This is a genomic window from Mycobacterium szulgai (assembly GCF_002116635.1).
Lineage (GTDB): Bacteria > Actinomycetota > Actinomycetes > Mycobacteriales > Mycobacteriaceae > Mycobacterium > Mycobacterium szulgai.
Genome location: NZ_LQPW01000049.1, coordinates 1 through 57,671 on the forward strand (window position 1 = coordinate 1; position 57,671 = coordinate 57,671).

At 66.7% G+C, this 57,671-nt stretch carries 48 protein-coding genes and 6 pseudogenes (1 of these 54 running past the window's edge); 12 read left to right on the forward strand and 42 right to left on the reverse strand.

Annotated features, from left to right (window positions below; all coding sequences use genetic code 11):
- Both AWC27_RS10335 and AWC27_RS31940 read right to left on the reverse strand, forming a co-directional pair.
- A pseudogene (locus AWC27_RS10335) lies at nucleotides 1-610 on the reverse strand (DUF222 domain-containing protein); the annotation flags it as partial.
- A 248-nt stretch (nucleotides 611-858) separates the two neighbouring features.
- Nucleotides 859-1,218, reverse strand: a pseudogene (locus AWC27_RS31940) (proton-conducting transporter transmembrane domain-containing protein); the annotation flags it as partial.
- Between AWC27_RS31940 and AWC27_RS31945 the strand changes: the two are divergent.
- Nucleotides 1,193-1,345, forward strand: coding sequence for a hypothetical protein (locus AWC27_RS31945; RefSeq protein WP_245846987.1), 153 nt, complete (start codon nucleotides 1,193-1,195; stop codon nucleotides 1,343-1,345). The pseudogene AWC27_RS31940 and the gene AWC27_RS31945 overlap by 26 nt on opposite strands.
- Before the next feature lie 123 nt (nucleotides 1,346-1,468).
- On the opposite strand, the gene AWC27_RS10340 is transcribed toward AWC27_RS31945, so the two are convergent.
- The 6 genes from AWC27_RS10340 to rpsB form a co-directional block, all read right to left on the reverse strand.
- Nucleotides 1,469-1,702 carry an NADH-ubiquinone oxidoreductase chain 4L gene (locus tag AWC27_RS10340; RefSeq protein ID WP_211281602.1) on the reverse strand — a complete coding sequence of 78 codons (234 nt, stop codon included), beginning with the start codon at nucleotides 1,700-1,702 and terminating at the stop codon, nucleotides 1,469-1,471.
- Nucleotides 1,699-1,872 (reverse strand): hypothetical protein, encoded by a 174-nt coding sequence (locus AWC27_RS30940; RefSeq protein WP_169726751.1) that lies wholly within the window; start codon nucleotides 1,870-1,872, stop codon nucleotides 1,699-1,701. The genes AWC27_RS10340 and AWC27_RS30940 overlap by 4 nt, the downstream gene beginning before the upstream one ends.
- Nucleotides 1,873-1,905: 33 nt before the next feature.
- The gene (locus tag AWC27_RS10345; RefSeq protein WP_085670406.1) at nucleotides 1,906-2,079 is read right to left on the reverse strand and encodes an MnhB domain-containing protein; all 174 of its coding nucleotides are present in this window, start codon (nucleotides 2,077-2,079) and stop codon (nucleotides 1,906-1,908) included.
- Nucleotides 2,080-2,160: 81 nt separating this feature from the next.
- On the reverse strand, nucleotides 2,161-3,564 hold the full coding sequence (locus AWC27_RS10350) for an amidase (RefSeq protein ID WP_085670407.1): 1,404 nt from the start codon (nucleotides 3,562-3,564) through the stop codon (nucleotides 2,161-2,163).
- A 20-nt stretch (nucleotides 3,565-3,584) separates the two neighbouring features.
- A complete protein-coding gene (tsf, locus tag AWC27_RS10355; protein WP_085670408.1) occupies nucleotides 3,585-4,400 on the reverse strand; it encodes a translation elongation factor Ts in 816 nt (271 codons plus the stop codon).
- A gap of 12 nt (nucleotides 4,401-4,412) precedes the next feature.
- Nucleotides 4,413-5,252 carry a 30S ribosomal protein S2 gene (gene rpsB / locus AWC27_RS10360; protein WP_085670456.1) on the reverse strand — a complete coding sequence of 280 codons (840 nt, stop codon included), beginning with the start codon at nucleotides 5,250-5,252 and terminating at the stop codon, nucleotides 4,413-4,415.
- A 236-nt stretch (nucleotides 5,253-5,488) separates the two neighbouring features.
- On the opposite strand from rpsB, the pseudogene AWC27_RS10365 reads away from it, so the two are divergent.
- A pseudogene (locus AWC27_RS10365) lies at nucleotides 5,489-5,989 on the forward strand (M23 family metallopeptidase); the annotation flags it as partial.
- A 137-nt stretch (nucleotides 5,990-6,126) separates the two neighbouring features.
- Here AWC27_RS10365 and AWC27_RS10370 read toward each other — a convergent pair.
- The 9 genes from AWC27_RS10370 to AWC27_RS10410 all read right to left on the reverse strand — a co-directional run bounded on the left by AWC27_RS10370 (nucleotide 6,127) and on the right by AWC27_RS10410 (nucleotide 16,554).
- Nucleotides 6,127-7,035, reverse strand: coding sequence for a tyrosine recombinase XerC (locus tag AWC27_RS10370; protein WP_085670409.1), 909 nt, complete (start codon nucleotides 7,033-7,035; stop codon nucleotides 6,127-6,129).
- Between the two features lie 33 nt (nucleotides 7,036-7,068).
- The gene (locus AWC27_RS10375; protein WP_085670410.1) at nucleotides 7,069-8,229 is read right to left on the reverse strand and encodes a lactate 2-monooxygenase; all 1,161 of its coding nucleotides are present in this window, start codon (nucleotides 8,227-8,229) and stop codon (nucleotides 7,069-7,071) included.
- A 34-nt stretch (nucleotides 8,230-8,263) separates the two neighbouring features.
- On the reverse strand, nucleotides 8,264-9,115 hold the full coding sequence (locus tag AWC27_RS10380; RefSeq protein ID WP_085670411.1) for a siderophore-interacting protein: 852 nt from the start codon (nucleotides 9,113-9,115) through the stop codon (nucleotides 8,264-8,266).
- A gap of 34 nt (nucleotides 9,116-9,149) precedes the next feature.
- Complete coding sequence (dprA, locus tag AWC27_RS10385) at nucleotides 9,150-10,319, reverse strand: DNA-processing protein DprA (RefSeq protein WP_085670412.1); 1,170 nt, start codon at nucleotides 10,317-10,319, stop codon at nucleotides 9,150-9,152.
- Entirely contained in the window at nucleotides 10,316-11,827 is a 1,512-nt protein-coding gene (locus AWC27_RS10390) for a YifB family Mg chelatase-like AAA ATPase (RefSeq protein ID WP_085670413.1), read from the reverse strand. Before AWC27_RS10390 ends, dprA begins: the two co-directional genes overlap by 4 nt.
- Nucleotides 11,827-12,204 (reverse strand): YraN family protein, encoded by a 378-nt coding sequence (locus AWC27_RS10395; RefSeq protein ID WP_085670414.1) that lies wholly within the window; start codon nucleotides 12,202-12,204, stop codon nucleotides 11,827-11,829. The genes AWC27_RS10390 and AWC27_RS10395 overlap by 1 nt, the downstream gene beginning before the upstream one ends.
- Nucleotides 12,205-12,396: 192 nt before the next feature.
- On the reverse strand, nucleotides 12,397-13,218 hold the full coding sequence (gene fdhD, locus AWC27_RS10400; protein WP_085670415.1) for a formate dehydrogenase accessory sulfurtransferase FdhD: 822 nt from the start codon (nucleotides 13,216-13,218) through the stop codon (nucleotides 12,397-12,399).
- Nucleotides 13,218-15,584, reverse strand: coding sequence for an FdhF/YdeP family oxidoreductase (locus AWC27_RS10405; RefSeq protein WP_211281603.1), 2,367 nt, complete (start codon nucleotides 15,582-15,584; stop codon nucleotides 13,218-13,220). The genes fdhD and AWC27_RS10405 overlap by 1 nt, the downstream gene beginning before the upstream one ends.
- A complete protein-coding gene (locus AWC27_RS10410; protein ID WP_085670417.1) occupies nucleotides 15,574-16,554 on the reverse strand; it encodes an NAD-dependent epimerase/dehydratase family protein in 981 nt (326 codons plus the stop codon). Before AWC27_RS10410 ends, AWC27_RS10405 begins: the two co-directional genes overlap by 11 nt.
- Before the next feature lie 120 nt (nucleotides 16,555-16,674).
- Between AWC27_RS10410 and AWC27_RS10415 the strand changes: the two genes are divergently transcribed.
- Complete coding sequence (locus AWC27_RS10415; RefSeq protein WP_085670418.1) at nucleotides 16,675-18,048, forward strand: WS/DGAT/MGAT family O-acyltransferase; 1,374 nt, start codon at nucleotides 16,675-16,677, stop codon at nucleotides 18,046-18,048.
- An 81-nt stretch (nucleotides 18,049-18,129) separates the two neighbouring features.
- On the forward strand, nucleotides 18,130-18,867 hold the full coding sequence (locus AWC27_RS10420) for a GAF and ANTAR domain-containing protein (RefSeq protein ID WP_085670458.1): 738 nt from the start codon (nucleotides 18,130-18,132) through the stop codon (nucleotides 18,865-18,867).
- Nucleotide 18,868: 1 nt separating this feature from the next.
- Here AWC27_RS10420 and AWC27_RS10425 read toward each other — a convergent pair whose 3' ends face one another.
- The 4 genes and pseudogenes from AWC27_RS10425 to rplS all read right to left on the reverse strand — a co-directional run bounded on the left by AWC27_RS10425 (nucleotide 18,869) and on the right by rplS (nucleotide 21,219).
- A complete protein-coding gene (locus AWC27_RS10425) occupies nucleotides 18,869-19,174 on the reverse strand; it encodes a DUF2469 domain-containing protein (RefSeq protein ID WP_012393608.1) in 306 nt (101 codons plus the stop codon).
- Between the two features lie 33 nt (nucleotides 19,175-19,207).
- Nucleotides 19,208-19,949, reverse strand: a pseudogene (locus AWC27_RS10430) (ribonuclease HII).
- Between the two features lie 13 nt (nucleotides 19,950-19,962).
- The gene (gene lepB / locus AWC27_RS10435; protein ID WP_085670420.1) at nucleotides 19,963-20,823 is read right to left on the reverse strand and encodes a signal peptidase I; all 861 of its coding nucleotides are present in this window, start codon (nucleotides 20,821-20,823) and stop codon (nucleotides 19,963-19,965) included.
- A 54-nt stretch (nucleotides 20,824-20,877) separates the two neighbouring features.
- Nucleotides 20,878-21,219 (reverse strand): 50S ribosomal protein L19, encoded by a 342-nt coding sequence (gene rplS, locus AWC27_RS10440; RefSeq protein ID WP_012393605.1) that lies wholly within the window; start codon nucleotides 21,217-21,219, stop codon nucleotides 20,878-20,880.
- Nucleotides 21,220-21,594: 375 nt separating this feature from the next.
- On the opposite strand from rplS, the gene AWC27_RS10445 reads away from it, so the two are divergent.
- Nucleotides 21,595-22,551: a serine hydrolase gene (locus AWC27_RS10445; RefSeq protein WP_085670421.1), complete on the forward strand. Its 957-nt coding sequence runs from the start codon at nucleotides 21,595-21,597 to the stop codon at nucleotides 22,549-22,551.
- Between the two features lie 3 nt (nucleotides 22,552-22,554).
- Here AWC27_RS10445 and trmD read toward each other — a convergent pair whose 3' ends face one another.
- The 5 genes from trmD to AWC27_RS10470 all read right to left on the reverse strand — a co-directional run bounded on the left by trmD (nucleotide 22,555) and on the right by AWC27_RS10470 (nucleotide 25,106).
- Entirely contained in the window at nucleotides 22,555-23,241 is a 687-nt protein-coding gene (gene trmD / locus AWC27_RS10450; RefSeq protein ID WP_085670422.1) for a tRNA (guanosine(37)-N1)-methyltransferase TrmD, read from the reverse strand.
- Between the two features lie 3 nt (nucleotides 23,242-23,244).
- A complete protein-coding gene (gene rimM / locus AWC27_RS10455) occupies nucleotides 23,245-23,766 on the reverse strand; it encodes a ribosome maturation factor RimM (protein ID WP_085670423.1) in 522 nt (173 codons plus the stop codon).
- 8 nt (nucleotides 23,767-23,774) lie between these two features.
- Nucleotides 23,775-24,017 (reverse strand): RNA-binding protein, encoded by a 243-nt coding sequence (locus AWC27_RS10460; protein ID WP_003878715.1) that lies wholly within the window; start codon nucleotides 24,015-24,017, stop codon nucleotides 23,775-23,777.
- Between the two features lie 8 nt (nucleotides 24,018-24,025).
- Nucleotides 24,026-24,532: a 30S ribosomal protein S16 gene (gene rpsP / locus AWC27_RS10465; RefSeq protein ID WP_085670424.1), complete on the reverse strand. Its 507-nt coding sequence runs from the start codon at nucleotides 24,530-24,532 to the stop codon at nucleotides 24,026-24,028.
- A gap of 154 nt (nucleotides 24,533-24,686) precedes the next feature.
- A complete protein-coding gene (locus tag AWC27_RS10470) occupies nucleotides 24,687-25,106 on the reverse strand; it encodes a nuclear transport factor 2 family protein (RefSeq protein ID WP_085670425.1) in 420 nt (139 codons plus the stop codon).
- 127 nt (nucleotides 25,107-25,233) lie between these two features.
- On the opposite strand from AWC27_RS10470, the gene AWC27_RS10475 reads away from it, so the two are divergent.
- Entirely contained in the window at nucleotides 25,234-26,106 is an 873-nt protein-coding gene (locus AWC27_RS10475; protein ID WP_085670426.1) for a D-alanyl-D-alanine carboxypeptidase family protein, read from the forward strand.
- Here the strand turns inward: AWC27_RS10475 and AWC27_RS10480 are convergent, their stop codons facing one another.
- From AWC27_RS10480 to ffh, 5 genes are all read right to left on the reverse strand, one after another.
- Nucleotides 26,107-26,709, reverse strand: coding sequence for a TetR/AcrR family transcriptional regulator (locus tag AWC27_RS10480; protein WP_085670427.1), 603 nt, complete (start codon nucleotides 26,707-26,709; stop codon nucleotides 26,107-26,109).
- 1 nt (nucleotide 26,710) lies between these two features.
- Complete coding sequence (locus AWC27_RS10485) at nucleotides 26,711-28,528, reverse strand: N-acyl-D-amino-acid deacylase family protein (RefSeq protein WP_245846990.1); 1,818 nt, start codon at nucleotides 28,526-28,528, stop codon at nucleotides 26,711-26,713.
- A gap of 45 nt (nucleotides 28,529-28,573) precedes the next feature.
- Nucleotides 28,574-30,313 (reverse strand): serine/threonine-protein kinase, encoded by a 1,740-nt coding sequence (locus tag AWC27_RS10490; protein ID WP_085670428.1) that lies wholly within the window; start codon nucleotides 30,311-30,313, stop codon nucleotides 28,574-28,576.
- Nucleotides 30,314-30,382: 69 nt separating this feature from the next.
- On the reverse strand, nucleotides 30,383-31,462 hold the full coding sequence (locus tag AWC27_RS10495; protein ID WP_085670429.1) for a metal-dependent hydrolase family protein: 1,080 nt from the start codon (nucleotides 31,460-31,462) through the stop codon (nucleotides 30,383-30,385).
- 7 nt (nucleotides 31,463-31,469) lie between these two features.
- Nucleotides 31,470-33,044 carry a signal recognition particle protein gene (ffh, locus tag AWC27_RS10500; RefSeq protein WP_085670430.1) on the reverse strand — a complete coding sequence of 525 codons (1,575 nt, stop codon included), beginning with the start codon at nucleotides 33,042-33,044 and terminating at the stop codon, nucleotides 31,470-31,472.
- Between the two features lie 218 nt (nucleotides 33,045-33,262).
- On the opposite strand from ffh, the gene AWC27_RS10505 reads away from it, so the two are divergent.
- Nucleotides 33,263-34,939: a DEAD/DEAH box helicase gene (locus AWC27_RS10505; protein ID WP_139836893.1), complete on the forward strand. Its 1,677-nt coding sequence runs from the start codon at nucleotides 33,263-33,265 to the stop codon at nucleotides 34,937-34,939.
- On the opposite strand, the gene AWC27_RS10510 is transcribed toward AWC27_RS10505, so the two are convergent.
- The 11 genes from AWC27_RS10510 to sepIVA all read right to left on the reverse strand — a co-directional run bounded on the left by AWC27_RS10510 (nucleotide 34,936) and on the right by sepIVA (nucleotide 48,201).
- Complete coding sequence (locus AWC27_RS10510; protein ID WP_085670431.1) at nucleotides 34,936-37,356, reverse strand: [protein-PII] uridylyltransferase; 2,421 nt, start codon at nucleotides 37,354-37,356, stop codon at nucleotides 34,936-34,938. The two genes, AWC27_RS10505 and AWC27_RS10510, sit on opposite strands and share 4 nt — an antisense overlap.
- Before the next feature lie 36 nt (nucleotides 37,357-37,392).
- Nucleotides 37,393-37,731, reverse strand: coding sequence for a nitrogen regulatory protein P-II (glnB, locus tag AWC27_RS10515; RefSeq protein WP_055577570.1), 339 nt, complete (start codon nucleotides 37,729-37,731; stop codon nucleotides 37,393-37,395).
- Between the two features lie 2 nt (nucleotides 37,732-37,733).
- Nucleotides 37,734-39,158, reverse strand: coding sequence for an ammonium transporter (locus tag AWC27_RS10520; protein ID WP_139836892.1), 1,425 nt, complete (start codon nucleotides 39,156-39,158; stop codon nucleotides 37,734-37,736).
- A gap of 177 nt (nucleotides 39,159-39,335) precedes the next feature.
- Nucleotides 39,336-40,655 carry a signal recognition particle-docking protein FtsY gene (ftsY, locus tag AWC27_RS10525; RefSeq protein WP_085670433.1) on the reverse strand — a complete coding sequence of 440 codons (1,320 nt, stop codon included), beginning with the start codon at nucleotides 40,653-40,655 and terminating at the stop codon, nucleotides 39,336-39,338.
- 15 nt (nucleotides 40,656-40,670) lie between these two features.
- Complete coding sequence (smc, locus tag AWC27_RS10530) at nucleotides 40,671-44,270, reverse strand: chromosome segregation protein SMC (RefSeq protein ID WP_085670434.1); 3,600 nt, start codon at nucleotides 44,268-44,270, stop codon at nucleotides 40,671-40,673.
- A gap of 67 nt (nucleotides 44,271-44,337) precedes the next feature.
- Nucleotides 44,338-44,613, reverse strand: a complete 276-nt coding sequence (locus tag AWC27_RS10535) for an acylphosphatase (RefSeq protein ID WP_085670435.1) — start codon at nucleotides 44,611-44,613, stop codon at nucleotides 44,338-44,340.
- The gene (locus AWC27_RS10540; protein ID WP_085670436.1) at nucleotides 44,606-45,013 is read right to left on the reverse strand and encodes an OsmC family protein; all 408 of its coding nucleotides are present in this window, start codon (nucleotides 45,011-45,013) and stop codon (nucleotides 44,606-44,608) included. Before AWC27_RS10540 ends, AWC27_RS10535 begins: the two co-directional genes overlap by 8 nt.
- A gap of 92 nt (nucleotides 45,014-45,105) precedes the next feature.
- Nucleotides 45,106-45,966, reverse strand: a complete 861-nt coding sequence (gene mutM / locus AWC27_RS10545; RefSeq protein ID WP_085670437.1) for a DNA-formamidopyrimidine glycosylase — start codon at nucleotides 45,964-45,966, stop codon at nucleotides 45,106-45,108.
- Between the two features lie 116 nt (nucleotides 45,967-46,082).
- A complete protein-coding gene (rnc, locus tag AWC27_RS10550; RefSeq protein ID WP_085670438.1) occupies nucleotides 46,083-46,796 on the reverse strand; it encodes a ribonuclease III in 714 nt (237 codons plus the stop codon).
- A complete protein-coding gene (locus tag AWC27_RS10555) occupies nucleotides 46,793-47,383 on the reverse strand; it encodes a YceD family protein (protein WP_085670439.1) in 591 nt (196 codons plus the stop codon). Before AWC27_RS10555 ends, rnc begins: the two co-directional genes overlap by 4 nt.
- A gap of 80 nt (nucleotides 47,384-47,463) precedes the next feature.
- Nucleotides 47,464-48,201 (reverse strand): cell division protein SepIVA, encoded by a 738-nt coding sequence (sepIVA, locus tag AWC27_RS10560; RefSeq protein ID WP_085670461.1) that lies wholly within the window; start codon nucleotides 48,199-48,201, stop codon nucleotides 47,464-47,466.
- 220 nt (nucleotides 48,202-48,421) lie between these two features.
- On the opposite strand from sepIVA, the gene AWC27_RS10565 reads away from it, so the two are divergent.
- The 5 genes and pseudogenes from AWC27_RS10565 to AWC27_RS10580 all read left to right on the forward strand — a co-directional run.
- Nucleotides 48,422-49,135 carry a thioesterase II family protein gene (locus tag AWC27_RS10565; RefSeq protein ID WP_085670440.1) on the forward strand — a complete coding sequence of 238 codons (714 nt, stop codon included), beginning with the start codon at nucleotides 48,422-48,424 and terminating at the stop codon, nucleotides 49,133-49,135.
- A gap of 681 nt (nucleotides 49,136-49,816) precedes the next feature.
- Complete coding sequence (gene fadD26, locus AWC27_RS10570) at nucleotides 49,817-51,568, forward strand: long-chain-fatty-acid--AMP ligase FAAL26/FadD26 (protein WP_085670441.1); 1,752 nt, start codon at nucleotides 49,817-49,819, stop codon at nucleotides 51,566-51,568.
- A pseudogene (locus AWC27_RS33140) lies at nucleotides 51,565-54,652 on the forward strand (type I polyketide synthase); the annotation flags it as partial. The gene fadD26 and the pseudogene AWC27_RS33140, both read left to right, overlap by 4 nt.
- Before the next feature lie 653 nt (nucleotides 54,653-55,305).
- A pseudogene (locus tag AWC27_RS33145) lies at nucleotides 55,306-56,364 on the forward strand (beta-ketoacyl reductase); the annotation flags it as partial.
- Nucleotides 56,364-57,671, forward strand: the 5' portion of a protein-coding gene (locus AWC27_RS10580; protein WP_085670443.1) for a type I polyketide synthase. 3,210 nt of this gene lie beyond the right edge of the window; only the first 1,308 of its 4,518 coding nucleotides appear in the window; it begins with the start codon at nucleotides 56,364-56,366; its stop codon lies off the right edge, out of view. The pseudogene AWC27_RS33145 and the gene AWC27_RS10580, both read left to right, overlap by 1 nt.

The window sequence follows — 57,671 nt, forward strand, 5'->3', positions numbered from 1 at the left end:
CAACTGTGAAGTGAGCCCGGGCGCGCTAGCGAGCCCGGGCTCACTTCACAGTTGGCATCACAGGTCAAATACCGGCGGTCCTCGGCCGACAGCAGCGGACCCAGATGCAGCGCGGCGATGTGTTCCTTGACATCGAGATGGACCACCACGGTGGTGTGCTGGCCGTGGGGCCGGCCAGTGGCCTCAACATCCCATCCCGCCTCGACCAGCCGCAGGAAGGCATCCACGGTGCTGGGCAGCGGAGGCCGCTGATGGGACCCGCCCTGGCGATTGCCGTGATCGCGCTTCCACTGCGCGAACAGCGCATCCAGATGAGATTGCAGGGCGGCGTCGAACTTGGCCGCCTCGACATGGGGAAGTTTGATCCGCCAGCAGGTGAACTCCTCATCGCTGCTCTTGGTGATCGAGGGCTGCGGCGCGGGCGCGGGAGCCGGGTCGGGTCGTGGCTCCAGGCTGACCGCGGTGCGCAACTGGCTGACCGTGGCACTGCGCGCCAACTGCGCGTAATGCTCATCAGACCCCGCGCCAGCGCGCGCCGCAACGACCCGACCTGATCCAGCGACAGCCGACCCTCCCGCATACCTTCAGCGCAGCGCGGAAACTCGTCCAGCCCGACAAGTCCGGGCCAGCCAGCTTCCAGTTCTCCAACGTGGGCGGTGTCCTGCTCAGTCTGGTGTCTGGTTCCTCCTCCCCTCTGCTGGGTTCTTCGCCGCCGTGCTGGCCGCTTGATACTTCTGCGTCACGGCCCCATCCGGTGAAACACCGCACACCGGCACGCGGCACCGCACCGGCGGTCGCCGCCGCAACGCACACGAACAACGCCGAACCCCAACCCGAGCCGAGCACTTCCTCGCTCATCGACTTGCCCAGCGCAGTGCCGAACGGCGGCAGTCCGGCCAGGGCAGCCGCTGCCACCAGATACAGCCCGCCGAGCACCCACTGGCCGCGCCCGCGCCCGGACAACTCCGGCTCATCGACCGTCTGGTAGCGATCCAGCAGGACGCCCACCAGTAAGAACAGTGCCGACTTGGCGCCGGCATGGGCTATCACGTAGATGACGGTGCCGCCGATCGCGTCGGGGCGCAGGGAGGCCGCGGCGACCAGGAGCAGTCCAAGGTGGCCGATCTTCGAGGAAGCCAGCAGCCGCTTGAGGTGCCGCTGCAACAGGCACATCACCGCTCCGATGACCGCCGTGACCACCCCGACCACCCCGACCACCAAGAACGCCCACGATACCGCGGCACGTGGCGAGCCAGCTGGTGCCGCGCGCGACACCCGGTGGCTGCCGGCCAGCAGCACGCAGACCGTTACCAGGGGAACCGCGACCAGCAGCGGCAGGATCTGAGCAGCCGGGTCGCCGCGCGGTGCGGACAGCTCATCGGGGTCCAGCCTTGCGTGGCGTTTGTGGATCTGAATCGCCGGCCGCCACCAGCAATGCCGTCACAGTCAGCCTGAATCACGATGTCGGTCACGTCATCGCTTGTACCACCGGGTCAACCACGAGGTTTGGATGCGGCACGTTCGGCCCACTGAATCTCGGCGGCACGGAATCGCGCCGGAACCCCACGGCCAGCAGCACATAGGTGCCGAACTGGACCACCGACAGGCACACCACTGCGTGAATCAGATTGCGGCTGCGGACAATTCCGAACGCTCTGATCAACACCAGCCAAGCCGCCACGCAGTAGGGATGGACACTCACCGGCTGGCATCCTCCTTGACGCTGGTTATCTCCTGGGCGAGAAATTGCGTCAGCAACACCGTCATCCGGCAGGCCACCTCCACACCCACTGCGATGTTGGGCAGGGCCACCGATCCACCCGAAAACAGGTTGCCCAGCGTGCCGGTCGGCAATAGATGCTGTAGAAACACCCCCGCCGGCCACCACCCCGGCCAGCCCGATCATCACGAGCGCCGCCGCCCCAGCGCGTCCCCGATATCGAAGACGTTGACCGGCCGCAGCCGGTCCAAGGCTCTGAAACTTCCTGTGACATAGAGCGAATGCAAACCTGCGGCCGACACCACGCCGCCCTGGAACCCGCCGCCGGGCGTCAGACCTCCTCTGCTCGTGACCCGCAAGCAGTGAAATTGCCCGCGATGAGGCGGGTAGAACCGAGGCGCGAAAAGCCGTGGGTCCGAGGGCTCAGCAGGACAGGTGGTTCAGGAGGTGTGAATCCGGACCCAGGGCCGGGCCTCTTCGAGCTCATAGGCCAGCTCCAGCAGCCGGGCCTCATGACCGATATCGGCTGAGAGCATCATGCCGACCGGGAGGCCATCCGCGGATTGGGCCAGCGGAAGCGAAATCGCAGGATCCCCGGTCACGTTCTGCAGCGGCGTGAACGCGACCCAGTTGGACAGCCGATCGAGCACCTGCTGGTAGTCGTTGGGCGCCAGGTAACCGACCTGCGGGGTCACCTCGGCGAGTGTCGGCGTGAGCAGGGCGTCGTAACCGGCGAAGAACTGCGCGCTGCGCCGGTGCAGCCAGCGCAGCCGCGTGATCGCCAGCGGCAGCCGGTGGAGGTTGCGCTTGGTGTGCCGGGCCAGCCCCAGCGTCAGCGTGTCCAGCCGGGTGCGGTCAAAGGTGTTGCCGAATGTGCGGCGCCCGGTGGCGATCTGGCCCAGCGCCAGCAGACCCCAATACAGCACGAAATCGTCGACGAAGCTGGCCGGCACCCAGGTGTTGTCGATGTATTCGACGCGATGGCCAAGTTCCTCCAACAGCGCGGCGGCCTTCAAGGTCAATTCCCGTACTTCCGGACTCGCGTCGCGCTGGACCGAATTGGTAACCACCGCGATCTTGAGCCGTTGCTTGCCCGGCCGGGTCACGTCGCCGATCGGCGGCAGTTTGGGGTTGCTCCAAATGCGCTCGGCCTCCCGGTAGCAGGCCGCCGTATCACGGACGGAACGGGTTACCACGCCGTTGGCCACGATGCTCACCGGCAGCCGCTGATACTCCGGGTCCAGCGGCATCCGTCCGCGCGATGGCTTGAGGCCCACCAGTCCATTGCAGGCGGCCGGGATGCGAATGGAACCGCCGCCGTCGTTGGCGTGTGCGATCGGCACCACGCCGGCAGCGACGAACGCCCCCGATCCCGACGACGAGGCGCCCGCGGTGTGGTCGGGGTTCCACGGATTACGCACCGGTCCCAGCCGGGGATGTTCGGCGGCGGCGCTGAAACCGAACTCCGACATCTGCGTTTTGCCCAGCGCCACCAGACCACTGCCCAGCAACACACGGGTTATCTCGCTGTCGGCGGCCGCCGGGTAGGGCTGCCACGCGTCGGTGCCGTGCATCGACGGCAGTCCGGCGACCTTGACGTTGTCCTTGATGAACGTCGGCACCCCGCTGAAGAACCCCTCCACGTCGCGCGACGCAGCGGCACGCGCTTGATCGAAAGCCGCGTACGCCAAGCCGTTGAGCGTGGGATCGACCGCTTCGGCGCGCGCGATGGCGGCGTCGACGAGTTCGGCCCGGCTGACTCGACCCGAGCGGATCTCCTCGGCTAGAGCGACCGCGTCGAGGTCACCTAGGGCATCGTCTCCGAAAGCGTGTATGCGGGGCATATATGTGACGCTAGCGCCGCCTAGGCCTGACCGACCTCAAACCGCACAAACCGCGTCACTGTCACCCCCGCCTCGTCGAGCAGGGCCTTGACCGTCTTCTTGTTGTCGGACACCGACGGCTGTTCGAGCAACACGGTGTCCTTGAAGAAGCCGGTCACGCGGCCTTCGACGATCTTGGGCAGCGCCTGCTCCGGCTTGCCTTCAGCCTTGGCGGTCTCCTCGGCGATGCGCCGCTCGGTGGCCACGACGTCCTCGGGCACCTCATCGCGGGTGAGGTAGCGGGCCTTGAGCGCGGCGATCTGCAGGGCGACCGCGTGCGCGGCCTCTGCATTGTCGCCGCTGTACTCGACCAGCACCCCCACCGCCGGCGGCAGGTCGGCAGAGCGCCGGTGCAGGTAGGTCTCCACGGTCCCGTCGAAGATCGCCACCCGGCGCAGTTCCAGCTTTTCGCCGATCTTCGCCGACAACGCAGCGACGGCCTCTTCAACCGTCTCGTCGCCGGTCTTGGCGGCCTTGAGCGCGTCGACATCCGTGGCCTTCGAGGACACGGCGGCTTCCACGACCTTATTGGCCAGCTGCTGGAACTCGGCGTTCTTGGCGACGAAGTCCGTCTCGCAGTTCAACTCGATCAGCGCGCCGCCCTTGGCCGCGACCAGCCCCTCGGCCGTTGCCCGCTCAGCACGCTTGCCGACATCCTTGGCACCCTTGATCCGCAGGGCCTCGACGGCCTTGTCGAAGTCGCCATCGGTTTCGACCAGGGCGTTCTTGCAGTCGAGCATGCCGGCGCCGGTCAGCTCCCGAAGTCGCTTGACGTCGGCAGCGGTGTAGTTCGCCAATGGTCAGCCTTCCTATGAGGGGTCGGTCGTGGGTTCGGTGTCGCCTGCGGCCGGGTCGGCTGTCGCTGCGGCGGTTGCCGTTGCGGACGCCAGCAGCTCCTGCTCCCATTCGGCCAACGGCTCGGCCGCATCGGCCTCCGGCTTGCCGTCGCCGCGGCCCAGCCCGGCACGGGCCTGCAAGCCCTCGGCGACCGCGGAGGCGATCACCTTGGTCAGCAGGGCCGCCGAACGAATCGCGTCGTCGTTGCCCGGGATCGGGTAGTCGACCTCGTCGGGGTCGCAGTTGGTGTCCAGGATCGCGATGACCGGGATGCCCAGTTTGCGGGCCTCGCCGACGGCGATGTGCTCCTTGTTGGTGTCGACGACCCAGATCGCCGATGGCACCTTGGCCATGTCGCGGATACCGCCGAGGGACCGCTCCAGCTTGTTCTTCTCCCGGGTCAGGCCCAGGATCTCCTTCTTGGTGCGGCCCTCGAAGCCGCCGGTCTGCTCCATGGCCTCAAGTTCCTTGAGCCGCTGCAGCCGCTTGTGCACGGTGGAGAAGTTGGTGAGCATGCCGCCCAGCCAGCGCTGGTTCACATACGGCATGCCGACGCGGGTCGCTTCGGCGGCGACGGACTCCTGCGCCTGCTTCTTGGTGCCGACGAACAGCACCGATCCACCGTGGGCGACGGTCTCTTTGACGAACTCGTACGCCTTGTCGATGAAGGTCAGCGTCTGCTGCAGATCGATGATGTAGATGCCGTTGCGGTCGGTGAAGATGAACCGCTTCATCTTGGGATTCCAGCGACGGGTCTGATGCCCGAAGTGGGTGCCGCTGTCAAGCAGCTGCTTCATGGTTACAACAGCCATTGTCGGCCATTCCTTTTCTCGGTTGTCGCCCGGCATCGGGTGAGGCCGGGCCCTGGTGTCTGCGGCGATGCCGGACCCTGTTAAGGGACCGCCCGGCATGCGATGCGAACTCCTAGTGCAACGGGAGTCGCGGTGCAGACACGCGAAGTCAGCCCACTGATGCGAGCTGCGTGCAGAAGTTTACACCGCACCAACTGGTGGTTTGTCCACAGCGGTGAGTGGCCTCGCCGCGGTGGATGCACTGGACTGACCGGGTGCGACGGATGGTGCTGCTTTTGTGCTGGGCGCTGATCTGCGCGCCGCCCGCTAGAGGCGACGATGTGCGGCTGGACTGGCCACTGCGGCCGCCGCCGGACGTCGTCGGTGCCTTCGACGCGCCGTTTCCAGATTGGCATCCCGGACATCGCGGTGTGGACTTGACCGGAGTCGCAGGTCAGCCGGTGTATGCGGCCGGTGAAGCGACGGTGGTGTTCGCCGGAATGCTGGCCGGGCGCCCGGTCGTTTCGCTGGCGCACCCCGGTGGCCTGCACACCAGCTACGAGCCGGTGCGCGCGAGGGTACGGGCCGGTCAGCAGGTGACGGCGCAGACTGCGATCGGGGAGCTGGTGGCCGGGCATCCGGGCTGCCCGGCTCAGGCATGTCTGCATTGGGGCGCCATGTGGGGCCCGGCTTCGCGCGCTGACTATGTCGATCCGCTGGGCCTGCTGGCGACCACGCCGATACGGCTCAAACCGCTCGACGGCCTCGAGCACGCATCGGGTGCGCATTTACGGCCTTGAAAGTGCGTTTATGGCGGCCGACAGGCCAGAATCCCACCCTCAGTACACACTCGAAGCCGCCTGCGCACACTCGACGGTTAGGCCCGTTGGGCGCACTACGCGCGCGGATGTGCCTGATCGTGCACCGCCCGCAACCGGTTCACCGCGACATGGGTGTAGAGCTGCGTGGTGGCCAGACTGGAATGGCCGAGCAATTCTTGAACGACCCGCAGGTCAGCGCCGCCTTCGAGGAGATGAGTGGCCGCGCTGTGCCGCAATCCGTGCGGCCCCATGTCGGGCGCGCCATCCACTGCGCCAACCGTCTGGTGCACGACCGTGCGCGCCTGCCGCACGTCGAGGCGCCGGCCCCGCGCGCCCAGCAGCAACGCCGGCCCGGACTCCGCGGTTACCAGCGCCGGACGGCCGTCGGCCAGCCAGGCGCGCAACGCTTCGGCGGCCGGCTGCCCGAATGGCACCGTGCGCTGTTTGTTGCCCTTACCGAGTACTCGCAGCACCCGATGCCCGGTGTCGATGTCGTCGACATCTAAGCCGCACAGTTCGCTCACCCGGATCCCGGTGGCATACAAGAATTCGACGATCAGCCGGTCTCGCAACGCCAGCGGATCGCCTTGCTGAGCACCGGATTTCGCGGCGGTCATGGCCGCCAGCGCCTGATCCTGCCGCAGCACCGCCGGCAGGGTTCGATGCGCCTTGGGCACTTGGAGTCGAGCGGCGGGATCGCTGGCCAACAGGTTGCGGCGCGCGGCCCACGCGGTGAAGGCCTTGACCGCCGAGGTGCGCCGAGCCAGCGTCGTCCGCGCGGCCCCGGCGCCGGCGGCAGCTGCCAGCCACGCGCGCAGGTCCGGCAGGCTCAGTCCGTCCAGTGCAGCGCCACGATCGGCGAGGAATGCCAGCAGCGAGCGCAGGTCGCCCAGATACGCGCGCCGGGTGTGTGCCGAGCGGCCGCACTGGAGTTCCAGGTATTCGTCGAACTCCTCGAGGATCGCCTCGCTGTTATCGGGCACTTGTTCACAGTCGCAGGCAGCACGGCCCCGGGCTCAGCCGACGCGCCGCAATGTGTCCGGGGTGAGATCTTTGCGCTTGGGGTATCCGTCGACGGCCATGATCAGGTCGGTTTCGGCGAGCAGCATGCGCAGCACATGCACGATGCCGTCGACGCCGCCCAGGGCCAGGCCGTAAGCGTACGGCCGCCCGACGCCGACGGCGGTTGCGCCCAGCGCGAGCGCCTTGATGACATCGGCGCCGCTGCGGATGCCCGAGTCGAACAGCACCGGCAACCCGTCGGCCGCCTCGACCACGCCGGGCAGGCAGTCCACCGCGGGCAAGCCGCCGTTGGCCTGCCGGCCGCCGTGGGTGGAGCAGTAGATGCCGTCGACGCCGCCGTCCTTGGCGCGCCGGGCGTCGTCGGGATGGCAGATGCCCTTGAGAATCAGCGGCAGGTCGGTCAGCGAACGCAACCAGCCCAGGTCGTCCCAGGTCAACGGCGCTCCGAAGATTTGCGCCCAGCGCAGCGTGGCGCCCTGCGGGTCTTCCTCGGGCGGGCGCTGCAGGCTGGCCCGGAAGACGGGGTCGCTGAAATAGTTGGCCAGGCAATGGCCGCGCAGCTGGGGGAAGTTAGCGGTGCTCAAATCGCGGGGCCGCCAGCCGGTGACCCAGGTGTCGAGTGTGACGACGATGCCTTTATAGCCGGCGGCTTCGGCACGCTGGACCAGGCTGGCCGCCACCTCGCGGTCGGTGGGGGTATACAGCTGGAAAAACCCTGGGGTGTCGCCGAATTCGGCGGCGACGTCTTCCATGGGGTCCACAGTCAGCGTCGAGGCCACCATCGGGACGCCGGTGTGGGCGGCCGCGCGTGCGGTGGCCAGGTCGCCGTGGCCGTCCTGGGCGCACAGCCCGATCACTCCGATCGGCGCCATGAACAGCGCAGAGGGCAGTGTCAAGCCGAACATCTCGACGGTGAGGTCACGATCGGTAGCCCCGACGAGCATGCGCGGCATCAGGCCCCACCGATCGAAGGCATCCCGATTGACGCGCTGGGTGCGCTCGTCGCCGGCTCCGCCGGCGACGTACGACCACACCGACGGCGGCAATGCCATCTCGGCCTTGGCCTCCAATTCCGCGAACGCCATCGGCAGCTGCGGCACTATCCCGGCCAGGCCCTGGAAGTAGATCTCGATCTGGTAGTCCCCGAACGCCATGCGTCGAGAATGCCAGCCGTTACGCGCTATGACGCTACTGAGCCCCGGCCTCCGCTTCAGCCAGTTCCTTCTTCCACTGCCTGAACGTCTCTTCGGTGCGCCCGCGCCGCCAGTAGCCGGAGATCGACGAGGCCCACTTCGCTTCTACGCCCCGCGTTTTGCGAATGTAAGGACGCAGGTTGTGCATGACGGCCTGCGCCTCACCGTGAATGAAGACCTGGACCTTTCCCGGCAGCCACTGTGCGGTGGTCACCGCCTCGACCAGCGGCGCGTGATCACCGGCGCGGTCCTCGGGTACCAGATCGGCGCGGCCGCCGCGGTATACCCAGTTCACTTCGACGGATTCGGGCGCGGTCAGGGCAATCTCGTCATCGGGGCCGGCGACTTCGATGAATGCCTTGCCGATTGCATTGGCCGGCAACGCTTCCAGCGCGGTGGCGATGGCGGGCAGGGCGGATTCATCGCCGGCCAACAGATGCCAGTCGGCGGCCGGATCGGGTGCGTAGGCGCCGCTAGGTCCCATCAGGTAGATCGGCTGGCCGGGTTGTGCTGCGGCCGCCCATTGGCCGGCGACGCCGTGATCGCCGTGCGTCACAATGTCCAGGGCGATCTGCCGGGCGGCCGGGTCGACGCGGCGAACGGTGATGGTGCGCACCGACGGCCGCTTCTGCGGGGGTAGGTCGGCAAAGCTGTCGATCGTCAACGGCTGAGGTAGCGCGGCGACCTCGACATCGTCGGCGACGAACACCAACTTGACGTAGGAATCGGTGAAGTCACTGGGAGTGAAGCCATCGAAGCCCTTGCCGCCAATCAGCACCCGCACCATGTGCGGCGCCAGTTGTTGGGTACCGACGACTTCAAAGCCCTGCACGGGTCGACCCGCCACTTGTCCTCCTGTCTAGTACCCAACCCGCAGTCGACTATACGAGTCGGGTTGCTGGACTCCTGGCCGAAGCCGTGCCGCGACCGGCACGCACGATTCGCCAGCGACCGTCGCGGCACTCTGCCAGGCCGCCCACTTCGAGGATCGCCAGCGGCCCCAGCACCTGGGCTGGCGGCAAGCCCGCGGCGACGGCGATCTCATCGACGGTAACCGCGCCGCGGCCCGGCAACGACTCGTACACCTGCCGTTCGGGCTCACCGAGCCCGTCCAGGGGTGTGGCAGGTCGCGGCTCGTCGGCCGCCAGCTCACCGATGCGACCGACCAGCTCCACGATGTCGGCGGCGCGGGTGACCAGCTCCGCGCCGTTTCGCAGCAACGCATGACACCCGGCCGACGCCGACGACGTCACCGGCCCGGGGACCGCGGCCACCACCCGGCCCAATGCCCGCGCCCAGGCGGCCGTGTTCGCCGCGCCGCTGCGCAGCCCCGCTTCCACCACCACGGCTGCTCCCGCGACCGCGGCCACCAGACGATTGCGGGTGAGGAACCGGTACCGGGCCGGGCGCACACCGGGCGGGTATTCAGTGAACACCAGCCCGTGCTGGGCAATGCGATGCAGCAGCGCCGAGTGCCCGGACGGGTAGAAGAGGTCGAGCCCGCCGGCCAGGACCGCCGCGGTGACACCGTCGGAAGCGAGCGCCGCCCGGTGCGCTGCGCCGTCGATGCCGTAGGCGCCGCCGGAGACGATCGCGATGTCGCGCTCGACCAATCCAGCTGCCAGCTCGGCCGTCATGTGTTCGCCGTAGGCTGTCGCGGCCCGGGTGCCGACCATGGCGACGGCGCGGTCGGCAACCTCATCCAGCCGTGCCGGGCCGAGCGCCCACAACACCATCGGCGGCCCGCCGCGTGGCCTGTCCCGCGCCGCACAACCCGAGAATGCGGTGAAGGCCAAACCCGGCCACTCATCATCGTCGGGTGTGATCAATCGTCCGCCGCGGCGGGCGACCAGCTCGAGATCTGCTGCGGAGTGGTCGATTTCGCGTTTGGCCTCGGTGTGCTGGGCCACCGCTTGATCGACCAGTCCGCGCCGGACCCGGTCGGCCGCCTCTTCCGGGCCTATGCGTCGCACCAGGGCGGCCAGTGGCGCACAGGGCGGTTCGGCCACACGGGACAGATAGGCCCAAGCGCGCGCTGCGGGATCGGTCATCGCTGTGCTCCTCCTTGCCGAAAACTCAACGCTGTGGCGACTTCCTCGATGCCGGGCGAAGTTCGGCCGGCCAAATCGGCCAGACTCCACGCGACGCGCAGCGTGCGGTCCACGCCGCGGATGCTCAGCAAACCGCTGTCCAACGCCTTACCCAACGGGTCCATCGCAACCTTGCCGAGACGGAACTTGCGGCGCAGCAATGACCCGCTGACTTCGGCGTTGGTGGAGAACCCATGCGCTCGCCACCGCTGGGCAGCTGAGTCGCGCGCCATGGCAACCCGTTGGCGCACCTGCATCGTCGACTCCCCGTCGGCGGGCGAAAACGCACCCGCCCGCACCGGATGCATCTGCACCCGCAAATCCACCCGGTCCAGCAGCGGACCGGACAACTTGCCGAGGTAGCGCCGTTTCGCGGCGGCCGCACAGATGCAGTCCTGCGGAACGGTCGGTGCGCACGGACACGGGTTGGCCGCCATGATCAGCTGGAAGCGCGCCGGATAGCGGGCCACGCCGTCGCGGCGGGCCAGGCGAATTTCACCGTCCTCCAACGGTGTCCGCAGCGCTTCCAGCGCGCTCAGACTGATCTCGGCGCACTCGTCCAAGAACAACACTCCGCGATGCGCGCGGCTGACCGCACCCGGGCGCGCCATTCCCGAGCCGCCACCGACCAGCGCGGCAACGGTAGAACTGTGGTGCGGCGCGACGAACGGCGGCCGGGTGATCAACGGCGTTTGTCCGGATAGCAGGCCGGCCACCGAATGGATCGCGGTGACCTCTAGCGACTCGCTCTCGGTCAGCGGCGGCAACAATCCCGGAAGGCGTTGCGCCAGCATGGTTTTACCGACGCCGGGCGGACCGGTCATCATGAGGTGATGCGCCCCGGCCGCGGCCACCTCGACGGCGAACCGGGCTTGCGATTGCCCGACCACGTCAGCCAGATCCACCGTGGCCTCGTCGGCCGGAGTTGTCGCTGCGATCCGGTCGTTAAGGCCGGCCGACCCGCTGAGCCAGCTCTGTAGTTGCTTCAGGGTACGAACCCCCCACACCTCAATGCCGTCGACCAGGCTGGCCTCGGCCAGGTTGTCAGCCGGAACAACGACGGCCGGCCAGCCGTCGCGTTTGGCGGCCAGCACGGCGGGCAGCACCCCGCGCACCGGCCGGACCCGTCCGTCCAGCGACAACTCCCCCAGCAGCACGGTCTTTTCCAGCCGGTGCCACGGCTTCTTCCGCTGCGCCGAGAGCACCGCCGCGGCCAGCGCTATGTCGTAGACCGATCCCATTTTCGGCAGCGTCGCCGGCGACAGTGCGAGGGTGAGCCGCGCCATCGGCCAGGGGTTACCGCAATTGGTTACCGCCGCCCGGACCCGGTCACGGGACTCCTGCAACGCGGCATCGGGTAGTCCGACCAGATGAACGCCCGGCAGCCCGGAGGTGATGTCGGCCTCGATTTCGACTGTCTCGCCGTCCAATCCACGCACCGCGACCGAGAACGCACGTCCCAGCGCCATCAGCCGACGCCCTGCAGATGCATGATCTCCGGTGTCCGGCGCCGGCCGATTCGCACTCCGATCACGTCGATGCGGACCGTCGCCCAGTGCTCGTCCTGCCCTGCCAACCACAACCCGGCCAGCCGGCGCAGCCGTCGCACCTTTCGGTCGGTCACTGCGTGCGGCAGCCCGCCGTAGCCGTCACCGGTTCGCGTCTTGACCTCCACGAACACCACGGTGGCGGTGGCCGGGTTGCAAGCGATCACATCCAGTTCGCCATAGCGGCAGCGCCAGTTGCGGTGCAAGATCCGCAACCCCATCCCGGTCAGATGGTCCACCGCGAGCGCCTCGCCCAGAGCTCCCAGCTCGATCCGGGTCATTGTCTTCAAGGTCGTCATGCGGCCAGGTTGCACGCCCGACCCGACAACACCGGCCCGTCCGGATCCAAAGCGGGCCGTTGCGGCGACGTTTGTCCACACTCGCGGGTCTATCCACAAGCCCGGTTCAAATGTGCACCAACAGCTTTGAGAGTGCGCTCAGGGCGTCACCGCCGCGATTCCGCCGCCGTGGATACACACTCGAAGACGACGCTAAGTAATCCGGTCGGCCCCGGTGTAGACGTTCATCGAGTCCTCACGCAGGAAAGCCACCAGCGTCATCCCGGACTCTTCGGCCAGCGACACGGCCAGCGACGACGGCGCCGACACCGCGGCCAGCACCGGAATACCGGCCAGCAGTGCCTTCTGGGTCAACTCGAACGACGCGCGGCCGCTGACCAGAAGCACCGCGGCCCCCAGGGGTATCCGGTCCTGCTCCAGCGCCCAGCCGATCACCTTGTCCACGGCGTTATGCCGGCCGATGTCCTCGCGCACGGCCTGCATCGCGCCGTCCACCCCGAACAGCGCCGCGGCGTGCAACCCTCCGGTACTGGCGAAAACCTTTTGCGCACTGCGCAATTGGTCCGGCATAGCCTTCAAAGTGGCGGCGCTTACGGTAGCGGGATCCTCGGCGGGTGAGAACCGGCTGATCAGGCGCACCGCTTCCAGCGATGCCTTGCCGCAGACCCCACACGATGAGGTGGTGTAGAAGTTGCGGGTCACATCGAGGTCTGGCAGGTCGACCCCGTCCGCCAGTGTTACGTCGAGAACGTTGTAAGTGTTGGCGCCGTCCTCGCCGCGCCCGTCGCAGTAGCGCGCGGTCAGCACGTCTTCGCGGCGTGTGATAACGCCTTCAGTCAGCAGAAAGCCTTGTGCCAGTTCGATATCGGAGCCCGGAGTGCGCATCGTCACGGTGACCGGCATCCCGTTGAGGCGGATCTCCAGCGGCTCCTCAACGGCTAGAGTCTCCGCCCGGGTGACCGCTTGACCGGCGCTGAGATGCTTTACGCGGCGGCGCGCCGTTACGTGTCCCACTAAGACGCCGGTTCCAATCGAACGATGACAGCCTTGGAGACCGGGGTGTTTGATTTGTCCGCGGTGTGATCAAGCGGCACCAGCGGATTGGTCTCCGGGTAGTAGGCGGCGGCATTGCCGGCTGGAGTCGAATACTCCACTACCAGAAAGTCTTTGGCGCGACGCTCCTGCAACCGCGAGTCAGCGTCGGTCCACTCCGACACCAAATCGACGCGGTCGCCTGCGCGCAAGCCCAGCGACGCGATGTCGGCAGGGTTGACGAATACCACCCGGCGCCCGCCCTTCACCCCGCGATAGCGGTCGTCGAGCCCATAGATCGTGGTGTTGTACTGGTCGTGACTGCGCAGGGTCTGCAAAACCAGCCGGCCTGGCGGCACCGGCACCCACTGCAGCGGGTTGACCGCGAAGTTGGCTTTGCCCGTGCTGGTGTGGAATTCGCGTGCATCCCGCGGTGGATGCGGCAACTGGAAGCCGTCGGGCTGGCGCACTTTGCGGTTGTAGTCGTCGCAGCCAGGCACCACCGCGGCGATCGCGTCACGGATGCTGTCGTAGTCGGCGGCAAACCGCTCCCACGGTACCGGATGCTGGGGCCCCAGCAGCGTGCGGGCCAGCCGGCAGATGATTTCGACCTCGCTGCGCACCTGGTCGCTGGGCGGCTGCAGACTGCCCCGCGACAGATGCACCATGGACATCGAATCCTCAACTGACACAAGCTGTTTACGTCCGCCACGGATATCCCGGTCGGTGCGCCCCAGCGTCGGCAGGATCAGCGCAGTATGGCCGTGCACGAGATGGCTGCGGTTGAGTTTGGTCGAAACCTGAACGGTGAGAGCGCAATTGCGCAAGGCCGCCTCGGTAACGCCGGTATCCGGGGTGGCCGACGCGAAGTTGCCGCCCATCCCCATGAAGAACTTGGCCTGCCCGTCGCGCATGGCGCGGATCGCGGCAACGGTGTCGTAGCCGTGCCGGCGCGGGCTGACAATGCCGAACCGGCGATCCAGCGCCACCAAGAACTCCTCGGGCATCTGCTCCCAGATGCCCATGGTGCGATCGCCCTGCACGTTGGAATGCCCACGAACCGGGCACACCCCCGCGCCGGGCTTTCCGATCATGCCACGCAGCAGCAACAGGTTGGTGACCTCCCCGATGGTGGCCACCGCGTGGGTGTGCTGAGTAAGACCCATCGCCCAGCACACGACGGTGCGCTGCGAGGCCATCAGCATTGCCGCGACCCGCTCGAGTTGGGCGCGCTCGACGCCGGTGGCCTCGAGCACGGTGTCGAAGTCCACCTGCAAGGTCGCGCGCCGATACTCGTCGAACCCGGCGCAGTGCGCGTCGACGAATGCCTGGTCGACGACGGTTCCCGGTGCGCGGTCCTCAGCATCCAGCAAAATCCTGCCCAACCCGGCGAACAGCGCCATGTCCCCGCCAAGGCGGATCTGCACGAATTCGTCGGCGATCGGGACGCCGTGTCCCACAACACCTTTCACCCTCTGCGGATCCTTGAACCGGATCAGTCCGGCTTCCGGCAATGGGTTGACCGCGATGATTTTGGCGCCGTTGGCCTTTGCTTTTTCCAGAATCGACAGCATGCGCGGATGGTTGGTGCCGGGGTTCTGCCCGGCGATCAGGATCAAGTCGGCATGCGCGACGTCGTCGACGGTGACCGACCCCTTGCCGATGCCGATCGACTCGGTCAACGCCGAGCCCGACGACTCATGGCACATGTTGGAGCAGTCGGGCAGGTTGTTGGTGCCGAAGCTGCGGACCAGCAACTGATAACAGAAGGCGGCTTCATTGCTGGTGCGTCCTGAGGTGTAGAACACCGCCTCATCCGGGCTGTCCAAGCCGCCCAGCTGCTCGGCGATCAACTGGTAAGCGTCGTCCCAGCTGATCGGCCGGTAATGAGCTGAGCCAGGACGCAACACCATCGGATGAGCCAGGCGCCCTTGCTGAGAGAGCCAGTACTCGGGCATGCCGGATAGCTCGCTGACCGAGTGCCGCGCGAAGAACTCCGCCGTGACCGTGCGTTTGGTGGCTTCCTCGGCGACGGCCTTGGCGCCGTTCTCACAGAACTCGGCCAGCTTGCGGCCGCCGTGCTCCTCCGGCCATGCACACCCCGGGCAGTCGAAGCCGTGGCGCTGATTCAGCCGGGCCAGCGCAGCCGCGGTGCGCAGCGCACCCATCTGCTGCAGTCCACGCTGCAGCGACACCAGCACGGCCCGCACACCCGCCGCCTCGTGTTTGCGCGGCGAGACTGTCACCGCATGCTCGTCGTAATCGGCGGGTATGTCGCCAAATGCGCCGCCAGCTGAGCCTTGTACTCTCACGGCCTCAAGGTACCGCGATTGGCCCTTACACTGCAGCGGCCAGCGACGCCAAGGTCTCGGCCGAGGAATGCGTCGGGTGCCAGCCGAGTTCCCGCTGCGCCTTGCTGGTGTCCATCACGACCGATGCCCGCGCGGCGTGCAGCCATTCCACCGCGGACGGCAGGAAGGGCAGCCGGGAGATCGCCGCGGACGCCGCCGAAGCAGCGGCGGCGGGGACACGCACGGGCCGGCCGCCCAGCGCTCTTACGACGTCGGTGACCGTCACCTCGCCGTCACCGGCGATGTTGTACACGCCGGGCGGTGCCGGTGCCGTCGCGGCCAGCGCAATGGCGGTCGCTACGTCGTCGTGGTGCACCAACTGCATCGGAAAGCCCGCATCCGGCACCACCGGCTTCAACATGGGCAGCGCTCTGGCCACCGCACGGATCGGGGCCGGCAGCTGCTTCCATGGCATCGCGTCGGACAGCGCGTGCGCCTCGGGTCCGGCGACGATGCACGGTCGCAAAACGAAGACCTCCAGCGAGGAACCTTTGGTGATTTCGGCAAGCGCCGCCTCACATGCGGCCTTCTGCTCGGAGTAGTAATGCTCCGGGCAACCACGTGCCGGTACATCTTCGGTGAGCGGTACCGGGTTATCCGGGTAGTAGCCGTATGCGGCCACCGAGGATGTGTAGACGAGACGACGAGGCCGCTGCGCGGCAACGGTGGCCTCGAACACGTTGCGCGTGCCCTGCAAATTGATACGCGCGCTCTCTTCGCGCGAGCCCATGATGATGAACGCCAAGTGGATCACCACGTCGGCCTGTGCGACCAACGCGTCCACCGCCTCGCGGTCGAGAATGTCGCCCTGCTGATAGATGGTCTTCACCCAGCCCAGCATCGACGGATCGAAGGGCCGGCGCGCCATGCCGATGATCTTTTGCACGGTGGGATCGCGTTCCAAGGCCGTAACCGCCGAAAGACCGATTTCGCCTGTCGGACCGGTGACGGCCACAGTGAGTCCCACCCGAACTGGTGTTCCCGCGCCCGCCCAGGCCCAAACGCCGCGCCCCGGCGAGGCACATGTGTGCAAGCCGCTGGACGTGGTTATCCCGTCGGAATACATCACGACTTCGGGAGGCCAACCATGCAGCTGATAGCACCGGCGGATGCGATGTTTCTGCTCGGCGAATCGCGCGAACATCCGATGCATGTGGGCAGCCTGCAGCTCTTCGAGCCGCCCGAGGAGGCCCCCGGGGAGGCAAACGACGGCTTTGTGACCGAGGCCTACGAATCGATGTTGCGGTGCACCGACGTGCAGCCCACGTTCCGCAAGCACCCGGCTTTTCTGGGTCCGATTACCAACCTGGCCTGGTCCTTCGACGACGACGTCGAGCTGGACTATCACTTTCGCCGTTCGGCCCTGCCCCGCCCGGGGCGGGTACGAGAACTGCTGGAGTTGGCGTCGCGGCTGCACGGCAGCTTGCTGGACCGGCACCGGCCGCTGTGGGAAGCGCATTTGGTCGAGGGACTCAATGACGGGCGCTATGCGGTCTACATCAAATTCCACCACTCGCTGCAGGACGGCGTCTCCGCCCAGAAGTTGATGCAGCGTGCCTTCACCAGTGATCCCAGCGACGACGAGGTCCGCGTGCCCTGGGCGCTGAAGCCCCGCAAGCCGCGTGGTAGCTCGGGCCGGAACGCCTCGCCTCTGCAGATGCTGTCCCGCGCCCTGGACTCGGCGGCGGTCCTGGCACCGTCGACGCTGTCGCTGGCGCGCGCCGCGCTGCTCGAGCAACAACTGACCCTGCCGTTCCGGGCGCCCAAGACGATGTTCAACGTCCGGATCGGAGGCGCGCGGCGCGTCGCCGCCCAATCGTGGTCAATCGAGCGGATCAAGGCCGTCAAGGCCGCCGCGGACGTCACCTTCAACGACGTCGTGCTGGCGATGTCCGCCGGTGCGCTGCGTAGCTATCTGCTCGAACGAAACGCCCTGCCCGAGGCTCCGTTGGTCGCGATGGTTCCGGTGAGCCTGCGTAAGGAAAACGAAATCGACGGCGGCGGGAACATGGTCGGCACCGTGCTGTGCAACCTCAACACCGACGCCGACGACGCCGGAACACGCCTGCACGCGATCAATGCCTCCATGCGCGACGCCAAGCAGGTATTCACCCAGCTGCCTCGGGTGCAGCAACTGGCCCTGTCGGGTTTCCTCACCGGCGGGTTGGTCTTCGCACTGATTCCGGGCTTTGTAGCAAGCGCACCCCCACCGTTCAACATCGTGATTTCGAACGTGCCGGGGTCCTCGGACCCGATGTATTGGCGTGGCGCGCGGATGACCGGCAACTATCCGCTCTCGATCGCCCTGGATGGCCAGGCGATGAACATCACCGTCACCACCAACGCCGAAAACCTCGACTTCGGAATCGTCGGCTGCCGGCGCAGCGTGCCGCACCTGCAGCACATGCTCGGTCATCTGGAAACATCGCTCAAAGATTTGGAACGCGCTGTCGGGGTATGAGGTTATGTTCGGCGACGGATAGTCTACGGCCAGGTATGCACGTCAACAGTGGCACCAGACGACAGCCGAAAGGAGGGCAACGTGGCGGACGAATCGAAGGCTGTCTCATCACCAGGCGGGACAACCGCGGACCCGGCAACGGTCTTCGCTGCCCTCGCCGAGATCATCTATCAAGGCTTGGACGCCAGCGAGATGTATGCGGCCATCTGTGTTGCCGCGACTCTAATCGTCCCGGGGTGCGATCACGCCAGTCTGCTGGTGCGCCAGAACGATCGTTACGTCACCGTGGGTGCCAGCGACCGGCTCGCGCAGCGAATCGATGATCTGGAGCGCCTTGCCGGCGACGGCCCCTGCATCGACGCCATCGAAGAAGAAACGCCCCAAATCGAAACGGACCTGACGACACCCAACCAGTGGCCCAAGTTCGCGGCCCGGCTCGTCGAAGAAACGCCGGTGCGCGGCGCCATGGGATTTCGGCTGCTGATCGACAAACGCAAAGGCGCAGCACTGAACCTGTTCAGCGAAAAGGCCAACAGCTTCGACACCGAGTCCGCGGGGCGAGCGGCGGTATTGGCATCGTTTGCCAGCGTCGCCATCAACGCCGTCGCTCACGGCGAAGACGCCGGCAGCCTGCGGCGAGGACTGATCAGCAACCGCGAAATCGGCAAGGCGGTCGGCATGCTGATGCTGCTGCACAATTTCAGCGAGGACGAAGCCTTCGACTTACTGCGGCGCCACTCGCAGAGCCTGAACATCAAGCTGGCTGACGTCGCCCGCAAAGTCATCGACGCCCGCGGTCAGCTGCCGACGGCCGACTGAGCTATTCAGGCAATCGCAGCTCGGGTTTCTCAACCTCTTCGATGTTGACGTCTTTGAAGGTGACCACCCGCACCTGCTTGACGAAGCGCGCCGGCCGGTACATGTCCCACACCCAGGCATCGGCAAGCCGCAGCTCGAAATACACCTCACCGTCGGCGTTGCGCGGCACCATCTCGACGCTGTTCGCCAGATAGAAGCGGCGCTCGGTCTCCACGACGTAGCTGAACTGGCCGACGATGTCCTTGTATTCGCGATACAGCGAGAGCTCCATCTCGGTTTCGTACTTTTCGAGATCTTCCGCACTCATCTGCTCAGACGTCCTTCTCCCGGAACTGTTGTCTCATCTTTGCTCACCGGTATTCGCCGCCCGCGGCCGGAGGGTCCGGTTTGCATTCGGCTTCGTATTCGGCCAGCACCCGGCCATCCGAGCGGGTCGCAACCCGTCGCACATTGATGAACGAGTAGCGGTGCTCCGGGCAGGGACCCAGCCGGGTCAACGCGAGGCTGTGCGCCGGCGTGCTGTACCCCTTGTGTTCGGCGAACCCGTACCCCGGGTGTTCGGCGTCCATCGCGACCATCAACCGGTCCCGGCTTACCTTGGCCAGCACGCTGGCCGCGGCGATGCAGGCGGCCGCCGCGTCGCCACCTATCACCGGCAGCGACGGCACCGGAAGTCCGGGCACCCTGAAGCCGTCGCTGAGCACATAGCCCGGCCGCACCGACAAACCGGCCACCGCCCGCCGCATGCCTTCGATATTGGCCACGTGGACGCCGCGGCGGTCTACCTCGACTGAGGGAATGAACACCACGTGATACGCCACCGCATAGCGACAGATCAGCGGGAACAGCTTCTCCCGCACCTTCTCCGTCAGCTTCTTCGAATCGTCAAGGGCAGCAAGGCTTTCCAGCCGATTGGGGCCGAGTACACAGGCGGCGACCACCAAGGGACCCGCGCACGCCCCGCGGCCCACCTCGTCGACCCCGGCCACCGGGCCCAGACCGCCGCGGTGCAGCGCGGACTCCAGGGTGCGCAAGCCGGATGATTTGCGAATCACCGTCCGCGGCGGCCAGGTCTTATTCATATGGGAGCCATCGCTACTGGCCCTGTTGCGGGTTCACCGACCCCACGCCACCCCATCGCGTCGGCGGCCACACGATGAACCTGGCCTTGCCGATGACGTTGGCCACCGGAACGGTCCCGCCCATCGCATCGCCGGTGCACAGCATCGGGCAGTGGGCGCGCGAATCCGCCGAGTGGGTTCGGTTGTCGCCCATCACCCACAGCCGCCCCGGCGGGACGGTGACCGGCCCGAATTCGCTGCCCAGGCATGGATACACCGACGGGTCGGCCATCATTGTGGCCGGATTGAGGTAGGGCTCCTTCAGAGGTTTGCCGTTGACCGTCAAACCCGTGTCGGCGCGGCACTGAACGGTCTGGCCGCCGACCGCTATTACCCGCTTGACCAAATCGTTCTCGTCGGGAGGCACGAAACCGATGAATGAGAGCGCATTCTGCACCCAGCGGATCGCGGTGTTGGAAGACCGGATCGACTTGTAGCCGACGTTCCACGACGGCGGGCCCTTGAACACGATGACGTCGCCGGGCTTGGGTGAGCTGAAACGGTAGGTGAGCTTGTCGACCAGGATCCGGTCGCCAGTGCACGTCGCGCATCCGTGCAACGTGGGCTCCATCGATTCCGACGGAATCAGGTAAGGGCGCGCCACGAACGTCAACATGACGTAGTAGAGCACCACCGCGATCACCGCCAGAGTGGCGAACTCCCGCAGCGTGGACCGCTTGGCGGGTTCGGACTCGTCGTCCTCGGTGGTCGGCTCCGATTTCGCGGCTGAGGTGTCGTTGACCTGTTCAGTCCCGTCCTGCGGGTCAGCGTCACCGGGCTGCGACTTTCCAGTCTCAGGCCGGCGCTCCGATGGAGAGTCCGTGGTCTCGGTCACGAGATCAGCGTAGCCAGCACCGGGCGGCCGAAATGGCCGCCGAGGCCTGCGGGGTCAGCGCTTCTCCTTGATCTTGGCCTTCTTGCCGCGGAGTTCACGCAGGTAGTACAGCTTGGCGCGACGGACATCACCACGGGTCACCACCTCGATATGGTCGATGTTCGGCGAATGCACCGGGAATGTCCGCTCGACGCCCACACCGTAGCTCTCCTTGCGCACCGTGAACGTCTCCCGGATGCCGCCGCCCTGACGCCGGATCACTACTCCCTTGAACACCTGGATACGTTCCTTGGCGCCCTCGATGACCTTGACGTGCACGTTGATGGTGTCGCCCGGGCTGAAGGCCGGGATGTCGTCGCGCAGCGACGCCTGGTCGACGAAGTCCAGCCTGTTCATTGGAAAGACACTTCCTCGCGGGTCGCGGCTTGGTCAACCGTGCGTGTGCGACGGTCTACCAAGCCGATGGGTACGGGCTTCTGGGTGCGTCTCGCAGCAGGCGGGAAAGCGGCCGGAAATTGGCTTAGTAACAGCCCAGCCGACCGGCAGCCGCTGGAGACAACTGGTCAATTGTGCCAGACGGTACGCATGCAGTGAAAATCACAGGAAACTAGCGTGGTTCGCGACCGGCCGAAAGCGCCTGCAAATGGTACATATGACTGGGGTCAGCTGCGCCGAATCGAACCCGAAGCTTCGCGTGACACCCGGGGCCTTAAGGCTCAAAACGGCAGAGCGGCCGCCACCTGGACGATTTTCGTGATGTCGGAGGAGAGAATGCGAGCACGGCCGCTCACGCTGCTCACCGCCGCGGCGGGGGTGACGTTGGTGGTGGTCGCGGGCTGTGAGGCGAAAGTCCACGCGAATGCGTTCAGCCTGGCCGCGCCCAGCTCCTCTCAAGTGCAAACTCCGGCCCAACCCCAAGAACAGCTGGTCGAACTGCTGCTGCGCGCTGTCACGCCGCTCGGCGTACCCGCAGAGCTGCCCCCGATCAGCGGTGGACTCAGCGGGGTCCAGGAACGCATCGAGCAGGCAACCGCCGCGGCCGCTGCCAGGGGTGCGACCCTTTCGGTGGCCGTCTTCGACCGCGCGACCCACCAACTGGTATCGAACGGCAACACTCAGATCATTGCTACCGCGTCGGTGGCCAAGCTCTTCATTGCCGACAATCTGCTGCTGCAGGAATCCGCGGGCAGGACCGCGCTCACGGCCGAGGACCATCAGGCGCTGGACACCATGCTGCAGTCATCTGATGACGGCGCAGCGGAAAGATTCTGGGATCAAGGCGGCGGCGACGCCATTATCACTTCGGTCGCCCTACGGTACGGACTGGGATCGACCGCACCGCCCAGTGACGGGCGCTGGTGGAACACCATCAGCTCGGCGCAGGACCTAATCCGCTACTACGAGATGCTGCTCGACGGCTCGGGCGGACTGCCGCCGGCGCGGGCCGGCATCATCGTCAACGACCTGGCCCAGTCCACCCCCACCGGAATCGACGGCTATCCGCAACGTTTCGGCATCCCCGACGGTTTGTACGCCGAACCGGTAGCCGTCAAGCAGGGCTGGATGTGCTGTATCGGCGCCGACTGGATGCACCTGTCGACGGGCATCATCGGCTCGGACCACCGCTACATCATGGTGATCGAGTCGCTGCAGCCCTCCGATGACGCGACCGCCCGCGCCACCATCACCGAGGCGGTCAAAACGATATTTCCCAACGGCCGGATCTGAGCGTCAGGGAGCCAAGTCCGGTCGTCGGTCCCGCGTGCGCTGCAGCGAGACTTCCCGGCGCCAGGCCGTGATTCGGGCATGGTCACCGGAAAGCAGCACCTCCGGGACGTCGAGGCCACGCCAGCTGGCCGGCCGCGTGTAGCTGGGCCCCTCCAAGAGCCGCTCCTGTGCCGAGGAGAACGAATCCTGTTGGTGCGAGGCGGGATTTCCCAGCACGCCGGGCAGCAACCGCAGTACCGCTTCGATCATCACAACGGCCGCTGACTCTCCCCCGGGCAAGACATAGTCACCGATGGAGACCTCCACTACCCGCAGCCGCTTAGCCGCATCCTCAATGACCCGTTGATCGATGCCCTCATACCGGCCGCAGGCGAACACCAGGTGCGCTTCGGCGCTCCAGCGCGCAGCGGTGGCCTGAGTGAACAACTCACCTGCGGGTGTGGGAACGACCAACAACGTCTCACCCGAACAGATTTCGTCGAGCGCATCGCCCCAAACCGGCGCCCGCATCACCATGCCCGGGCCACCGCCATAGGGTGCGTCGTCGACCGAGTGGTGCACGTCGTGGGTCCAGCGCCGCAGGTTATGCACCTTCAGGTCGACCAGGCCCGACGCAATCGCCTTGCCCGGCAACGATTGTCGCAACGGATCCAGATAGTCCGGGAAGATCGTGATTACGTCGATTTGCACGGCTCAGCCCAGATCCAGTAGGCCCTCGGGCGGATCGATCTCCACCACGCCGTCGTCCAGGGACACCGACGTGACGATGGCGCTGACGAACGGCACCAACAGCTCGGCGGAATCCCGCTTGACGGCCAGCAATTCACCCGCGGCGGTGTGCAACACCTCCGCGACCACGCCGACCTGCTCCCCCGTCACCGTGCGAACCCGAAGGCCTTCCAGTTGATGGTCGTAGAAAGTGTCCGGCTCGTCGATCGGCGGCAGTTCATCGGAGTCGATGACGAATACGCTGCCGCGCAGCGCATCGGCGGCGTCGCGGTCGGTCACGCCGGCCAATCGCACCAGCAGCCGCGCACCATGGTCGCGTGCACCCTCGACCACGTAGCTGCGCGCTGGACCACCGTCCCGCGGTCGCTTGGCGCGCAGCCTGGTGCCGGGCGCAAACCTGCTGTCCGGATCGTCGGTGCGAACCTCCACGACGACCTCACCGGTGATGCCGTGCGCTTTCACCACGCGCCCGACGACCAGCTCCATCGGCTGCGCTACTGGTCGGTGTCCACCACGTCGACGCGGATCCCGCGGCCGCCGATGCCGGCGACCAGCGTGCGCAACGCGGTCGCGGTGCGGCCGCCGCGACCGATCACCTTGCCCAGGTCGTCCGGGTGGACATGAACTTCGACGGTACGCCCGCGACGGCTGGTCACCATGTCGACTCGGACATCGTCAGGGTTGTCGACGATCCCGCGGACCAGGTGCTCGACGGCGTCGACCACAACGGTGCTCATAAGTCTGGTCAGCTTTCGGTCGTCGGCTCGGACTGCTCGCCACCCTCGGCGGGCGTCGCCGCAGGCTCGGCTGCGGGTTCGGCGGTCTCGACCTCAGCGGTCTCGGCGGCCTTGGCGGTCTTCTTGGGGGCGGACTTCTTCTTCGGTTTGGCAGCCTCGGTCGTCGGCCCGCCGTCGGCGGCGGCCAGCGCGGCGTTGAACAGCTCGAGCTTGCTGGGCTTGGGGGGCTTGACCTTGAGACGGCCCTCGGCGCCGGGCAGGCCCTTGAACTTCTGCCAGTCGCCGGTGATCTTCAGCAGCTTGAGAACGGGCTCGGTGGGCTGAGCGCCGACGGAAAGCCAGTACTGGGCACGCTCGGAGTTGATCTCGATGAGGCTGGGCTCTTCCTTCGGGTGGTAGCGGCCGATGACCTCGATGGAGCGGCCGTCGCGGCGGGTGCGCGCGTCGGCGACGGCGATGCGGTACTGGGGGTTGCGGATTTTGCCAAGCCGAGTGAGCTTGATCTTCACAGCCATGGTTGAACTCCTGTGTGTGCACGCTGCAATTCAGCGATCCGGGCGGGATGCCCGGATCCGGTTTTGCCTCGCGTGTGTCGCCGCGCAGCGGCCCTGCGAAAAGGGCGCGACGGCCAGCGGCCCATTGTGCCAGAACTCAGCACTCGGGCAGAAATCACATCACCTTCTGGAACACCTTCGACTCGACCCGTCGCGTCATCCGCCAGCCCTCGGGGGTGCGCACGAACTCGTCGTCGTACCAAAGCCCGCAGAAGAGGATCTGCTCCTTGTCGCCGCCGAGCACCATCGGGTTGAAGCAGATCACCCGTGACGACGCGGTGTCCCGGTCGATGCGGACCGAGAAGTTGCCCAGCATGTGGGCATACACCGGGAAATTGGGCAGCACCTCCGACAGCCACTTCTTCACTTCGGGATAGCGGCCGTCGATGCCGCCCAGCGCCCGGTAGTCGATGTAGGCGTCCGGGGTGAACACCTTGTCGAGGTCGTCGAAGCGGCGGTTGTCGATGGCGGTGGAGTAATCGACCAGCAGCTGCTGGATCTCCAAGCGGTCGGAAACTTCGGCCAAGCTCAGCATGCATCGATTCAAACACCGGGGTGATTTCGCCGGATATGAGCCAGGGCGAGTCGTGTGCGTGATTTATGGGTAGCCCAGCGGGCGCACCGGCACTTGCCGGAGCGGCTGGAAGTTAGACTCAGCCCCCATGCGAAAGCTCATGGCCGCAAGCGCGGCACTGCTCGCCACCATTGTTTTCGGTACGGGCACCGCGAAAGCAGACACCGATGTACAGCCCGTCGGCTCGGTGCCGATCCCCGAGGGCCCCGCGCAGACCTGGATCGTGGCCGACCTCGACAGCGGTCAGGTGCTGGCCGGGCGCGACCAGAATGCGGCCCACCCGCCCGCGAGCACCATCAAAGTGTTGCTGGCGCTGGTGGCCCTCGACGAGCTGGCCCTTGACTCGACCGTCGTCGCCGACGTCGCCGACACTCAGGTCGAATGCAACTGTGTCGGCGTCAAGCCGGGCCGCACCTACACCGCCCGCCAGCTCCTCGACGGTCTGCTGCTGGTCTCGGGCAACGACGCTGCGAATACGCTGGCGCAGATGCTGGGCGGCCAGGACGCCGCGGTAGCGAAGATGAACGCCAAGGCCGCGGCCCTGGGTGCACCGAACACCCACGCGGCGACGCCGTCCGGACTGGACGGGCCCGGTGGCTCCGGCGCGTCGACGGCCCACGACCTGGCCGTCATCTTCCGCGCGGCGATGGCCAATCCGGTCTTCGCGCAGATCACCGCCGAACCCTCGGCGATGTTCCCCGGCGATCACGGCGACCAACCCATCGTCAACCAGGACGAGCTGCTCAGCCGATACCCGGGCGCGCTCGGCGGGAAGACGGGCTTTACCAACGCCGCCCGCAAGACGTTTGTCGGCGCCGCGGCCCGCGGCGGCCGTCGGCTGGTCATCGCGATGATGTACGGACTGGTCAAAGAAGGCGGACCGACTTATTGGGACCAGGCCGGCAGCCTCTTCGACTGGGGGTTCGCCCTCAACCCGCAGTCCAGCATCGGCACGCTGTAGTCACTCCCCCGGGTCCGACAGCGCGGCGGTCAGCAGCGCCGTCAGCACCGGGATGCGTCGCTCCTCGATCTCGGGCTGGGGCAGCACTCCTTCAACCACGGCGGCTCCGTCGAAGACGTTGGTCAGCAAGGCCACCACGACCGGAAATATTTCCTCCGGAATACTTTCGGCTCCGGGCAGTGCCCGCGCCGCATCGAGGATCTTCGCGGAATACTGACCCAGCTCGTGTTGCATTGTGTCCCTGAGCTTTTCGTCGGTACGCGCGGCGATCATCAGCTCGTACAGCACCGCATTGGTGGGGCCGCGGGTGATGTCGTGCAGGATGGTCAGCCCCGCATCGAGCGCGGGCCGGTCGGCCGGTATCTCGGCGACCCGCTTGGTGAACGTTTCCAGCTGCCGACGCAACACCTCCGACGCCGTCGCCGCCATGAAATCGCCCATCGTCTCGAAGTGACGGAACAGCGCACCCACCGAGACCCCGGCCCGCTTGGTGATCACCGCCGCCGACGCCCTGGCGTAACCCACCTCGATGATGGTGTCGATACACGCCTCGAGCATCCGGCCGACGGTTTCCTCCCGGCGTTGCTGCTGGGTTCTGGCCATGTCAGGCGCTCACGCTCACAGCCGCGCGCTGCGGATCGCCGGCCTTCAGATACCGGCCCGACCGTACGGTCTGCCCGTAGCCGTCCCGGAACTCGCCGTTGCGGAAGACCACCGTGCCGCCCACGGCCGTCGCCACCACCGTCGCATCGTTGCGGTTGACCATGCGACGCAAGCCGCCGTAGAACGGCACCTCGTCCTCGTGATAGCCGTCCAGCGAGTCATCCAGGAACGCCGGGTCGATCACGACGAAGTCGGCACGGTCGCCCTCGCGCAAGGTTCCGGCATTGAGGCCGAACCACTCGGCTAGTTCGCCGGTCAGCCGATACACCGCCCGCTCGATCGGCATGAACGGCGTCCCGGCCCGGTAGGCGTCCCGGGCGCGCTTGAGCAGGCGCAGTGGAAAATTGTAGAAGGCCATGTTGCGCAGGTGCGCGCCGGCGTCGGAGAAGCCCATGTGGATGCTCGGCTCGGCGGCGAGCTTATTGAGTTGCTTGGGGCGGTGGTTGGCGACGATGGTGGTCCAGCGCACATTGCGCTCGCCGTTTTCCACCAGGACATCCAGGAACGCGTCGAGCGGGTGCAACCCACGCTCTTCTGCGATCTTGCCAAAGCTCTTGCCGATCAACGACTTATCGGGGCACTCGACGATCACCGCGTCGTGGAAGTCCCGGTGCCATAACGAAGGTCCGAGTTTGACCCGGTCGAACTCCCGCCGGAACTGCCGGCGGTACGCCTCATCGGCGAGTAATTCGTTGCGCTGCAATTGGTCTCGCAGGTGCAGCGCGGCTGTTCCGGCACCGAACTCTTCGAACACCGGCAGATCGATTCCATCGGAGTACAACTCGAACGGAACGGGCAGGTGCTGGAATCGCACGCTGGAGCCCAGCAGCTTGTTGAGCACGCGCGTCCCGATACCGAAGGTGTACACCGCGAACGGCATCGACTTACCGTCTGCGGAGACCAGCAGGCTCATCCGGACTCGCTTGCGCAGCCCCAGCATTCGGCTGCTGGACAGGAAGAACAGCAATCCGGTGTTGGGCTTGTCGACATTGGGTGCGCTTTGCAGAATCCGGCCGCGCTTGCGCAGCACCTTGATCAGCCGGCGCCGTTCGCGCCAGGTCGCGAAGGTCGACGGCAGAGCGCGTGAGCGGAACCGGTCGCCGTCGAGCTTGTCGATCGCCGAGTCCATCCCGGACATGCCGAGCACTCCGGCGTCGAGGGCCTCGTCGAGCAGGTTCGCCATCTTCTCCAGCTCGGCCTCGGTGGGCCGAACGGTTTCGTCGGTGGCGCGCTCGAGTCCAAGGACCGCGGTGCGCAGGTCGGAATGACCAAGCAGCGAACTGATATTCGGCCCAAGCGGCAGGGCGTCGATCGCCTCGATGTACTCCGCGGCCGTCGACCAGGTCTTGTTGCTTTCCAGCGCGCCGAGCACGAATTGCCGCGGGACCGCTTCGACCCTGCTGAACAGATCGGCGGCATCTTCGGCGTCGGCGTACACCGTCGACAGCGAGCAGTTACCCAGCAGCACCGTGGTAACTCCGTGTCGGACCGACTCGCGCAATCCGGGGTCGAGCAGAACCTCGGCGTCGTAGTGCGTGTGCACGTCTATGAAGCCGGGAGTGATCCACTTCCCCGCGGCGTCGATCACCTCGGGGCAGCCGGTCTCATCCAGCGGCGTCGCGGACACCGTGGCCACCACGCCATCGCGAATGCCCAGGGTGCGGGTCTGCGGCGCGCTGCCGGTGCCGTCGAACCACAATCCGTCGCGAATGATCACGTCGTAAGTCACGTTTCCTCCAGGGTCGTCGCCGTTGCTCACGAAGCTAACATAGATAGTGATCGCTCGCAATCTTTCCTGGGTGAGTCAGCGTCCTGGTCCCGTTGGCGGCGCCGTTGACGGGCTTGTCGGTGGCGTTTTGGACGTCGGCGTTTCGGACGTGGGCGGCGACGGGACCGTGGCCGGGTCCGGCACCGTCACCGCCGGCGGTACATCGCCGCTGCGGCTGGCAACAGCCGGGATGCGGATGACCGCCGCCTGCTGGCCGCATTCGTTGCTACGCACGGTTACGACCATTTCGCCGACGAGGTCGCCCTGGGGTTGGGGTCGCAGCGACAGCACCTGCGTCGTGTCCTGTGTGCTTGCCGAACCGTTCGCCCCGACGCAGGGGAACTGCACGTCTTCTGGTCGCGACTTCCACTGACCGCCGCCGAACTCCAGAATGAGCGGCCGCACGCCCTCCTTGGCCTGCGTGTGGGTGTTGTCATCGAGCATCGTCGCCGCGGCAAGGCAGGCCGACGGAGTGCATGCAGAACGGATTGCCCACCACGTGTTGACGTCGGGCGGTTGCGGGCTGGGGGTGAAATCGTATGTCTGCTTTGAGCGTTCGATCTCGACTTGGTAGGTGCCATCGAGAGGTACCGGAGCAGCGGCCGGGTCGCTGGGCGGCGGGGCGGCGGGGACCGGTGGGGCACTTGTCGGCGGGCTGCCCGCCTGTGTGACGGTCGTGCTTGTCTTGCGTCCGATCACGATGCCGACGGCAAGCAAGCCGGCCAGTAGCAGCACCGCCGCCGCACCGACCAGGATCCGGCGCGGTCTGCGCCTCGTCGGTGTCTCGCTGGCCGTGGTGGAGAAGGCGTCCAGGCGCCGCGCCAAGGCCCCGGCCACTGACTGCAGAAATGTTCCGCGCCGGCGCGCTTGGGGTTCCGGCGCCGGTTGCTGCTCGACGGTCTCGGGCCAGTCGGACGCGGGTTCGTAGGCGGGGTAGTCGACGACATAGGCGGGCGCGGGGTTGACGACCACCGCCGTGGTTCCAAGAGCCGCCACGCCGCGATCTGTGACGCCGGCCAGCTCGGTGAGCGCCGCGGCGAATTCCCGGCAGCTGCCGAAGCGGTCGGCCGGTTGGGTGGCGAGCGCCCTGGACAGCGCAGCGTCCAGGCGGGCCAGGTCCGGGCGCAGGACTCCGAGTGTGGGCGGTGTCGGAGGGCTCACCGGTGGCGCCCCGGTGAGCAGGTGCATCGCGGTGGCGGCCAGCGCGTACTGGTCGGCGCGCTCGTCGCCGTATGCCCCCATCGACAATTCCGGCGCGGGATAGGCGACACCACGACCACCGGTGAGCGCTATCCCGAAGTCGGCCAACAGGATTCGTGGCTCCCCGGCTCCGTAACTGGTCAGCAGGATGCTGGCGGGTTTGACGTCGCGATGCACTACCCCGCGCTGGTGCGCGTGGTCGAGAGCGGCGGCAATGGCCGAGACGATGGCCAGCACCTCGGCGACGGGCAATACCGAGGGGAACTGATTGGCCATCACCTGCACGGCATCCATGCCATCGATGTAGTCCATCGCGATCCAAAGCTGTCCTTCGAACTCGCCGCGCTCGTGCACCTCCACGATGTTGGGGTGATAGAGGTTCGCCGCCCGCTGCGTCTCAGCGTGAAATCGCTGACGGAATTCGCCGTCGCCCGACATGCTCAACGGAAGCACCTTCAGCGACTGCCATCCCGGCGCTGCCGGCCGCTGCACTAGATAGAGCTCGCCCGTCGCCGAAGAACCCAGCATCCGGACAACGGTGTAACCGGCGAAGATCGCGCCGTTGGCCAACGCCATGCGGCGATACTAACCACGTTTCGAGCGCCGCGCGCGCCGGTGCGGGCCTGATGCGCCGCACTTGCGGGGTTAGATGACGGGGCGAAACACCCTGCCGCGCAGGATCACCAGATCGGGCCGGTTCAGCACAGCAGGTCCCAGCCGCGGATCCTGCGAGTAGCACAGCAAGTCCGCCGATGCCCCGTCCTCCAGTGCGGACCGGCCCAGCCAGCTCCTGGCATCCCAGCAAGCCGCTCCCAGCGCGTCGGTGGCGCTCATTCCGATGCTCTTGAGCGCCTCGACCTCGTCGGCGATACGCCCGTGTTTGATCGTGCTGCCGGCATCGGTGCCCGCGTACACCGCAACACCGGCCTCGCGCGCCGCGGCCACCCGCTGATAGCCACGGTCATAGAGGTGACGCATGTGAGCGGCATAGGTCGGGTAGCGCTCAGCGGAGTCGGCGATGCCCGGGAAGTTCTCGATGTTGATCAGGGTGGGCACCAGTGCGGTGTCATGTTCGAGCATCAGGGCGATGGTGTCGTCGGTCAGGCCGGTGCCGTGCTCGATGCAGTCGATGCCCGCGCGGATCAGGCCGGGCAGCGCATCCTCGGCGAAGACGTGCGCGGTAACCCGAGCGCCGTTGGCGTGCGCGGCGTCGATAGCGGCCTTGAGCACGTCGTCGGACCACAATGGGGCCAGATCGCCGATTTTGCGGTCGATCCAGTCACCGACCAGCTTGACCCAGCCGTCTCCGCGGCGCGCCTGCTCGGCGACGGCGGCGGGCAGCTGGGTTTCGTCGTCGAGTTCTACCGCGAAGTTGGGAATATAGCGCTTGGGTCTGGCCAGGTGCCTGCCCGCCCGGATGATGCGCGGTAGGTCGTCGTGGTCGTCGAGACTGCGGGTGTCCGTCGGTGAGCCGCAGTCACGCAGTAGCAAGGTGCCGACGTCACGTTCGGTCTTAGCCTGCGCGATCGCTTCGTCGAGTTCAACGGCGCCGTGCGGGCCGAGCCCGACGTGGCAGTGGGCGTCCACCAGGCCGGGCAGGATCCAGCCCGTCCGAAAGACGGTTTCGGCACCGGCAACCGGCTCGGTGCTGATGCGGCCGTCGACGATCCACAGGTCGACGTCGGTTTCGTCCGGTAGCCCTGATCCGTGCACGTGCAGGCGCACGGCGCGGCTACTTTCGGCCTGGGTTGCCCGGGAATTTCAGCTTGGACAGATCGAAGTCGGCCAGCCCCGGCGGCAGCTCGTTGAGGCCTTCGGGCATTTGGGAGAGGTCGGGGAACCCGGCCGGCATACCCGGGACTCCGGCCATGCCCGGCCCGAACGGGCTCTTGACCTTGGGCTGCGTCGGGCCGCGTCCGGTCTTCTTACCCTTCTTGCCCTTGGCGCCCTTGGCTTTTCGGGTAGCGGACTTGCGGCCCATGCCGGGGATGCCCATGCCGCCGAGCATCGACGACATCATCTTGCGAGCTTCGAAGAATCGGTCGACGAGCTGGTTGACCTCAGACACGCTGACACCGGAGCCGTTGGCGATCCGCAACCGCCGCGAGGCGTTGATGATCTTGGGATCCGCCCGCTCCTGCGGTGTCATCCCGCGGATGATGGCCTGCACCCGGTCGAGTTGCCTGTCGTCGATTTCGGCGAGTGCTTCCTTCATCTGACCCGCGCCGGGCAGCATGCCCAGCAGGTTGCCGATCGGGCCCATCTTGCGCACCGCGAGCATCTGCTCGAGGAAATCCTCCAGCGTCAGCTCGCCGGCGCCGATCTTGAGGGCGGCTTCCTCGGCCTGTTGGGCGTCGAAGACCTGCTCGGCCTGCTCGATCAGGCTCAGCACATCGCCCATGCCCAGGATGCGGCTGGCCATGCGGTCGGGGTGGAAGACGTCGAAGTCCTCCAGCTTCTCGCCGGTGGAGGCGAAAAGAATGGGGACACCGGTGACTTCGCGGACCGACAACGCGGCACCGCCGCGGGCGTCGCCGTCGAGTTTGGTCAGCACCACACCGGTGAATCCCACGCCTTCGCCAAAGGCTTGCGCGGTGGCGACGGCATCCTGCCCGATCATCGCGTCCAGGACGAAGATCGTTTCGTCGGGGTCGACGGCGTCCCGGATGGCAGCAGCCTGGGCCATCAGCTCCTCGTCGATGCCCAGCCGGCCTGCGGTATCGACGATGACGACGTCGAAGTGCTTGGCCTTGGCCTCGGCCAGTCCGGCCGCCGCAACGGCGACCGGGTCGCCGGGCCCGGATTCAGGTGACGCGCCGGGATGCGGCGCGAACACCGGAACCCCGGCCCGCTGCCCGACGACCTGCAGCTGGTTGACCGCTGCCGGGCGTTGCAGGTCACAGGCCACCAGCAGCGGCGTGTGTCCCTGATTACGCAGCCGCGCGGCCAGCTTGCCCGCTAGCGTCGTCTTGCCCGAGCCCTGCAGGCCGGCCAGCATCACCACGGTCGGCGGCGTCTTGGCGAACACCAGCTCGCGGGTTTGGCCGCCGAGGATGCCGATCAGTTCTTCGTTGACGATCTTGACGACTTGCTGGGCCGGGTTGAGAGCCCCGGACACCTCGGCGCCGCGGGCGCGTTCCTTGATGCGGTGGACAAACGCACGGACCACCGGGAGCGAAACGTCGGCTTCCAACAGCGCCAGCCGGATTTCGCGGGTGGTGGCATCGATATCGGCGTCGGTCAGACGGCCCTTGCCGCGCAGCCCCTGAAGGGCACCGGTCAAGCGGTCGGACAGCGATTCAAACACGCCCGCCAGCCTAATAGACCCGCGAAGCCGGTCTACCCGCGCGCGAGACTGCGACAGCATCGCCGACACGCCAAAACCGCTCGCACTGGATGCAGTCTCGGCGTGTCCGCCGGTCACGGGCTCATAGGGCCGCGTGGCAGCTGCGTCCAAATGCGTTGCCATGCTACATTTCACAGCCGCCAGCCACGGTCGAGCAGCTACGGGGGGATCTGTTGTCGATGCAGCTCCGCGGCTGGCAGCGACGCGCATTGGTCAAATATCTGGGCACCGAGCCGCGCGATTTCCTGGCCGTGGCCACCCCCGGATCCGGCAAGACGGCGTTCGCCCTGCGGATCGCGGCGGAGCTGCTGAGCCATCGCGCCGTCGAGCAGCTCACGATCGTCGTACCGACCGAACACCTCAAGATCCAGTGGGCGCAAGCCGCGGGCCGGCATGGACTTTCGCTGGATCCGAGGTTCACCAACTCCAATCCGCAGACCTCGCCGGAGTACCACGGTGTGGTCGTCACCTACGCCCAGGTCGCGGCGCATCCGACGCTGCACCGGGTGCGCACCGAGCAACGCAAGACGCTGGTCGTCTTCGACGAGATTCACCACGGCGGCGATGCCAAGACCTGGGGCGATGCCATTCGGGAGGCCTTCAGCGACGCCACCCGCCGGCTTGCCCTGACCGGCACGCCATTCCGTAGCGACGACAGCCCGATCCCGTTCGTCAGCTACGAACCCGACGCCGACGGGACACTGCGCTCGCAGGCCGACCACACCTATGGTTATGCCGAAGCGCTTGCCGATGGAGTGGTCCGGCCCGTGGTCTTTCTCGCCTACTCCGGACAAGCACGGTGGCGCGACAGCGCCGGCGAAGAGCACGAAGCGCGCCTCGGTGAGCCGCTGTCCGTCGAACAGACCGCACGGGCCTGGCGCACCGCGCTGGATCCCGCCGGCGAATGGATGCCCGCGGTCATCACCGCCGCCGACCAGCGACTGCGCCAGCTGCGTGAACATGTGCCCGACGCCGGCGGCATGATCATCGCTTCGGACAAGACCGCAGCCCGCGCCTACGCCACCTTGCTGAAGAGGCTGACCTCAGAGACGCCGACGGTGGTGCTCTCCGACGATCCGGGATCCTCGGCGCGCATCTCCGAGTTCTCCGCCGGCACCAACCGCTGGCTGGTCGCGGTGCGCATGGTCTCCGAAGGCGTTGACGTGCCGCGGCTTTCGGTGGGGATCTACGCCACCAGCGCCTCGACACCGCTGTTCTTCGCCCAGGCCATCGGCCGTTTCGTGCGGTCGCGACGGCCGGGCGAAACCGCAAGCATCTTCTTGCCGTCGGTACCCAATCTGCTGCAGCTGGCCAGCGAGCTGGAGGCCCAGCGCAATCATGTGCTGGGCAAGCCGCATCGCGAATCGCTCGACGACCCCCTGGACTCGGATCCGGCCACCAAGGCGCAAACCGAGCCTAGCGACGCCGAAAAAGGCTTCACCTCGCTGGGCGCCGACGCCGAGCTAGACCAGGTGATCTTCGACGGATCGTCGTTCGGCACCGCGACCCCGGCCGGCAGCGAAGAGGAGGCCGACTACCTCGGCATCCCCGGCCTGCTCGACGCCGAACAGATGCGCGCCCTGCTACATCGGCGCCAGGACGAGCAGCTGCAGAAACGCGCGGCCGCCGGACAAACGGCAGCCACGATTACCACCACACATGGCCAACTCCGCGAACTGCGCCGCGAACTCAACACATTGGTGTCGATCGCTCATCACCGCACCGGCAAGCCCCACGGCTGGATCCACAACGAGCTGCGCCGCCGCTGCGGCGGCCCGCCGATCGCAGCGGCGACACGCGACCAGCTCAAGGCGCGCATCGATGCGGTGCGACAGCTCAACTCTGAACTGACCTAATCCCCAGCGGGCTCGTCTTCCAAAACGTCCACGCGTCCGCCTAATACGGCCATCAAGTGCTTTTCCACCGCCGTCCGCGCATCGGAGTCCGCCGGCACCGTCACACAGAACACGTCGGCCGCGGTAGAACCGAAAGTATTCACTTTCGCCCAGACGATGTCCGCCTGGGCGCGCTCCATCCCCCGAGCCAGCAAAGCAAGCAGACCGGTGCGATCCATGGCACGCACTTCCAGGATCAGCTGGCCGGGCGTGTCGGTGTCCAGCCACAGGATGCGGGGCGGGGCGGTCGAGCGCGTGACGGGGACCCCCACCTGCACCTCTCCCGCCCGGGCGGAGGCGGAGCTCGCCGCGTCGCTGTCCCGTTTCTCCAGCGTCTCGCAGACATCGGCGCCGTGCAGTGCACCCACGAACTGCTGGCGCAATAGTTCTGCAGCGGGCGGCGCACCGAACAGCGGGGACACCACGAATTCGGTGATCGCGACACCTTCGTGGATGTTGACCGTCGCTGAATGCACGCGCAACGAGTTCAGCGCCAGCACCGCCGCGGCTTTGGACACCAGCCCCCGTTCGTTCGGCGCGACCATCACCACGTGGCTGCGTTCGCTTTCGTCCGGCGTGAGCTCGACGTGCACACCATGGTCGGCAGCTAACGAAAGATAGTGGGGCGCAGTGGGTTCGGCGTGCGGTAGCGGCTCACCGGCCATCACCATCCGGCACCGCGACACCAGATCCTCGACCAGCGAAGCCTTCCAGTCACTCCACACCCCGGGCCCGGTGGCCTTCGAGTCGGCCTCTGACAAGGCATGCAGCAGCTCGAGCACCTGTGGATCACCGCCCAATGCTTCCGAGACGGCCTCGATGGTCTTGGGGTCGTTGAGGTCGCTTCGGGTGGCGGTGACCGGCAGCAGCAGATGGTGGCGCACCAACGTGGACAGAATGTCGATGTCGGGAGCCGACATACCCAGCCGTTCGCCGATCTGCACCACCAATTCGGCACCGAGCACGCTGTGATCGGCCCCCCGGCCCTTACCGATGTCGTGCAGCAGCGCCCCCAGGGCGAGCAGGTCCGGTCGCGCCACGCGGGTGGTCAAGGGTGCCGCATGTACCGCGGTTTCGATCACGTGCCGGTCCACGGTCCATTTGTGGGAGACGTCGCGCGGCGGCAGATCGCGGATCGCCCCCCATTCCGGCAACAGCTGGCCCCACAATCCGGTGCGGTCCAGGGCCTCGATGGTCGGCACCGCGGTAGGACCGGCCAGCAGCACCACCAGCAGGTCGTCCAGTGCCTCGCGCGGCCAGGGAATTGGCAACTCCGGGGCACTATCGGCCAGCCGGCTCAGCGTGGCGGCGCCGATTGGCACTCCGGTGTCGGCCGACGCGGCGGCCACCCTGAGCACCAGGCCAGGATCGTGCTGCGGTTGAGCCTCACGGGCGAGCACGATTTCGCCGGCGTACTCCACCACGCCCTCGTCCAGCGGACGTCGCTTCGGCCGGCGCACCAGCGCCGAGATGCCGCGCCGCGGCAATGCGTTGGAGGCCGTGCGCAGCCCGGTCACCGCGTGGAAGCTGATGGTACGACCGGCGTTGGACAGCATGCGGGCCAGGTCGAATCGATCTCCGACTCCCAACGCGGCGCTGATCTCGTCGGCGAACTGGGCCAGCAACTGGTCGCGCCCGCGGCCGGACACCCAGTGCAGCTCGGTGCGCACATCCAGCAGAGTCAGATAGGCGCTGTCCAGCGACCCCGCCGGCAGGTCCGCACTTGCCATGCCATGGCGGTCGATGAGCTGGGCCAGGGCCAGCGCATTGAGCAACTGGACGTCGCGAAGGCCACCGCGACCGGATTTGAGGTCAGGCTCGGCGCGATGCGCGATGCGTCCCAACCGCAGCCACCGGGCGTGCGTCATCTCGACGAGTTCGTCCATGCGAGAACGGATTCCGCTGCGCCACTGCCGTCGCACCCCGTCGATCAGTTCGGCCGACAGCCGCTCGGTTCCGGCGATGTGGCGTGCTTCCAGCATGCCCAACGCGGCGGTCATGTCCGAACCGGCGGTGTTCAACGCTTCACTGACGGTACGCACACTATGATCGAGCCGAATGTTGGCGTCCCACAACGGATACCACAACTTGTCGGCGACCGGCCCCAGCACCTCGGGGGGCTTGCCGTCGTGCAACAGCACCAGGTCCAGGTCGGAATACGGCAGCAGTTCGCGACGGCCGAGCCCGCCGACACCGACCAGCGCGAAGCCACTGTCCTCGGTGATGCCGATTTCGGCGGTCTTTGCCGTCAGCCAGGATTCGTGTAGCTCCAGCACCGCCTGCCGCAATTCGGCGGGTGTGGTGTCGCGTTTCTCACCGGATAACAGCGCACGCCGCGCGGCAGCCAAATCGACTGCCGCGCGGGCGTTCTCGGTCACCTCGGCCGGGTCCGGCCGGTGCGGTTCAACACCTCGTCACAAGGCGTCGGACCCGCGTTCACCCGTACGTACCCGCACGATGGTGTCCACGGGGCTGACCCACACTTTGCCGTCCCCGATCTTTCCGGTGCGCGCAGCCCGGACGATGCTGTCCACCACCTTGTCGACGATGGAATCGTCGACAACGACCTCGATCCGAACCTTCGGCACGAAATCGACCGAATACTCGGCACCGCGGTAAACCTCGGTGTGGCCCTTCTGCCGTCCATAGCCCTGGATCTCGCTGACCGTCATCCCGAGGACTCCAGCGTCTTCCAGGCTGGTCTTGACGTCGTCGAGGGTGAATGGCTTCACGATCGCGGTGATCAGCTTCATCTCTATTCCGCCTCCACTTTCTCGCCCAATCTCGCCCCCAGGCCGTTCGGGGTGTCTGGCAGGCTGGCACGGGGAAGAACCGAACCGCTGGCAACGGCGAAGTCGTAGCCGCTCTCAGCGTGCTCAGACTCGTCGATACCGGCGGATTCCTGCTCTGCCCCCAGACGCAACCCAATGGTGTACTTCAGGATCAAAGCAAGGATAAGGGTGACGACGCCAGAATAGATAAGAACACTGAACGCGCCGATCGCTTGACGCTCCAATTGCGCGAAACCGCCGCCGTAGAACAGGCCCTTCGACACGCCGGCCACGCCGTTGATGGCCACACTCTCCGGGGCGGCGAGCAGCCCGACCAGCAGGGTGCCGACCAGACCACCGACCAGGTGCACGCCCACCACGTCGAGCGAGTCGTCGAAGCCGAACCGGAACTTCAGCCCCACCGCGAGCGCGCAGAGCACACCGGCCACGACGCCAATCGCCAACGCCCCCAGCACGTTGACCGACGAGCACGACGGCGTGATGGCCACCAGGCCCGCGACGATGCCCGAGGCCGCGCCCAGCGTAGTGGCCTTGCCGTCCCGAATGCGTTCGGTCAGCAGCCAGCCCAGCATGGCCGCGGCCGTGGCAACCGTGGTGGTGATGAACGTCGAGCCCGCAGCCCCGTTGGAGCTCGTCGCCGATCCGGCGTTGAAGCCGTACCAGCCGAACCACAGCAGACCGGCGCCGAGCATGACGAACGGCAGGTTGTGCGGCCGGAACAGGGTGGTGGGCCAGCCACGGCGCTTACCGAGCACGATGGCCAGCACCAGGCCGGCCACCCCGGCGTTGATGTGGACCGCAGTTCCGCCGGCGAAGTCGATCGCGTGCAACTTGTTGGCTATCCAGCCACCGCGGGCCGCCGCAAACTTGTCGAACGCGAAAACCCAGTGCGCGACCGGGAAGTAGACGAAGGTCGCCCAGAGTCCGGCGAAAACCAGCCAGGCGCTGAACTTGAGCCGGTCGGCCACCGCACCCGAGATAAGGGCGACGGTGATGATGGCGAACATCAGCTGGAATGCCACGAAGACGGTGGCGGGCAGGGTGCCCGCCAGCGGGATGTTCACCGCGGCGGTCTGCGTGCTGGGATCGGCGGCGACGGCGTTGCCGCCGATGAGGCCCTTCAATCCCCAGTATTCGGTTGGGCTGCCGACGACGTTGGCCGTGTCGTCGCCGAACGCCATCGAGTAGCCGTAGAGCACCCACAGCACGGTCACGACGCCCATCGCGCTGACGCTCATCATGATCATGTTGAGCACGCTCTTGGCTCGCACCATGCCGCCGTAGAAGAAGGCCAGCCCCGGCGTCATCAACAGCACGAGCGCCGAACTGGCCAACATCCAGGCGGTATCACCGGTGTTGGGCACGCCCATGGTCGGGAAATCACTCACTCGCTATCACCTCCAGTCAGCGTTGAGAGGGCCCCAGATGGATGACTGGCGACCTGATCCAGAACCATGCGCATAAGTTGTTGCGGCAATGGGACCGCAATGTTTCGTGGGGATTAACGTAAAGGTTGCTGTGTAAGAGCTGCGTGGCGCCGCGGGACGGGTCGCCAGCGTCGCTGATTAGCCGAGCAGAGCGTCGACGAACGCGGCGGGTTCGAACGGCGCCAGATCGTCGGGACCCTCGCCCAGTCCGACCAGCTTCACCGGCACGCCGAGCTCTTGCTGGACGCGGAAAACTATGCCGCCCTTGGCCGTTCCGTCCAGCTTGGTCAGTACCGCGCCGGTGATGTCGACGACCTCGGCGAACACCTTGGCTTGGGCCAGTCCGTTCTGCCCGATGGTGGCGTCGAGCACCAACAGCACTTCATCGACGGCCGCGCGCCGGGTCACCACCCGCTTGACCTTGTCGAGTTCGTCCATCAGGCCGACTTTGGTGTGCAGCCGGCCAGCGGTGTCGATGACGACGACGTCGGCGCCGGCGGCGATGCCCTTGTCGACGGCGTCGAAGGCGACCGACGCCGGGTCGGCGCCTTCGGCGCCGCGCACTACCTCCGCGCCCACCCGGGATGCCCAGGTCTGCAGCTGATCGGCCGCCGCAGCGCGGAAGGTGTCGGCGGCGCCGAGCACGACCCGGCGACCGTCGGCGACCAGAACCCTTGCCAGCTTGCCAACCGTGGTGGTCTTGCCGGTTCCGTTGACACCGACGATCAGCAGCACCGAGGGGTGGTCGGCGTGCGGCAGGGCCCGGATGGAGCGGTCCATGTCCGGCTGCAGCTCCTTGATCAGGACTTCGCGCAGCACGGCTCGTGCGTCAGCCTCGGTGCGGACATTGCCGCTGGCCAGCCGACTGCGCAGCTGCGATACCACCGATTCGGTGACCACCGGCCCCAGATCGGCGACGAGTAGCGTGTCCTCGACGTCCTGCCAGGAGTCTTCGTCCAGGTCGCCGCCACCGATCAGGCCGAGCATGCTGCGCCCGAGCGCGTTCTGCGACTTGGCGAGCCGACCGCGCAGCCGTTCCAAGCGACCTTCGGGCGGCTCGATCGCCTCTACTTCGGGTACTCCGGGTACTTCGGGTACTTCGGGTACCTCGGGACGGACCTCGGGCGCCGCCGGGGCTTGTTCGGCCTCAAGATCGGGAAGCTGGACTTCGGAGATGGTGCGCTTGGGCGCGTCGCGCGGGATGGTCGCATCGTCGCCGACGGCCGGCAATCCGCTGGTATCGATGCGGCCGCCGGGGGCCACCGGCTCGACGGTCGGTGTCTGGCTGAAGGTGATGCCCGACGACGCGGTGTAGCCACCCGACCGATCGATGGCACCGGTTTCGGGCCGCGACAAGCTGATCCGGCGCCGACGGTAGCGCACCAGGCCGAACACCAGTGCGGCGATGACGACCAGGGCCGCGACGACCGCTATGGCGATCCACAAACCTTCCGACACGCAGACAAACCTTCCTTAAGAAGAACTACCCACCAGACGATCCACCTGCTGTCCCCGGATGCGCTGCGAGATGACCGCGGTGATGCCGTCGCCCTGCATGGTCACGCCATAGAGGGCGTCGGCGACTTCCATCGTGGGTTTCTGGTGCGTGATGATGATGAGCTGCGACCGGTCCCGCAGCATCTCGAACAGGCCGATCAGCCTGCGCAGGTTCGTGTCGTCGAGAGCGGCCTCCACCTCGTCCATGATGTAGAACGGCGACGGGCGGGCCCGGAATATGGCGACCAGCATCGCCACCGCCGTCAGCGCCTTCTCACCGCCGGACAGCAAAGACAACCGGGTTACCTTCTTGCCGGGGGGACGTGCCTCGACCTCGATTCCGGTGGTGAGCATGTCGTCCGGTTGAGTCAGCCGCAGCCGGCCTTCCCCGCCGGGGAACAGCGCCGTGAACACCGTTTGGAATTCGCGTTCGACGTCGACGAACGCGTCGCTGAACACCTGCAGGATGCGGGAGTCGACCTCGGCGACAACGTCCAGCAGATCCTTGCGGGCCGCCTTGACGTCTTCGAGCTGGGTGGACAGGAAGTTGTAGCGCTCTTCCAGCGCGGCAAACTCCTCCAGAGCCAGTGGGTTGACCCGGCCCAGCTCGGCCAGCTCACGCTCGGCGCGCTTGGCCCGCCGCTCCTGGGTGGTGCGGTCGAACGGCATCGGTGCGGGCGCGACCACCTGCTCGCCGCGCTCGCGGGCCTGCTCGAATTCGGCCATCTCGAGGTCACTGGGTGGCAGCGGAACCTGCGGCCCGTACTCGGCGACCAGATCGGCCGGCGCCATGCCGAATTGCTCGAGCACCATCTGCTCGAGCTGCTCGATGCGCAGCGCGGCCTGCGCGTTGGCCACCTCGTCGCGATGCAGCGAACTGGTCAGCGCGGTCACCCTGGTGCTCAGCGTGTTCGTCTCGTCGCGTACGGCAGCCATCGCCGCCGACCGTTGTTGGCGCTCGGCGGCCAACTCGTCGCGAAGTCGCGAGGCGGCGTCGACCACGCGGTTCAATCGCGACGCCAGCAGCCGTCCGGAGTCGGCAACCGTCGCGGCCACCGCCGCCGCGCGCAGCCGGGCGGCGCGCGCCTGCTCTGCGCGGATCCGCGCCTCGCGTTCGGCCGCGGCTGCGCGGCGCAGCGAATCGGCCCGCCCGCGCACTGCATTGGCGCGTTCCTCTGCGGTCCGCACCGCCAGCCTGGCCTCCACTTCGATACTGCGAGCCGATTCCGCGGCAGCGGCGATCGCCTGACGATCGATGGGCTCAGCGGCGTCCACCTGCTGGGTCTCCTGCGCGTTGCGCAGCCGCGTCTCGAGTTCGGAAACCTCGTCCAGCGTCTGCGCCCGGCCGGCTTCCAGCTGTTCGCGCTGCTGCACCAGCCTGTTCCACTCCTCGTCGGCCCCACGCGCATCCTGTCCCAGCCTGCCCAGCTGGTCATACATCGCCGAGATCGCCGTGTCGGATTCGTTGAGCGCGGCCAACGCCTGCTCTGCCGAGTCCTGACGGGCGGCTTGCTCGGTCAGTGCGCCCGACAGCGCCGCGCTCAGCTGCGCCACCTGCGCTTCGGCGGCGGCCAGTTCCGCCCGCGCCTTGTCGATCTCGGAGGTGAGCTCCAAGGTGGACAGCTTGCGGTCGGAACCGCCGCTTACCCAGCCCGCGCCCACGAGGTCACCGTCCAGGGTGACCGCGCGCAATCGCGGCCGCGCCGCCACCAGATCCAGCGCCTCGGCCAGATCGTCGACCACCGCGACGTCGGAAAGCATCGCGACCAGGGCACCGCGCAGCCACGACGGCGCCTCGACCAGGTCCAGCGCCCACACGCCACTGCCGGGAAGTTCAGCCCGCACGGTTTCGTCGGGAGCGGGCCAATCGCTGACGACCAGGGCCGCGCGTCCGCCGTCGGCTTGCTTGAGCGCATTGACGGCGGCGCGCGCCGAACCCAGGCTGTCGGCGGCCAACGCGTCGGCGGCCGACCCGAGCACGGCCGCCAGCGCCGCCTCGTAACCCGACCGCACCTTCACCAGCTGGGCCAGTGACCCTAAAAGCCCTGTGCCACTGTGGTTTCGGGCCAGCCAAGCGGCGCCGTCCTTGCGCTCCAGGCCCACCGATAGGGCATCGATACGGGCCCGCAGCGATGCCACCTCGCGTTCGGCGCTGCGCTCGGCCGCCTGCAGCTCGGCAACGCGTTCGTCGGCCAGCCGCAACGCGGCCACCGTCCGCTCGTGCTGCTCATCCAGGCCAACCTCGCCCTGATCCAGTTGACCGACCCGGCCCTGCACATTTTCGAACTCCGCACGGGTGTGCTGAGCGCGCGCGGCGGCGTCCTCGATCCGCTCAGACAACCGCGCGACGCTGTCATCGATCGATTCGACGCGCGCCCGCATCGTCTCCACCTGCCCGGCCAGCCGGGCCAGCCCCTCACGCCGGTCCGCCTCGGCGCGGACCGCCGCCAGATGCGCCCGGTCGGCCTCGGTCGCTTGGCGGTCGCGCTCGGCCAGTTCGGCCCGGGCGGCGTCCAGCTGGGCACGCGCGGCCGCCAGCTCGGCGAGCAGCTGCTGCTCGGCGACGGCTACCTGCTCGGCCTCTGCTTCCAGCGCGTCCGGGTCGGTGTCGCTGGGTGCAGCCGGCTCAACATCGAGATGGTGGGCGCGTTCGGTGGCGATACGCACGGTGGCGCCCACCCGCTCGGCCAGGGCGGACAGGCCGAACCAGGTGTGCTGGATCGACTCGCCGCGGCTGGTGAGTTCGGCCAGCGCCGCCTCGTGCGCAGCCAGCTCCTCGGCTGCCACCGAAAGCCGGGCCGCGGCCTCGTCATGCTCACGGCGCATGGCGGATTCGGCCTCGAAGATCGCTTCCCGCTCCGTACGTCGGCTCACCAGGTCGTCGGCGGCCAGCCGCAGCCGGGCATCGCGCAAGTCTGCCTGGATGGTCTGCGCTCGCCGGGCCACCTCGGCCTGACGTCCCAGCGGTTTGAGCTGGCGGCGCAGCTCGGTGGTCAGATCGGTGAGCCGGGCCAGGTTCGCCGACATGGAGTCGAGTTTGCGCAGGGCCTTTTCCTTGCGCTTGCGGTGCTTGAGCACCCCGGCCGCTTCTTCGATGAACGCGCGGCGGTCCTCGGGCCGCGACTGCAGGATCTCATCGAGTTTGCCCTGGCCGACGATGACATGCATCTCGCGGCCGATGCCGGAGTCGCTGAGCAGCTCCTGGACATCCATCAAACGGCAACTGCTGCCGTTGATTTCGTATTCGCTGGCACCGTCGCGGAACATACGCCGGGTGATCGACACCTCGGAATACTCGATCGGCAGTGCGTTGTCGGAGTTGTCGATGGTGACGGTGACCTCGGCGCGGCCCAGCGGCGCGCGCGATGAGGTGCCGGCGAAGATGACGTCTTCCATCTTGCCGCCGCGCAGGGTCTTCGCCCCCTGCTCCCCCATCACCCACGCCAGCGCGTCGACCACGTTGGATTTGCCGGACCCATTGGGGCCGACGACGGCGGTGATGCCGGGCTCGAAACGCAGAGTCGTCGGCGCCGCGAAGGATTTGAAACCCTTCAGCGTCAGACTCTTGAGGTACACGAGGGGCCAGATTACCGCTGGACCAAATGGCGGTGACCCGGCGCGCCCGGCTTTGGCGCGCTCGCGATCACCGCTCCACGAATCCGCTGAACTGTTCGGTGGGCTCCGACCAGTTGGCGACAACGTTGTCCACCCGGCCCGGAGTGCCGCCGCCCCGCAGCAATTCCAGCAGTTTCTCGCCGGCCTCACGCGGCCCGTTGGCTACCACCAGCACGCGGCCATCGGCTTGATTGGCCGCGTAGCCGGTGAGCCCCTGCTCGAGCGCGCGGCAGCGCGTCCACCAGCGGAAGCCGACTCCCTGCACCTGCCCGTGTACCCATGCGGTCAGCCGCACGTCAGACATCGGCGACCTCGAAATTCACGGTGGTACCCGACTTCAGCGTGCGTCCGACCGTGCACACCAGGTCGATCGCCCGCTCGACGACCACGCGCAGCCGCTCTTTCTCGTCGTCGCTCATGCCGGACAGGTCAAGCTCCAGTCTCTCCTCGAGCAACGGATAGCGCTCCTGGTCGCGGTCGGCCGCGCCGGACACCCGGACCACGGCTTTGTAGTCGTCGCCGAGCCGACGTGCCAGTGGCTGGTCACTGGACATGCCGCTGCACGCGGCGAGCGCGATCTTGAGCAGCTCGCCAGGGGTGAACACGCCCTCGACATCCTCAGAACCCACGAATACCTGCGCTCCACGCGAGCTGTATCCGGTGTAGCGGCGGGTGCCGGTGCGTTCCACCCAGAGTTGCGTCATGGCTTCTTTCTTACGTTAGGGCCCATATCGGGTGTGAATCCTGGGCGCAGACCGCTCGGCGTTTCTTCACCATGAGCTCACAGTGGAAGCCGTCAGCGCACACGCGATCGCCGAGGTGGCGGCTGACACTTCGGACAGTAGAACGACGAGCGGTTCATAAACTTTTCCCGGCGCATCACTGCGCCACAGCGCCGGCAGTTTTCGCCCTCGCGGCCATAGGCGTCCAGCGATCGGTCGAAGTAACCCGACTCGCCGTTGACATTGACATACAGCGAATCGAATGACGTGCCGCCCTTGGCCAGCGCTTCGCGCATCACTTCGGCCGCGGCGTCCAGGACCGCCGCCAGCTGCTTGCGGGTCAGCGTGGCGGCCACCCGCGCACCGTTCACCTTGGCCCGCCACAGCGCTTCGTCGGCGTAGATGTTGCCGATCCCGGACACCACCTGCTGATCCAGTAGCTGGCGTTTGAGTTCGGAATGCTTGCGCCGCAACAGAGTAACCACCGCGTCGGCGTCAAAGCTCGGGTCGAGAGGATCACGCGCCAGGTGTGCGACCGGCACCGGCACCACACTGCCGTCGACGGTCGTGAGGTCCGCCAGCAGCCAGCCGCCGAAGGTCCGCTGGTCGGCGAAGCTCAGCACGGTCCCGTCGTCCAGCAGTGCCGAGATCCGGACGTGTTCGGCCCGCGGGACGGTGCCCAGCAACATCTGCCCGCTCATACCCAGGTGCACCACCAGCGCCTCACCGGAATCCAGCGTCAGCCACAGGTACTTGCCGCGGCGATCGGTTCCGGTGATCCGCACACCCAGCAGCCGCGCGGTCAGGTCGGCGGGGCCGGCTTCGTGGCGGCGCACGGCCCGCGGATGGTGTACCCGAACGGCCGTGATCGTTTTGCCCAGCACATGGGCTTGCAATCCGCGGCGCACCACCTCGACTTCGGGCAGCTCAGGCATCTAGTGATGATCGCAAGCGCGGCGAAGCCGGGCGAAGCGGGTCATCACCATCGACCCGTGATGATCGCAAGCGCGGCGAAGCCGGGCGAAGCGGGTCATCACCTAAACCGAGTGAGCTAAACGGAGGTTTTGCCGGCTACGGCGCTGTCGAGCGCGTTCCAGGCGGCCGCCGCGGCCTTCTGCTCGGCTTCTTTCTTGGAGCGACCCACCCCAGAGCCGTACTCGGTGTCCATCACGACGACTACCGCGGTGAATTCCTTGTCGTGATCCGGGCCGGTGGAACTGACCTGGTACGTCGGCGGGCCCAGCCCGCGTGAGGCGGTCAGCTCCTGCAGGCTGGTCTTCCAGTCCAGGCCGGCGCCCAACGTGGGGGCGGCGTCGAGCAACGGTCCGAACAGGCGCAGGATCACCTCGCGCGCGGTGTCGATACCGTGCTGCAGATAGATGGCGCCCAGCAGCGATTCCATCCCGTCAGCCAGGATGCTGGACTTGTCGGCTCCGCCGGTGTTGGCCTCGCCGCGGCCCAACAGCACGTGCACGCCAAGGCCCCCTTCGGGCAAGCTGCGCGCGACATCGGCGAGCGCCTGGGTGTTGACCACGCTGGCCCGAAGTTTGGCCAAGTCGCCTTCGGAACGCTCGGGATGGCGGTGAAAGAGCTCATCGGTGATGGTGAGCCCGAGCACGGCGTCGCCGAGAAACTCCAACCGCTCGTTGGTGGGCAGTCCGCCGTTTTCGTAGGCGTAGCTGCGGTGCGTCAACGCCAGGGTCAGCAGCTCCTCGGGCAACTCGACACCGAGCGCGTCTAGCAGCGGCTGTCGTGACGGGGTCACCGTTGAGCCTCGGGCTTGTCCGGGGTGATCATTCCGGCCAGCTTGGCCCACCTGGGGTCGATCTGTTCATGGCGGTGACCAGGTTCGCTGGCCAGCGCGATCCCGCATTGCGGGCATAGTCCCGGGCAGTCGGGCCGGCACACCGGCGAGAACGGCAGTTCGAGGCCGACGGCGTCGACGATCGGCTGCTCGAGGTCGATCCGATCGTCCACGACGTGCCCGACCTCGTCTTCCTCTGTAGTCGCCTCGGTGGCACTGTGCGGGTAGGCGAACAGTTCGGTCAAGCCGACCTGCACGCGCCCCTGGATCGGGTTCAGGCAGCGGGAACACTCACCGGTGGTGGGCGCGGCCACCGTTCCGGTCACCAACACCCCCTCGGAGACCGATTCCACCCTCAGATCCAGGTCCAGCGGAGCGCCCTGTTCGATCGCGATCAGCTCCACACCGATGCGCGAGGGACTGTTCACCGTGTCCTGCACGGTGAACATCGCTCCTGGCCGTCGCCCCAACCGTGCGATGTCGAGCACCATCGGCTTAGCCAGAGGATTCAGAGGGCGACGTGATGTCTGAACTCGCTGCCTCGCCATAGGGGAAATCCTACGGCGCGCGGCGTGAAGTTCTAGGGGTCCGTTCACCCGCGCGTAATCATCGCGCGAAGTGCACGCCGTTAGCGTGTCGCGTAGTCGTGAGTGCCGGCGGCGGTGCGAAGTTGGTGACGCCCACGCCCGACCGAGCGGAGCGTGCCGTTGAGGAATTCCTCGAACTCCGCGAGCTTGTTGTCGACGTAAATGTCGCATTCGCCGCGCAGCCGGTCGGCTTCGGCGTGTGCGGTGTCGATGAGGCGGGTGGATTCGGCATTGGCCGCCTGCACCACCTCATTTTGCGAGACCAGGCGCTGTTGCTCTTTGATGCCTTCCTGCACGGCCTTCTCGTAGGAGATGTTGCCGTTCTCGATGAGCCGGTCGCATTCCGTCTTGGCCCTGCTGACGCTGGCTTCGTACTCCCGTTTGGCCGAGGCCGCGATGCGCATCGCCTCCTCGCGCGCCTCGCCGACCATCCGCTCGCTGTGCTGGCGCGCCTCGCTCACCATCCGATCGGCCTGAGCTTTCGCGTCCGAGAGGATCCGGTCGGCCTCCGCACGGGCGTGGTTGAGCATCGAGTCGGATTCGGTGGTCGCCGAGGCCACCATGGAGTCGGCGTGGGTCTTAGCGTCGTGCAGCATCGAATCGCGCGCGTCTAGCACGTCCTGGGCGTCGTCGAGTTCGCCGGGGATCGCGTCTTTGATGTCGTCGATCAGTTCCAGCACATCACCGCGGGGCACGACGCAGCCCGCGGTCATCGGCACGCCACGGGCCTCTTCGACAATGGCGCCCAATTCGTCCAGCGCTTCAAAGACTCGGTACACGGCCATACCCTCCTGGCATCGTTTTGTTGTTACCAGTGTGCCTGGTGTTACATCTGTGACGACGGTGCCGGCGCCGGTGTGTCGGGCCCAATTTCATGCTTCGCCGTTCTCTTGCTGCCAGCGTATCGCCGGGACGGCCCCCAGGCGCGGCCGAAGCATGGGGCCGCTGACGGTATGCTGGGCGCGGTGACGGGGCGGGCGAGCAACGATAAAAGGTGAAATGACAACCACGCCCACGCTCTATATTTTCCCGCACGCCGGGGGGGACGCGAAATTCTACGTTCCATTCGCCAAAGAGTTCTCCGCCGATCTGAAGCGAATCGCCGTCCACTATCCCGGCCAGCGCGATGGCGCCGGCCTGCCCCCGCTGGCGAGCATTCCCGCCCTGGCCGATGACATTTTCGCGATGATGAAGCCGTCGAGCCGGACCGAAGAGCCGTACGCGTTCTTCGGTCACAGCATGGGCGGACTGCTCGCTTTCGAGGTGGCCTTGCGATTCCAAAAAGCAGGCCATCGGGTCGTCGCTCTCTTCCTCTCGGCGTGTTCGGCCCCGGGGCATATCCGCTACAAACAGATTCAGGGCATGACGGATCGCGAAATGCTGAACCTGGTTGCGCAAATGACGGGGACCAACCCTGAGTTTTTCGAGGACGAGGAATTTCTGGTAGGGGTGCTGCCCACCTTGCGCGCGGCCCGTGCCATCGCCGGCTATAACTGTCCCCCGGAGACACGGGTGTCTTGCCCGATTTACGCATTCATCGGGGACAAGGATTGGATTGCCACCCCCGAAGACATGGAGCCGTGGCGCGAGCGAACGACTTCGGAGTTTCGGCTTCAGCTATTTCCCGGAGATCATTTCTACCTCAGTAACCATTTGCCAGAGCTGGTCGGTGAGATACAGGACCGAACACTCGAATGGAGCGATCAGGCTTAGCTGCGGCCAAAATCCGGCCCTACAACCGGCGGAGCCGAACGCACTGTGCGCGATACCGGCGGTGCGGTGCTGCAAATTCGCCACGCCGTGAGCCCCAGCAGCGCAGCCCGGCGCGTCCCGGCTGAGCCCTCAGGCCGCCCGTCCGGCCATGGGAAGGTGGCCCTTATGTACGTGGGCCGGCACCCCCGCGAGACGTGTTAGTGTCGTCACAACGGGACGCTGGTCCCAAAACAACTGGCGCACCGTGCCAGAAAATACGGCTCAACTCTCACATGACTGAACATCCGTCACTGATGTATCAAAAGTCACAACAACCACACAGGACAGCCCGGGCGAGGACCTTAGTCGCAGGTGAGAGGGCCAGAAGGTGTGTCGATGACATTGGCGATGGCTGTGGGTAGCGTGTGTATTTTCCAAATACTGCACGCGCCCGTCACCAGAGGTGCTTACCTTATTTATAGGGCCTAGTAGTACGGGGAAACGGGGATAGTCTTAGGGGCGATCAACTGGCGGAACGCAGGCGTGCTGCGGTAGAGATGGCTGCGTAGTCGTCAGAGCGGCCTGGTCAGCTCAGACCAGCAGGTTGCAGAGGGCGAGGAAGTCCTCTGCGCGATCCAACCGGCGGCCCACCGGGGACGAATCATTAGATAACTGCAGGCAGTCGAATAGGAGCGTAACGCGATGCCGGTGACGGATCCTTCCCTCCCAGCTTTGCTGCGGGAGCGGGCCGAACAGCAAGCGGACGCCACCGCGTACACGTACATTGACTACGGATTGGACCCTAAGGGGTTTGCTGAGACGTTGACGTGGGCACAGATCTACGGTCGCGCTTGCATTATCGCTGAGGAACTTAAGCTATGCGGCTCGCCGGGTGATCGGGTGGCGATTTTGGCGCCGCAGGGTCTGGAATACGTCATCGCTTTCCTGGGCGCGCTGCAAGCAGGATTCATTGCGGTCCCACTCTCGACGCCGCAATATGGAATTCACGACGATCGCGTTTCCGCGGTGCTGCGGGATTCGCAGCCGGTCGCCATTTTGACGACTTCTTCGGTGGTCGGCGACGTAACGAAATACGCATGTGCACAGAACGGGCAGCCCGCCCCGTTCGTCATTGAAGTCGATCTGCTCGACCTGGACTCGCCTCGCGACCTTCCGGCCTTCCCGCAGCTGTCCACCGGCGCCGCTTATCTGCAATACACGTCCGGATCGACCCGGACACCGGCCGGCGTCATTGTGTCGCACAAGAACGTCGTCGCCAATGTGACGCAGAGTCTCTACGGCTATTTCGGGGATCCGGCAAAGACTCCGAGCGGGACGGTGGTGTCCTGGCTGCCTTTGTTCCACGACATGGGTTTGATTCTCGGAATTTGCGCCCCCCTGGTCGCCGGGCGCAGCGCGATACTGCTGAGCCCCATGTCATTTCTGCGCCGCCCGGCCTGCTGGATGCAACTGCTCGCCACCAGTGGAAGTTGCTTTTCCGCCGCACCCAATTTCGCCTTCGAATTGGCGGTGCGACGCACCTCCGACGAGGACATGGCCGGGCTCGACCTGGGCGACGTCGAGGGCATCGTCAGCGGCAGTGAACGCATCCACGTCGCAACGGTGAAGCGTTTCACCGAGCGTTTCGCTCCCTACAACCTCAGGCCCACCGCGGTACGACCCTCCTACGGGCTGGCCGAAGCGACCCTGTACGTGGCGGCGCCCGAAGCCGGCACGGTCCCCAAGACGGTCCGGTTCGACTACGAGCACTTGACCGCTGGAGAGGCCAGGCCCTGCGGAACCGAGCGTTCGGTCGGTACTGAACTCATCAGCTATGGCTCACCGGATCCGTCAGCGGTGCGAATCGTCAACCCCGAGACCATGGTCGAGAATCCGCCCGGCAAGGTCGGCGAGATCTGGGCGCACGGCGATCACGTGGCCATGGGTTATTGGCGCAAGCCGGAGCAGACCGCACGCGTTTTCGACGCCAAGCTGGTCAATCCCGCGCCGGGAACCCCGGAGGGACCATGGCTGCGGACCGGAGATCTGGGCGTCATGTCCAACGGCGAGCTGTTCATCATGGGCCGGATCAAAGACCTGCTCATCGTGGACGGGCGCAACCATTACCCCGACGACATCGAGGCCACTATCCAGGAGATCACCGGTGGCCGGGTCGCGGCCATCGCGGTGCCCGACGACATCACCGAACAACTGGTGGCCATCATCGAACTCAAGCGGCGCGGGGCTTCCGCTGAGGAGGCCATGCTCAAACTGCGCTCGGTGAAGCGCGAGGTCACCTCGGCGATATCGAAGTCGCACAGTCTGCGCGTGGCCGACCTCGTCCTGGTGTCCCCCGGTTCGATTCCCATAACCACCAGCGGCAAGGTTCGGCGTTCGGCATGCGTCGAGCGCTACCGAAGCGATGGATTCAAGCGGCTGGATGTGACCGTATGACGGCGAGCGTTCGTGGCGAATCCGACCTACGCCACTGGCTCGTCGACTACCTGGTTACGAATATCGGCTGCACACCCGACGAGGTGGATCCCCATTTGTCGCTGGCCGACCTAGGCGTGAGTTCTCGTGACGCAGTGGTGCTTTCGGGTGAGCTGACGGAGTTGCTGGGCAGAACGGTATCCCCGATCGACTTCTGGGAGCACCCGACGATCAACGCCCTCGCCGCATACCTCACCTCCCCCGAGCCCGACCCAGAATCCGAAGCCGCGCAAAAGCGCCCGGCGCGGAACTCGCTCGACGAGCCGATCGCGGTCATCGGAATGGGGTGCCGGTTCCCGGGCGGGATAACCGGACCAGAAGCGTTGTGGGAGTTCGTTTGTGAACGCCGTTCCTCCATCGGGCAAGTCCCCGCGCAGCGGTGGGAGCCGTTCGAAAGCGTGTCGCCGGAGGTGGCCGCGACGCTGGCCCGCACCACCCGGTGGGGCTCCTTCCTGTCCGACATCGACGCTTTCGACGCAGAGTTTTTCGAGATCTCCCCCAGCGAGGCCGACAAGATGGACCCGCAGCAGCGCCTGCTGCTGGAAGTGGCCTGGGAAGCGTTGGAGCACGCCGGAATTGCGCCAAGCTCGCTGCGGCGCACGCAAACCGGTGTGTTCGCCGGTTCCTGCCTCAGTGAATACGGCGCCATCGCGTCCACGGATCTGTCGCAGGTGGACGGCTGGAGCAACACCGGCGGCGCCATGAGCATCATCGCCAACCGCCTGTCGTATTTCCTGGACCTGCGCGGCCCCTCGGTGGCGGTGGACACCGCATGCTCGTCCTCGTTGGTCGCGATCCATCTGGCCTGCCAGAGCCTGCGTACCGAGGACTCCAACCTGGCGATCGCGGCCGGTGTGAATTTGTTGTTGTCCCCGGCGGTGTTTCGCGGGTTCGATCAGGTTGGCGCGTTGTCACCGACGGGTCATTGCCGCGCCTTCGACGCGGCGGCCGACGGGTTCGTGCGCGGTGAGGGCGCCGGGGTGGTGGTGCTCAAGAGGTTGACCGATGCGCAGCGCGACGGCGACCGAGTGCTGGCCGTCATCTGCGGCTCGGCGGTCAACCAGGACGGTCGCTCCAATGGGCTGATGGCGCCCAATCCCGCGGCCCAGATGGCAGTGTTGCGTGCCGCCTACGCCAACGCCGGGATGCAGCCCAACGAGGTCGATTACGTCGAGGCCCACGGGACCGGAACCCTGTTGGGTGATCCCATCGAAGCGCGCGCGCTGGGCACCGTGCTGGGGCGCGGACGTTCCGAGGATGCTCCCCTGCTCATCGGCACCGTCAAGACCAACCTCGGCCATACCGAGGCGGCGGCCGGGATCGCCGGCTTCATCAAGACGGTGCTCGCTGTTCAGCGCGGCCAGATTCCGCCCAATCAGCGTTTCGAAAGCCCGAATCCGCACATCCCCTTTGCCGATCTGCGCATGAAAGTCGTTGCAGAACAACTGGAATGGCCGGAGACGGGGCATCCGCGCCGGGCCGGTGTCTCGTCGTTCGGATTCGGGGGCACCAACGCGCACGTGGTGATCGAGCAGGGCCAAGAGGTATCTGCGGCACCCGAGCCGGTAGCCGAACCCGCGGTGTCAACGCTGGTGGTTGCGGGCAAGACGCCGCAGCGAGTGGCCGCGACGGCGGCAGTGCTTGCCGATTGGATGGAGGGCGCCGGCGCCGACGTGTCGCTGGCCGACGTCGCCCACACGGTGAACCATCACCGTTCCCGGCAGGCCATGTTCGGGACGGTCGTGGCACGCGAGCGCGGCCAGGCGGTGGCCGGATTGCGGGCGCTGGCAGCCGGCCAGCACGCGCCCGGCGTGGTCAACCCTCAGGACAACCCGCCCGGGCCCGGAACGGTTTTCGTGTACTCCGGCCGCGGCTCGCAGTGGGCCGGCATGGGCCGCCAATTACTCGCTGACGAAATCGCTTTCGCCGCCGCGGTCGCCGAACTGGAACCGGTGTTCGTGGAAAACGCCGGCTTCTCGCTGCACGACGTCATCGCCGGCGGCACGGAATTGGTCGGCATCGAGCAGATCCAACTGGGCCTGATCGGCATGCAACTGGCACTGACCGGGCTGTGGCGCTCTTACGGCGTGCAGCCCGACGTGGTGATCGGCCACTCGATGGGTGAGGTCGCCGCGGCCGTGGTCGCCGGGGCGCTGACCCCGGCCGAGGGGTTACGGGTGACCGCTACCCGCTCGCGGCTGATGGGCCCGCTGTCCGGACAGGGCGGCATGGCGCTGCTGGAGCTCGATGCGGCCGCGACCGAGGCGCTGATCGCCGACTACCCGCAAGTCACGCTGGGCATCTACAACTCACCTCGCCAGACTGTGATCTCCGGACCCACCGAGCAGATCGACGAGCTGATCGCCCGGGTCCGCGCCACGGATCGGTTCGCCAGCCGGGTCAATATCGAAGTGGCCCCACACAATCCGGCCATGGATGCGCTGCAGCCCGCGATGCGCGCGGAGCTGGCCGATCTCGCCCCACGCACCCCGACCATTCCGATCATCTCGACGACGTACGAAAACCTGGACAGCACTGTGGTTTTCGATGCAGAGCACTGGGCAACCAATATGCGCAACCCGGTGCATTTCCAGCAGGCCATCACCGCCGCCGGAACCGACCATCACACCTTCATCGAGATCAGTGCACATCCACTGCTGACTCAGGCGGTGCTCGAGACGTTGCACACCGTGCAGCACGGAAGCAAGTACTCCTGCGTCGCCAGCCTGCAGCGTGACAATGACGACACCATCACCTTCCGCACCAATCTCAACACGGTCCGCACGTCACACCCGCCGCAGACGCCCCACCCGCCCGAGCCGCACCCACAGATCCCCACCACGCCCTGGCACCACACCCACCACTGGATCAATACCTCGTCCGTGGCACTGCAGCTGCCGTCGGGTCCGCAACAAAGTGGTTCAGCCCCAGGCACTCCCGGGCCTTCGGAGTATCTGGGTGGGGCGTTGGACGAGTGGTGCTACCAGCTGGACTGGCCCGCCAAACCGTTGGATGCCAAGCCGTTGGACACCGACACCGACACCGACACCGAAACCGCGACAGGCCGCTGGCTGGTCGTCGCCGACGCCGGCCTGGCTGCCGAACTGGGCCGGATCGCCAACGAGCAATGCCACGTCGCCGTGCTGGAATCGGTCCCGGACCGGGCCGCGCTGCTCGATGCGCTCGACGGTGTCGACCACGTCGTCTACGCACCGCCCGCGGGCCAGGCCCTCGATGTGGCACTGGCCTACCGGTTGTTCCACCAATTGCGCGCGCTCGCCGCGGCTCTGGCCGAAAAGCAGGCCGAAAAGCAGGCCGAAACCTCGGGTGCCGCGAAGCTGTTCGTCGTCAGCCGTAACGCCCAGCCGGTCGCCGAAGGCGACCGCGCCAACCCCGCCCACGGCGTGCTGTGGGGCCTGGGACGCACGCTTGCCCTGGAACACCCCGAGATCTGGGGCGGCATTGTCGATCTGGACGAGTCGGTGCCCGCCGAACTGGCGGCGCCGCAGCTGCTGAACGAAGTCGCCGGCAGCGACGGCGAAGACCAGGTCGTCTACCGCTGGGGCGTGCGGCACGTGGCACGGCTGCACCGCCGGGCCGTACCCGCAGATGCCCCGGTCCACCTCGATGCCGAGTCCAGCCAACTGGTCCTCGGTGCAACGGGCAACATCGGGCCGCATCTGATCCGCCAGCTCGCACAGATGGGCGCCAAGACCATCGTCGCGGCTTCCCGCAACCCCGGCGAACGGCTCCGGGAACTCACCGAAACCCTTGCCGCTCAAGGCACCAATCTCCTCACGGTGGCCGTCGATGCCACCGACGAGACCGCCATGGCTGCACTGTTCGACCGGTTCGGCGCCGACTTGCCGCGGCTGGAGGGCGTCTACCTCGCGGCCTTCGGCGGCGGCCCGGTCCTGCTCAGCGAAATGACCGACGACGACGTGCGCGCAATGTTCGCGCCCAAGCTCGACGCGGCCGCCATCGTGCATCGGTTGACGCTGAAGAAGCCGCTGCAACAATTCGTGTTGTTCTCCTCCATTTCCGGCCTCACCGGCTCGCGTTGGCTGGGGCACTACACCGCTACCAGCGGCTACCTGGACGCGCTGGCCTATGCGCGCCGCACGCTGGGGCTGGCGGCCACGACGGTCAATTGGGGATTGTGGAATTCCCTGGCCAACACCCAGGGCGACGGCAGCGTCAGCGTGGAATCCGGGCTGCGGCCGATGGACGACGAGCTGGCTATCGCTGCACTGCCCGTCGTGATGAGCCGCACTGCCGGGGTGCATTCCGTTGTGGTGGACGCGGATTGGCCGCTATTGGCCGAGGCGTACCGGACCCGCGGGTCGCTGCGCATCGTCGACGATCTGCTGCAGGCGGAGGCCTCACCGATCCCGGCCCGGGATTGGTCGCACCTGTCCCCGGCGGCGCTGCGCGAGGAATTCGAGAACGGGCTACGCGCCATCGTCGCGCGCGAGTTGCGGATTCCGGAGTCCGACCTGGAAACCGACCGGCCACTGGCCGAGCTGGGGCTCAACTCCTTGATGGCGATGGCGATTCGGCGCGAAGCCGAAATGTTCGTGGGCATGGAGCTCTCGGCGACCATGCTGTTCAACCACCCAACGGTCGCCACCCTGGCGGGCCATCTCGCGAAACTGATTGCGCCGCAAGAAGAAACCGAGATCGACCAAATCTCCAAGCTGTCCGCTTCTGCCGGCAGCACGCTGGACAGCTTGTTCGACCGCATCGAGTCTTCGTAATGCGAACCGTTTTCAGCCGCATTTCCGGCATGACGGCGCAGCAGCGCGCTGCCCTGACCGAAGAATTCAGCAAAGCCTCACGCACTACGCTGGCCGAGCCGGTGGCGGTGGTCGGTATCGGCTGCCGCTTTCCGGGCGACGTGACCGGCCCGGAGAGCTTCTGGGAGTTGCTGGTCGAGGGACGCAACGCGATCTCCGGGATTCCCGCCGACCGGTGGGATGCCGACGAGTACTACAGCCCAGACCCCTTGACACCTGGGCACATGACGACGAAGTGGGGCGGTTTCGTGCCCGACATCGCGGGATTCGACGCCGAGTTCTTCGGCATCACCCCGCGTGAGGCCGCATCCATGGACCCGCAGCAGCGGATGCTGCTCGAGGTTGCCTGGGAAGCGCTCGAACATGCCGGCATCCCAACGGATTCCCTGGCCGGCACGCGCACCGGCGTCATGATGGGCGTCTACTTCAGCGAGTACCAGTCCATGCTGGCGAGCAGCCGCGACAACGTCGACGCCTACACGGGCACCGGGAACTCACACAGCATCACCGCGGGACGCATCTCCTACATGCTGGGGCTGCGCGGCCCGGCGGCGGCCGTCGACACGGCATGCTCGTCATCGCTGACGGCAATCCACCTGGCCTGTCAGAGCCTGCGGTTGCGGGAAACCGACTTGGCGCTGGCCGGCGGGGTCAGCGTGACGCTGCGCCCCGAAACCCAAATCGCCATCTCCGCCTGGGGATTGCTGTCACCACAGGGCCGGTGTGCCACCTTCGATGCGTCCGCCGACGGCTTCGTGCGCGGCGAGGGCGCCGGAGTGGTGGTGCTCAAGCGGCTTACCGACGCGCTGCGTGACGGCGATCAGGTGCTGGCCGTGGTGCGCGGCTCGGCGGTCAACCAGGACGGGCGCTCCAACGGCATCACCGCACCCAACACCGCGGCCCAGTGCGACGTGATCGCCGACGCGCTGCGTTCGGCCGACGTCGCGCCCGAAAGCGTGCACTACGTCGAATCCCATGGCACCGGAACACAATTGGGCGACCCGATCGAATTCGAGGCGCTGGCCGCCACCTACGGCCGCGGCGACGGCTCGTGCGCGCTGGGCGCGGTCAAGACCAATATCGGTCATCTCGAGGCGGCGTCGGGGGTGGCCGGGTTCATCAAGGCGGTGCTGTCGGTGCAGCGCGGTCAAATCCCACCGAACCTGCACTTCTCGCAATGGAACCCGGCGATCGACGCGTCCTCGACACGCCTGTTCGTGCCGGTGGAAAACATTGCCTGGCCGTCGGATTCGGGTCCGCGCCGGGCG

Bases quoted from the DNA above. Each gene is read 5' to 3' on its own strand.
- AWC27_RS10470 (WP_085670425.1), bottom strand. From the start codon at position 25,106: ATGCTGAGCTTGGCCGAAGTTTCCGACCGCTTGGAGATCCAGCAGCTG.
- mutM (WP_085670437.1), bottom strand. From the start codon at position 45,966: ATGCCTGAGCTGCCCGAAGTCGAGGTGGTGCGCCGCGGATTGCAAGCC.
- AWC27_RS10505 (WP_139836893.1), top strand. From the start codon at position 33,263: ATGCAGCTCCGCGGCTGGCAGCGACGCGCATTGGTCAAATATCTGGGC.
- AWC27_RS10390 (WP_085670413.1), bottom strand. From the start codon at position 11,827: ATGGCGCTGGGACGTGCGTTCTCGGTCGCGGTGCGTGGATTGGACGGC.
- AWC27_RS10490 (WP_085670428.1), bottom strand. From the start codon at position 30,313: ATGGCGTTGGCCAACGGCGCGATCTTCGCCGGTTACACCGTTGTCCGG.
- AWC27_RS10375 (WP_085670410.1), bottom strand. From the start codon at position 8,229: ATGGCGTTCGGGGACTACCAGATCGAGATCTACTTCCAGGGCCTGGCC.
- rplS (WP_012393605.1), bottom strand. From the start codon at position 21,219: ATGAACAGGCTGGACTTCGTCGACCAGGCGTCGCTGCGCGACGACATC.
- rpsB (WP_085670456.1), bottom strand. From the start codon at position 5,252: ATGGCTGTTGTAACCATGAAGCAGCTGCTTGACAGCGGCACCCACTTC.
- rpsP (WP_085670424.1), bottom strand. From the start codon at position 24,532: ATGGCTGTGAAGATCAAGCTCACTCGGCTTGGCAAAATCCGCAACCCC.
- dprA (WP_085670412.1), bottom strand. From the start codon at position 10,319: ATGACCGATCCCGCAGCGCGCGCTTGGGCCTATCTGTCCCGTGTGGCC.
- AWC27_RS10415 (WP_085670418.1), top strand. From the start codon at position 16,675: ATGCAGCTGATAGCACCGGCGGATGCGATGTTTCTGCTCGGCGAATCG.
- AWC27_RS10350 (WP_085670407.1), bottom strand. From the start codon at position 3,564: ATGCCCCGCATACACGCTTTCGGAGACGATGCCCTAGGTGACCTCGAC.
- fadD26 (WP_085670441.1), top strand. From the start codon at position 49,817: ATGCCGGTGACGGATCCTTCCCTCCCAGCTTTGCTGCGGGAGCGGGCC.
- AWC27_RS10445 (WP_085670421.1), top strand. From the start codon at position 21,595: ATGCGAGCACGGCCGCTCACGCTGCTCACCGCCGCGGCGGGGGTGACG.
- AWC27_RS10480 (WP_085670427.1), bottom strand. From the start codon at position 26,709: ATGGCCAGAACCCAGCAGCAACGCCGGGAGGAAACCGTCGGCCGGATG.
- AWC27_RS10395 (WP_085670414.1), bottom strand. From the start codon at position 12,204: ATGACGACCTTGAAGACAATGACCCGGATCGAGCTGGGAGCTCTGGGC.
- AWC27_RS10475 (WP_085670426.1), top strand. From the start codon at position 25,234: ATGCGAAAGCTCATGGCCGCAAGCGCGGCACTGCTCGCCACCATTGTT.
- AWC27_RS10540 (WP_085670436.1), bottom strand. From the start codon at position 45,013: ATGACGCAACTCTGGGTGGAACGCACCGGCACCCGCCGCTACACCGGA.
- rimM (WP_085670423.1), bottom strand. From the start codon at position 23,766: ATGGAGCTGGTCGTCGGGCGCGTGGTGAAAGCGCACGGCATCACCGGT.
- AWC27_RS10535 (WP_085670435.1), bottom strand. From the start codon at position 44,613: ATGTCTGACGTGCGGCTGACCGCATGGGTACACGGGCAGGTGCAGGGA.
- AWC27_RS10555 (WP_085670439.1), bottom strand. From the start codon at position 47,383: ATGGCGAGGCAGCGAGTTCAGACATCACGTCGCCCTCTGAATCCTCTG.
- glnB (WP_055577570.1), bottom strand. From the start codon at position 37,731: ATGAAGCTGATCACCGCGATCGTGAAGCCATTCACCCTCGACGACGTC.
- AWC27_RS10460 (WP_003878715.1), bottom strand. From the start codon at position 24,017: ATGAGCACCGTTGTGGTCGACGCCGTCGAGCACCTGGTCCGCGGGATC.
- AWC27_RS10565 (WP_085670440.1), top strand. From the start codon at position 48,422: ATGACAACCACGCCCACGCTCTATATTTTCCCGCACGCCGGGGGGGAC.
- AWC27_RS10425 (WP_012393608.1), bottom strand. From the start codon at position 19,174: ATGAGTGCGGAAGATCTCGAAAAGTACGAAACCGAGATGGAGCTCTCG.